Origin of the sequence: Salmonella sp. 32100201201700099SM, assembly GCF_017572645.1 — a bacterium.
Taxonomy (GTDB): domain Bacteria; phylum Pseudomonadota; class Gammaproteobacteria; order Enterobacterales; family Enterobacteriaceae; genus Salmonella; species Salmonella enterica.
On sequence record NZ_JAGERQ010000004.1, the window covers coordinates 57672 to 115342 of the forward strand.

General features: G+C 51.8%; 46 protein-coding genes and 3 pseudogenes (2 of these 49 cut by a window edge). 25 read left to right on the top strand and 24 right to left on the bottom strand.

What is annotated here, in order from left to right; genetic code table 11:
• On the bottom strand, nt 1-673 hold the 5' portion of the coding sequence (gene csdA / locus J4685_RS07645; RefSeq protein ID WP_000991057.1) for a cysteine desulfurase CsdA. 533 nt of this gene lie to the left of the window's left edge; the window shows 673 of its 1206 coding nt (coding positions 1-673); it begins with the start codon at nt 671-673; its stop codon lies beyond the left edge, outside the window.
• A gap of 192 nt (nt 674-865) precedes the next feature.
• Between csdA and J4685_RS07650 the strand changes: the two genes are divergently transcribed.
• The 4 genes from J4685_RS07650 (at nt 866) to rlmM (ending at nt 3864) form a co-directional block, all read left to right on the top strand.
• Nucleotides 866-1093 (top strand): YgdI/YgdR family lipoprotein, encoded by a 228-nt coding sequence (locus tag J4685_RS07650; RefSeq protein ID WP_000750393.1) that lies wholly within the window; start codon nt 866-868, stop codon nt 1091-1093.
• A gap of 346 nt (nt 1094-1439) precedes the next feature.
• Nucleotides 1440-2357 carry a glycine cleavage system transcriptional regulator GcvA gene (gene gcvA, locus J4685_RS07655; RefSeq protein ID WP_000044409.1) on the top strand — a complete coding sequence of 306 codons (918 nt, stop codon included), beginning with the start codon at nt 1440-1442 and terminating at the stop codon, nt 2355-2357.
• An 18-nt stretch (nt 2358-2375) separates the two neighbouring features.
• On the top strand, nt 2376-2771 hold the full coding sequence (locus J4685_RS07660; protein ID WP_000203913.1) for a DUF423 domain-containing protein: 396 nt from the start codon (nt 2376-2378) through the stop codon (nt 2769-2771).
• Nucleotides 2764-3864, top strand: a complete 1101-nt coding sequence (gene rlmM, locus J4685_RS07665) for a 23S rRNA (cytidine(2498)-2'-O)-methyltransferase RlmM (RefSeq protein WP_001045499.1) — start codon at nt 2764-2766, stop codon at nt 3862-3864. The genes J4685_RS07660 and rlmM overlap by 8 nt, the downstream gene beginning before the upstream one ends.
• 58 nt (nt 3865-3922) lie before the next feature.
• Here the strand turns inward: rlmM and fucR are convergent, their stop codons facing one another.
• The 5 genes from fucR to fucP form a co-directional block, all read right to left on the bottom strand.
• Nucleotides 3923-4633: an L-fucose operon activator gene (fucR, locus tag J4685_RS07670; protein ID WP_000642331.1), complete on the bottom strand. Its 711-nt coding sequence runs from the start codon at nt 4631-4633 to the stop codon at nt 3923-3925.
• A 57-nt stretch (nt 4634-4690) separates the two neighbouring features.
• A complete protein-coding gene (fucU, locus tag J4685_RS07675; protein ID WP_000920848.1) occupies nt 4691-5113 on the bottom strand; it encodes an L-fucose mutarotase in 423 nt (140 codons plus the stop codon).
• A gap of 1 nt (nt 5114) precedes the next feature.
• Entirely contained in the window at nt 5115-6533 is a 1419-nt protein-coding gene (gene fucK / locus J4685_RS07680; RefSeq protein ID WP_000806792.1) for an L-fuculokinase, read from the bottom strand.
• 100 nt (nt 6534-6633) lie between these two features.
• Nucleotides 6634-8409 (bottom strand): L-fucose isomerase, encoded by a 1776-nt coding sequence (fucI, locus tag J4685_RS07685; RefSeq protein ID WP_000724126.1) that lies wholly within the window; start codon nt 8407-8409, stop codon nt 6634-6636.
• Nucleotides 8410-8440: 31 nt separating this feature from the next.
• Nucleotides 8441-9751 (bottom strand): L-fucose:H+ symporter permease, encoded by a 1311-nt coding sequence (gene fucP / locus J4685_RS07690; RefSeq protein WP_000528617.1) that lies wholly within the window; start codon nt 9749-9751, stop codon nt 8441-8443.
• A 555-nt stretch (nt 9752-10306) separates the two neighbouring features.
• On the opposite strand from fucP, the gene fucA reads away from it, so the two are divergent.
• Together fucA and fucO are read left to right on the top strand one after the other, a co-directional pair.
• Complete coding sequence (gene fucA / locus J4685_RS07695) at nt 10307-10954, top strand: L-fuculose-phosphate aldolase (protein ID WP_000440833.1); 648 nt, start codon at nt 10307-10309, stop codon at nt 10952-10954.
• 16 nt (nt 10955-10970) lie between these two features.
• Complete coding sequence (gene fucO / locus J4685_RS07700) at nt 10971-12119, top strand: lactaldehyde reductase (protein WP_000013562.1); 1149 nt, start codon at nt 10971-10973, stop codon at nt 12117-12119.
• 91 nt (nt 12120-12210) lie between these two features.
• Here fucO and xni read toward each other — a convergent pair whose 3' ends face one another.
• The 5 genes from xni to queF form a co-directional block, all read right to left on the bottom strand.
• Nucleotides 12211-12966, bottom strand: a complete 756-nt coding sequence (xni, locus tag J4685_RS07705; protein WP_001818022.1) for a flap endonuclease Xni — start codon at nt 12964-12966, stop codon at nt 12211-12213.
• Nucleotides 12967-13136: 170 nt separating this feature from the next.
• A complete protein-coding gene (locus J4685_RS07710; RefSeq protein ID WP_000626383.1) occupies nt 13137-14504 on the bottom strand; it encodes an L-serine ammonia-lyase in 1368 nt (455 codons plus the stop codon).
• 58 nt (nt 14505-14562) lie between these two features.
• Entirely contained in the window at nt 14563-15852 is a 1290-nt protein-coding gene (gene sdaC, locus J4685_RS07715) for an HAAAP family serine/threonine permease SdaC (protein ID WP_000450462.1), read from the bottom strand.
• 564 nt (nt 15853-16416) lie between these two features.
• Nucleotides 16417-17781: a nucleotide 5'-monophosphate nucleosidase PpnN gene (gene ppnN / locus J4685_RS07720; RefSeq protein ID WP_000627976.1), complete on the bottom strand. Its 1365-nt coding sequence runs from the start codon at nt 17779-17781 to the stop codon at nt 16417-16419.
• Nucleotides 17782-17893: 112 nt separating this feature from the next.
• Nucleotides 17894-18742, bottom strand: a complete 849-nt coding sequence (queF, locus tag J4685_RS07725; RefSeq protein ID WP_000100472.1) for an NADPH-dependent 7-cyano-7-deazaguanine reductase QueF — start codon at nt 18740-18742, stop codon at nt 17894-17896.
• A gap of 68 nt (nt 18743-18810) precedes the next feature.
• Between queF and syd the strand changes: the two genes are divergently transcribed.
• From syd to J4685_RS07745, 4 genes are all read left to right on the top strand, one after another.
• A complete protein-coding gene (syd, locus tag J4685_RS07730; protein ID WP_000343990.1) occupies nt 18811-19356 on the top strand; it encodes a SecY-interacting protein in 546 nt (181 codons plus the stop codon).
• Nucleotides 19357-19967: 611 nt separating this feature from the next.
• On the top strand, nt 19968-20297 hold the full coding sequence (locus J4685_RS07735) for a YqcC family protein (protein ID WP_000207010.1): 330 nt from the start codon (nt 19968-19970) through the stop codon (nt 20295-20297).
• Nucleotides 20297-21079: a tRNA pseudouridine(65) synthase TruC gene (gene truC, locus J4685_RS07740; protein ID WP_000890036.1), complete on the top strand. Its 783-nt coding sequence runs from the start codon at nt 20297-20299 to the stop codon at nt 21077-21079. Before J4685_RS07735 ends, truC begins: the two co-directional genes overlap by 1 nt.
• A gap of 18 nt (nt 21080-21097) precedes the next feature.
• Complete coding sequence (locus J4685_RS07745; RefSeq protein ID WP_000807735.1) at nt 21098-21547, top strand: flavodoxin; 450 nt, start codon at nt 21098-21100, stop codon at nt 21545-21547.
• Nucleotides 21548-21696: 149 nt separating this feature from the next.
• On the opposite strand, the gene J4685_RS07750 is transcribed toward J4685_RS07745, so the two are convergent.
• Complete coding sequence (locus tag J4685_RS07750; RefSeq protein WP_071601173.1) at nt 21697-21945, bottom strand: hypothetical protein; 249 nt, start codon at nt 21943-21945, stop codon at nt 21697-21699.
• An 82-nt stretch (nt 21946-22027) separates the two neighbouring features.
• Here J4685_RS07750 and gudP point away from each other — a divergent pair.
• From gudP to J4685_RS07765, 3 genes and pseudogenes are all read left to right on the top strand, one after another.
• Nucleotides 22028-23385, top strand: a pseudogene (gene gudP, locus J4685_RS07755) (galactarate/glucarate/glycerate transporter GudP).
• Nucleotides 23382-24719: a glucarate dehydratase gene (gene gudD, locus J4685_RS07760; RefSeq protein WP_000211808.1), complete on the top strand. Its 1338-nt coding sequence runs from the start codon at nt 23382-23384 to the stop codon at nt 24717-24719. Before gudP ends, gudD begins: the two are co-directional and overlap by 4 nt.
• Before the next feature lie 77 nt (nt 24720-24796).
• Nucleotides 24797-25939 carry a glycerate kinase gene (locus J4685_RS07765; protein WP_000706492.1) on the top strand — a complete coding sequence of 381 codons (1143 nt, stop codon included), beginning with the start codon at nt 24797-24799 and terminating at the stop codon, nt 25937-25939.
• A gap of 43 nt (nt 25940-25982) precedes the next feature.
• On the opposite strand, the gene barA is transcribed toward J4685_RS07765, so the two are convergent.
• Nucleotides 25983-28739 (bottom strand): two-component sensor histidine kinase BarA, encoded by a 2757-nt coding sequence (barA, locus tag J4685_RS07770; protein WP_000186396.1) that lies wholly within the window; start codon nt 28737-28739, stop codon nt 25983-25985.
• 57 nt (nt 28740-28796) lie between these two features.
• Here barA and rlmD point away from each other — a divergent pair, with 57 nt between their 5' ends.
• The 4 genes and pseudogenes from rlmD (at nt 28797) to J4685_RS07790 (ending at nt 33080) form a co-directional block, all read left to right on the top strand.
• On the top strand, nt 28797-30092 hold the full coding sequence (gene rlmD, locus J4685_RS07775) for a 23S rRNA (uracil(1939)-C(5))-methyltransferase RlmD (protein ID WP_000046842.1): 1296 nt from the start codon (nt 28797-28799) through the stop codon (nt 30090-30092).
• Nucleotides 30093-30143: 51 nt separating this feature from the next.
• A complete protein-coding gene (gene relA / locus J4685_RS07780) occupies nt 30144-32378 on the top strand; it encodes a GTP diphosphokinase (protein ID WP_000226841.1) in 2235 nt (744 codons plus the stop codon).
• A gap of 83 nt (nt 32379-32461) precedes the next feature.
• A complete protein-coding gene (locus J4685_RS07785) occupies nt 32462-32818 on the top strand; it encodes a type II toxin-antitoxin system ParD family antitoxin (protein WP_000480219.1) in 357 nt (118 codons plus the stop codon).
• Nucleotides 32784-33080 (top strand): annotated as a pseudogene (locus tag J4685_RS07790) (type II toxin-antitoxin system RelE/ParE family toxin). The gene J4685_RS07785 and the pseudogene J4685_RS07790 overlap by 35 nt, the downstream one beginning before the upstream one ends.
• Before the next feature lie 446 nt (nt 33081-33526).
• Here J4685_RS07790 and J4685_RS07795 read toward each other — a convergent pair.
• From J4685_RS07795 to J4685_RS07830, 8 genes are all read right to left on the bottom strand, one after another.
• Nucleotides 33527-34357 carry a hypothetical protein gene (locus tag J4685_RS07795; protein WP_011233166.1) on the bottom strand — a complete coding sequence of 277 codons (831 nt, stop codon included), beginning with the start codon at nt 34355-34357 and terminating at the stop codon, nt 33527-33529.
• A 606-nt stretch (nt 34358-34963) separates the two neighbouring features.
• On the bottom strand, nt 34964-36082 hold the full coding sequence (locus J4685_RS07800; RefSeq protein WP_000403445.1) for a hypothetical protein: 1119 nt from the start codon (nt 36080-36082) through the stop codon (nt 34964-34966).
• 58 nt (nt 36083-36140) lie between these two features.
• Entirely contained in the window at nt 36141-36677 is a 537-nt protein-coding gene (locus tag J4685_RS07805; RefSeq protein WP_001079653.1) for a fimbrial protein, read from the bottom strand.
• Nucleotides 36674-37144, bottom strand: a complete 471-nt coding sequence (locus J4685_RS07810) for a fimbrial protein (RefSeq protein WP_000832400.1) — start codon at nt 37142-37144, stop codon at nt 36674-36676. The genes J4685_RS07805 and J4685_RS07810 overlap by 4 nt, the downstream gene beginning before the upstream one ends.
• Before the next feature lie 14 nt (nt 37145-37158).
• Nucleotides 37159-37665 (bottom strand): fimbrial protein, encoded by a 507-nt coding sequence (locus J4685_RS07815; RefSeq protein WP_000178263.1) that lies wholly within the window; start codon nt 37663-37665, stop codon nt 37159-37161.
• Between the two features lie 19 nt (nt 37666-37684).
• A complete protein-coding gene (locus J4685_RS07820) occupies nt 37685-38458 on the bottom strand; it encodes a fimbria/pilus periplasmic chaperone (RefSeq protein WP_001044464.1) in 774 nt (257 codons plus the stop codon).
• Nucleotides 38459-38470: 12 nt separating this feature from the next.
• Nucleotides 38471-41167, bottom strand: a complete 2697-nt coding sequence (locus J4685_RS07825; protein WP_071818056.1) for a fimbrial biogenesis outer membrane usher protein — start codon at nt 41165-41167, stop codon at nt 38471-38473.
• Nucleotides 41168-41249: 82 nt separating this feature from the next.
• Entirely contained in the window at nt 41250-41837 is a 588-nt protein-coding gene (locus tag J4685_RS07830; RefSeq protein ID WP_000842512.1) for a fimbrial protein, read from the bottom strand.
• A 607-nt stretch (nt 41838-42444) separates the two neighbouring features.
• Between J4685_RS07830 and mazG the strand changes: the two genes are divergently transcribed.
• From mazG to J4685_RS07855, 5 genes and pseudogenes are all read left to right on the top strand, one after another.
• Entirely contained in the window at nt 42445-43245 is an 801-nt protein-coding gene (mazG, locus tag J4685_RS07835; RefSeq protein ID WP_000210451.1) for a nucleoside triphosphate pyrophosphohydrolase, read from the top strand.
• 227 nt (nt 43246-43472) lie between these two features.
• On the top strand, nt 43473-45110 hold the full coding sequence (gene pyrG, locus J4685_RS07840; protein ID WP_000210861.1) for a glutamine hydrolyzing CTP synthase: 1638 nt from the start codon (nt 43473-43475) through the stop codon (nt 45108-45110).
• Between the two features lie 82 nt (nt 45111-45192).
• Nucleotides 45193-46491: a phosphopyruvate hydratase gene (eno, locus tag J4685_RS07845; protein ID WP_000036734.1), complete on the top strand. Its 1299-nt coding sequence runs from the start codon at nt 45193-45195 to the stop codon at nt 46489-46491.
• Nucleotides 46492-46626: 135 nt separating this feature from the next.
• Nucleotides 46627-47298, top strand: coding sequence for a 7-carboxy-7-deazaguanine synthase QueE (gene queE, locus J4685_RS07850; RefSeq protein WP_001199962.1), 672 nt, complete (start codon nt 46627-46629; stop codon nt 47296-47298).
• 605 nt (nt 47299-47903) lie between these two features.
• A pseudogene (locus J4685_RS07855) lies at nt 47904-48700 on the top strand (MBL fold metallo-hydrolase).
• 87 nt (nt 48701-48787) lie between these two features.
• Here J4685_RS07855 and queD read toward each other — a convergent pair.
• Nucleotides 48788-49150 carry a 6-carboxytetrahydropterin synthase QueD gene (gene queD, locus J4685_RS07860; RefSeq protein ID WP_000108313.1) on the bottom strand — a complete coding sequence of 121 codons (363 nt, stop codon included), beginning with the start codon at nt 49148-49150 and terminating at the stop codon, nt 48788-48790.
• A 435-nt stretch (nt 49151-49585) separates the two neighbouring features.
• Between queD and cysJ the strand changes: the two genes are divergently transcribed.
• The 3 genes from cysJ to cysH all read left to right on the top strand — a co-directional run bounded on the left by cysJ (nt 49586) and on the right by cysH (nt 53907).
• Complete coding sequence (gene cysJ / locus J4685_RS07865; RefSeq protein ID WP_000210904.1) at nt 49586-51385, top strand: NADPH-dependent assimilatory sulfite reductase flavoprotein subunit; 1800 nt, start codon at nt 49586-49588, stop codon at nt 51383-51385.
• On the top strand, nt 51385-53097 hold the full coding sequence (gene cysI, locus J4685_RS07870) for an assimilatory sulfite reductase (NADPH) hemoprotein subunit (RefSeq protein ID WP_001290675.1): 1713 nt from the start codon (nt 51385-51387) through the stop codon (nt 53095-53097). Before cysJ ends, cysI begins: the two co-directional genes overlap by 1 nt.
• Nucleotides 53098-53172: 75 nt before the next feature.
• Complete coding sequence (gene cysH / locus J4685_RS07875; protein ID WP_000080389.1) at nt 53173-53907, top strand: phosphoadenosine phosphosulfate reductase; 735 nt, start codon at nt 53173-53175, stop codon at nt 53905-53907.
• Nucleotides 53908-53994: 87 nt separating this feature from the next.
• Here the strand turns inward: cysH and sopD are convergent, their stop codons facing one another.
• Both sopD and J4685_RS07885 read right to left on the bottom strand, forming a co-directional pair.
• A complete protein-coding gene (gene sopD, locus J4685_RS07880) occupies nt 53995-54948 on the bottom strand; it encodes an SPI-1 type III secretion system effector SopD (protein ID WP_001145531.1) in 954 nt (317 codons plus the stop codon).
• Nucleotides 54949-55327: 379 nt separating this feature from the next.
• Nucleotides 55328-57671, bottom strand: partial view of a CRISPR-associated helicase/endonuclease Cas3 gene (locus J4685_RS07885; protein ID WP_000192065.1) — the 3' portion only. It continues 356 nt past the right edge of the window; the window shows 2344 of its 2700 coding nt (coding positions 357-2700); the start codon falls outside the window, past its right edge — the gene reads right to left on this strand; it ends in the stop codon at nt 55328-55330.

A 57671-nucleotide genomic window follows, 5' to 3' on the forward strand; every position in this document is an offset into this window, starting at 1 on the left:
CATACAGTTTGTGAGCGGAAAAAGCATAAAAATCGATATCAAGCTGCTGAACATCCGCCGGGAAGTGTACCGCGCCTTGCGCGCCATCTACCATCACGACCATTCCCACTGCGTGAGCGGTGCTGATAGCGCTTGCGAGATCCGGGCAGCCGCCCGTTACGTTCGACATTTGCCCCAGCGCCAGAATGCGGCTGCGCGACGTGATCAGTTCCGGCAGACGCTCAACATCAGGAAGACGCCGGTCATTAAGCGGCAGTTTTATGACCTGCGCGCCGGTTTGTTGCGCCACCATCAGCCAGGGCACAAGGTTGGCGTGATGCTCGGCGACGCTAACGATAATTTCATCGCCGGGGCGCAGACGAGGACGGGCGTAACACTGCGCCACCATGTTGATCGCTTCGGTGGTGCCGCGTGTCCAGACGATACTTTTTTCATCGGGCGCGTTTAACAGCCGCGCTGCTTTTGCTCTGGCCGCTTCATATTGCGCCGTCAGGCGCTGCGCCTGCGCAAACTGGCTACGATGAACGTTACCGGCGCTCAAACAATAAAACTGGTGCGTGGCGTCAATGACTGCCTGTGGCTTTAATGCCGTGGCGGCGCTATCGAGATAAACACCCGCATCGGCTAGCGCGGGAAACTGCGCGCGAAACTGCGTGGGATTAAAAGCGTTCATGATATTCCTCGGTTCAGTTTACCGATCGTGGCGTAAAAGCGCGGCTGATACAAGGTTTGTCCTAACCATCGGAATCGTCTGTATATCCTGGCGAATTATGTAAAGGAGGTTATGCTGAATAATGTTAGGCGAATGTTTAAGCCTGTTACGGAGTCCGCTTTAAATAGCACAAACAGCTTTAAGGAGAAGAAGATGAAAAAGACTGCCGCAATTATCTCTGCATGTATGCTGACTTTTGCCCTGAGCGCCTGTTCCGGTCCTAATTACGTTATGCACACCAATGATGGACGTAGCATTGTGACCGACGGTAAACCCCAGACCGATAACGATACCGGTATGATTTCGTATAAAGACGCTAATGGCAACAAACAGCAGATCAATCGTACTGACGTGAAAGAGATGGTGGCTCTGGAAAACTAACCGTTTGTTATACAAAAAAAAGCACCGCAATATGGCGGTGCTACATTAATCACTATGGACAGACAGGGTAAATGTACAGGAAGTGAAAAAGGGTAGTCTCGCTACCGTGGTCTGAATCGCAGACCAATTGCAAACACAACAACACAACATCACAACCGTAAGCCAAAAGCCCATCAGAACACGCATTCCGATAAAACTTTTCGTTCCGGCTCAGGAAGTGCCGCCACTATAGGTATTTGCTGGTAGAACCTCAACGGACAATTTATAATGTCTCAGATTAAAAAAACTAATAGGTTACATATTGTTACCTATTTGTTAAATTCATTCGACATTAAGTCCAGAGGCCATGTCAAAACGATTACCTCCTTTAAATGCGTTACGCGTTTTTGATGCTGCCGCGCGCCATTTGAGCTTTACGCGAGCAGCGGAAGAACTTTTTGTGACGCAGGCCGCAGTAAGCCACCAAATTAAGTCACTTGAGGATTTTTTGGGGCTAAAACTGTTCCGCCGCCGCAATCGTTCGCTGCTGCTGACGGAAGAAGGCCAAAGCTATTTTCTCGACATTAAAGAGATATTTTCCCAGCTCACGGAAGCAACGCGTAAGCTCCAGGCGCGCAGTGCTAAAGGGGCGCTGACGGTGAGTTTACCTCCCAGTTTTGCCATCCAGTGGCTGGTGCCCAGGCTCTCCAGCTTTAACTCAGCTTATCCGGGAATTGACGTTCGGATACAAGCCGTTGACCGTCAGGAAGATAAACTGGCAGACGATGTCGATGTCGCGATTTTTTATGGCCGGGGAAACTGGCCGGGCTTGCGCGTCGAAAAATTATACGCAGAATATTTACTGCCCGTCTGTTCTCCTTTATTACTCACAGGCGAAAAACCGTTAAAAACGCCGGAAGATCTGGCGAAACACACGTTATTGCACGATGCCTCCCGGCGTGACTGGCAGGCCTATACTCGTCAGTTAGGGCTCAACCATATTAACGTTCAGCAAGGGCCGATATTTAGCCACAGCGCGATGGTGCTACAGGCCGCTATTCACGGACAGGGGATCGCGCTGGCGAATAATGTTATGGCGCAGTCGGAAATTGAAGCCGGGCGACTGGTGTGTCCATTTAACGATGTTCTGGTGAGTAAGAATGCTTTTTATCTGGTTTGTCATGACAGCCAGGCAGAACTGGGTAAAATAGCCGCCTTCCGTCAGTGGATTTTGGCGAAGGCGGCGACGGAGCAAGAAAAATTCCGTTTTCGTTACGAACAATAATTAACTTAGGGTATGACCATGACCAGCCGTTTTATGCTGATTGTCGCCGCTATCAGCGGTTTTATTTACGTTGCTCTGGGCGCGTTCGGGGCGCATGTTTTGAGTAAAACCCTGGGCGTGGTTGAAATGGGCTGGATTCAGACCGGCCTGCAATATCAGGCGTTCCATACGCTGGCGATCTTTGGCCTGGCGGTGGCGATGCAGCGCCGTATCAGCATCTGGTTTTACTGGAGCAGCGTTTTTCTGGCGCTGGGCACGGTGCTGTTTAGCGGCAGTCTGTACTGCCTTGCGCTTTCGCATCTGCGCCTGTGGGCGTATATCACGCCTGTCGGCGGCGTCAGTTTCTTGGTGGGCTGGGCGCTATTGCTGATTGGCGCCATTCGTATGAAACGTAAGGGCGCGAGCCATGAATAAAGTTGTCTTGCTCTGCCGTCCGGGGTTTGAAAAAGAGTGCGCTGCAGAAATTACCGATAAAGCGGGAAAACGGGAAATATTTGGTTTTGCACGCGTAAAAGAGAACGCAGGCTATGTCATTTATGAATGCTACCAGCCGGAAGATGGCGAAAAGCTGATTTCAGAACTGCCGTTCAGTTCGCTGATTTTCGCCCGCCAGTGGTTTGTGGTGGGTGAACTGCTGCAACATTTACCGCCGGAAGACAGAATTACGCCGGTTGTCGGCATGTTGCAGGGCGTAGTGGAAAAGGGCGGCGAGCTGCGAGTTGAAGTCGCCGACACCAATGAAAGTAAAGAACTGATGAAGTTCTGCCGCAAATTTACGGTGCCGCTGCGCGCGGCTTTGCGTGATGCGGGCGTATTGACGAATTATGAAACGCCGAAGCGTCCGGTCGTTCATGTCTTTTTTATCGCGCCAGGATGCTGCTATACCGGTTATTCGTTCGCGCATAACAATTCACCGTTTTATATGGGCATCCCGCGTTTGAAGTTTCCGTCTGATGCGCCGAGCCGCTCAACGCTGAAACTGGAAGAGGCGCTCCACGTTTTCATCCCGGAAGATGAGTGGGATGAACGTCTGGCGAACGGCATGTATGCGGTGGATTTGGGCGCCTGTCCCGGCGGATGGACGTACCAGTTAGTGAAGCGCAATATGTGGGTCTACTCCGTAGATAACGGCCCGATGGCGCAAAGCCTGATGGACACCGGACAGGTGACCTGGTTGCGTGAGGATGGCTTCAGGTACCGTCCGAACCGGAATAATATTTCATGGATGGTCTGCGATATGGTGGAGAAGCCGGCCAAAGTCACCGCGTTAATGGCGCAGTGGCTGGTGAACGGCTGGTGTCGGGAGACGATTTTTAACCTTAAACTGCCGATGAAAAAACGCTATGAAGAGGTGTCGCATAACCTGGCGTATCTTCAGGCGCAGTTGGATGAGCATGGCGTTAATGCGCAGATCCAGGCACGTCAGCTTTATCACGATCGCGAAGAGGTGACGGTACACGTGCGTCGGTTGTGGGCGGCTGTTGGCGGACGTCGCGACGAGCGATAAAAACGCGCTGCCGTCATCCGGCGCGTCATCAGCGCCGGATGGCGCACGCTTGTCCGGCCTATGACTGCGGCGCATCTGAAACAATATGCGTCACGTCATCCAGATGGCCGATGCGCGCCTCTCCTGAACGATTAAATTTACTTTTATCAATCAATAATAAAGACTGCGAGGCGCGCCTGAGCAGGATAGATTTAAAATCGGCGTTGATCGCATTGGAGTCCCACAGATCGCCGCCGCTGTCGATCCCCTCGCAGGAAAAGATGAACAGATCGATATCAAGCGATTTTAGCTGTGAGATAAGCGACGGGTTAACGTAACAGCCATATTTACGTTCAAGCTGGCCGCCGGAACTTATCAGCGCAATGCGTTCGCGTTTTCCCAGCTCCTGACAGATAGGATGGCTATTGGTAAAAACCTGAATGGGAATATCCGGCAACTGGCGGGCCAGATACCAGCAGGTTGAACTGGCATCCAGCGCAATCGTCATTCCCTCTTCTATCCACGCTAACGCTTCACGGGCAATATCGGCTTTATGCGCATAATGGCTTTTCAGGCGGATATGGAATGGATCGCCGCTGTCCTGATTTTCACGATGAATATATTTAGCTCGTCCGTGATTACGCAGCACTTTTCCCTGCGTCTGTAGTTCACTGAGATCGCGGCGGATGGTCTCTTTACTGACGTTAAGCCGGGTGGCCAGCGCTTCGGTGGTCAGACTTTTATGATTGATCAGCAGATCGACTATCGCTTGTTGGCGTGCCGCTTTCATTTTTCTCATCCCATCATTCGATGAACGCCCGCGTCATGCGGGCGCACCGGCAAGAGATTACGGCGTTACCCCTTTTTTTAAAAGAATATTTCCGTACTTCGCGCACTCACCTGTGATAACGATCGCAAACGCTTTTTGCGCCCGCTCATAAAACGCATAGCGGTCGATACGAACGATATCCGGGCACGGCGCTTCTAATGACAAGGCATCGCGATAGCGCGCTTCAACGCTGGGATCGAGCGTGTCGCCTTCCACGGCGGCCATCATCACCAGCGGCGGGGCGTAGCTATCCAGCTCAAAGAGCGGAATAATTGCCCGCAGTAGATCGCTGACGCTAAGACCATCGGCGCGAATCACCTGCGGGCCCAGGCTATGCGCGGGAAAGTGAGCGTCGGAAAAAATGATTTCGTCCCCGTGGCCCATCTCGGCCAGCACTTTGAGCAGTGTCGGGGAAATTAACGGTGAAATGGTTTTTAGCATTTCATACTCCCTCAATAATTTCAGGTTCGGTTTGCGGCCAGAAATAGCGATACTGATAATTGACCTGCGCACGCGCCTGCTCCGGGCTATTAAATTCGCCTACGCCGTACCAGCCAAACATGGCAGCGCCGGCCACGGTGGTTTCCGCGTCGTCCAGCACTTTGATAGGGATATCAAGCTGATTCGCTTTAATTTGATTCCATAAAGCATTGCGACTGCCGCCGCCAACCAGTAACAGTTCTGTGGCGTTAAAATGGCCGATTTTCTCCAGCGTGCGCAGATTACGCTGAAGTTGCGCCGTCAGGCCTTCCAGCGCGGCGCGATAGAAATGGCCGCGAGTGGTATTGAGCGTCACGCCCTGCCAGCCTGCATTTTGGCAGGCGAGCAGATCGCACTGCATCCGTACGCCTTCCGCGCCAGCGGGAATAGCGCGCGCTTCGTCGATCAGCGTTTGCCATGGTGTTTCCGGCGTCCACAGCAGTTTTCGTATCCATTCGAGTACACCGGAGGCCAGCCACTGCATTCCGGGGTTATAAAGCCCCAACTGACTGTCCAGTTCACAGGTCGAGCCCGGATACTGACTGAGCAGCGAGGTATCCACCTGACCGCTGCGCACCATCAGAATCTCCCAGGTTCCGGAGGAGAGCACCGGTTCACCTTGCTGCGCGCCAGCGCCGAATAACGCGAACTGAGTATCGTGTCCGGCAGAGATCACCGGCACACCCACCGGGAGTCCGAGTAGTCTGGCCGCGTCTGTCTGTAGCGTGCCTATCGGGGCGCCCGCTTCCACGATACGCGGGAACAGGCGGCGCGCCAGGCCCGTCGCCTGCAGGATTTCCGGACTAAAGTCGCGCTGATGGATATCCAGTAGCTGGCTGGTGCCTGCCATAGTGATATCGGTCGTAAACTCGCCGGTCAGACGGTGGTTAATCAGCGACGAGATAAACAGCCAGCAGTGAGCTTGTTCCAGCAGGCGCGGATGATTCTCTTTAAGCCAGACCAGTTTATACAGCGTGTTAAAGCTGAACGCGCCGACGCCGGAGAGCGTCTGCAATTGCCGGGGCGAGATAAAGCGCTCAATCGTTTCCATCACGGCAGCGGTTCGCGGGCATTTCCAACTGATGACCGGGTAGAGCAGCTTACCCTGCGCATCGACCAGCGCCCCATCGACGCCGAACGTAGTCACCGTAATACCGCGAACAACACACTCCGACAGGGCGCTGGAGAGTGACCTGCAGCAGTCGGCGAAACGTTGCAGGATGGCGTCCAGCGACCACTGATGCCAGGCGCTATTTTCTGCGGCAGTGTCGCTGGCGTTAGCGGTTGAGGCGCGGGCGACAATTTTCCCCTGGCGATCAACGGCGATCGCCCGAACGTTAGTCGCACCGCAGTCGAGAACCAGGATAACGTCTTGTTTCATAGATAACTCCATAAACGCCGCCCGATGGCGCTACGCTTATCCGGCCTACGGTTCACGCGCCCGTAGGCCCGGTAAGCCTGCGCCACCGGGCTAAGCCGCATTAACGTTTATACAGCGGGCCATAATTCTGGCAGGCGCGATAATCCTGGCCTTCGATATCCATACCGTGAGCCGCCCAGGCGGAAGGACGGTAGATCTTCGCCTCCTCCACGTTGTGCATACATACCGGGATACGCAGCATTGCGGCGAGAGTAATAAAATCCGCCCCTACATGGCCGATGGTGAGTACGCCGTGGTTAGCGCCCCAGTTCGCCATCACCGAATAGACATCGGTAAACGGGCCTTTGCCGGTAAGACGCGGCGCAAACCAGGTGGTAGGCCAGGTAGAGTTGGTGCGGGCATCAAGCTGATCGTGCATCGCTTTCGGCAGTTCGACGCTCCAGCCCTCGGCGATTTGCAGTACTGGTCCCAGGCCTTTGATGATATTTACGCGGGTCATGGTGAATGGCACGCCGCCTTCGGTCAGGAAACGGGATGAGTAGCCGCCGCCGCGGAAGTATTCGTGAATCGCCGGGCACCATTCGGTGGCCGCCAGACACGCATCCGCCTCTTGTTGGCTGATTTCCCAGTGCGGTTTCATGGTCGGCTTGCCTTCGCTGTCGCGCTGTTTACAGGCACCGTCCAGAGCGGCAGAACCGGAGTTAATCAGGTGAATAATGCCGTGCTCCGCCAGGCCGCTGAGCGCCTGGCCGGTGACGCGTTCTACGGCTTCCGGCGACCAGTAGGTTCGCACGTCGGCGAAGATCTGCGCGGTACCGGTGAGTTGATGGCCGAACAACATCGCTACGCCGTTCAGACTGTCATTTTCGGTGGCGACGACAAACGGTTCGCGTACGCCATTCCAGTCAAAAGAGCTATTGAGCAGCGCTTCGGCGGTATCGCCATTCGGGTATTGATCGGTCCAGTGGCGCTGGCCCTGAAAGCCGGCGGCAATGGCGTTGTAGCCCAGCGATTCTTCAACTAACCCTTTGTCCGCCAGCGTCTTGTTGCCCTGCATCATATCGCGAATACACATCGCCATCAGCAGGCTCTCTTTTAGCACCGCGCGGTTCTGGGCTTCATTGCGCTTATACTGCGAGGCGTTTTGATCTTCGCCGTAGCGGAAGTTTTTATCCGCCCACGCCAGCGCCATCTCCAGTTCGGCCTCATCATAAATTTTTTGATCGATACGGCGGCGCAGTTCGGTCATATCTACCGCTTGCACCTTCATGCCCAGCCAGGATTCAAAGAAGTTATGATCGACAATGGAACCCGCGATCCCCATCGACACGCCGCCGACGGAGAGGTAGCTTTTGCCTTTCATACTGGCAACCGCTAACCCTGCCCGCGCAAAACGCAGCAGTTTTTCTTCGACGTCGGCTGGAATGGAGGTATCGTCGGCATCCTGCACGTCATGGCCATAAATGGAGAACGCCGGGATGCCTTTCTGGCTGTGCGCCGCCAGCGCTGCGGCAAGGTAAACCGCCCCGGGACGCTCTGTGCCGTTAAAGCCCCAGATGGCTTTCGGACGCATCGGGTCCATATCAATGGTTTCGCTGCCATAGCACCAGCACGGCGTAACGGTAATGGTCACGCCCACGTTCTGGCTACTGAATTTTTCTTCACAGGCGGCGGATTCCGCCATTCCGGCAATACAGGTATCCGCAATGACGCACTCCACCTGAGCCCCACAGGCGTGTCGGATTTTCTCGGTGATGAGCGCCGCCGTCGCTTTCGCCATGTTCATGGTTTGCTCTTCGAGCGACTCGCGTACGCCCATACGACGTCCATCAATCACCGGGCGGATACCGATTTTCGGTAAGCTGATTTTTTTCATGACAGATTCCTCACGTTATTCGGATAAATGTTCAGTTTGTCGCCGCTTGTGAACGGAAACGGGCAAAGATGAAGATGACGGCAAAGCACAATGCCGGAACCAGTTCGGCGGTCGGGATTTTGCCTGCGGCGTCGCTAACGAAGCCCATTACTGGCGTGACAATACCGCCGCCAATGATGGTCATGACGATAAAAGACGAGCCGTACTTAGTGTCCTGTCCCAGATTTTTGATACCCAGCGAGAAGATGGTCGGGTACTGGATTGACATAAATGCGCTACACAACGTCAGCGCCAGCAGGCCGATATGTCCGCCGCTAAAGGCGGAAATCAGACACAGGAGCATGGCAAGCAGGGCATAGGCGGCCAGCACTTTATGCGGCGCGAAGCGGCTGATAAGCCAGGTCCCGGTGAAACGGCCGATAAAGAAGCACACCATCGTGCCGGTCAGGTAATTGGCGGCGAAACCGGGCGTCATTCCAGGGATCTCCTCAATGGCGTAGCGGATCAGATAGCTCCAGCAGGCGGTTTGTGCCCCCACGTAGCAGAACTGCGCCAGCACCGCCCAGCGCCAGTGGCGGATACGGATGAGTCGGGAGAGAGAAGATAAGAAAGAGCTTTGTTTAGCATCGCTATGATCGTCACTTTGCAGGGCCGGAAATTTGGTCAGCATAATCAGCAGCGCAACTACTAATACGATGGCGACGATAATCATGTATGGCGTTTGTACCGATAACACCAGGCTGTGTTTATAGGCGCTAAGCTGATCCGGCGTCATTTTATCAAGCGCTTCTTGTGATTGATGCGGCACGTTAGACAAAATAAGGCTTTGCCCAAACACAACGGCGATAATAGCGCCAAAGGAGTTAAAAGTTTGCGCCAGATTAAGCCGGAAATGTCCGCCGCTTTCTGGACCTAATACCGTCACAAAAGGATTGGCCGCAGTTTCAAGGCAGCCTAAACCGGCGGCGATGATAAACAGGCCAATTAAAAATAATGTGTAATTCATTATCTCGGCGGCAGGCCAGAATAATGCGGCGCCAAAAGCATACAAAAAAAGTCCAGTGATAATCCCTGCTTTATAACTGAGTTTTTTCATCAAAATCCCAGCGGGGATTGGAATGACGAAATAACCGAAATAAAAGGCTGACTGAATAAGCCCGGCCTGAAAGTTAGTTAGCGTAAAAGCCTGTTGGAACTGCGGTAATAAAATGTCATTCAGATTATTGGCGACGGCCCACAGAAAAAATAGCGAGCAAAGTAAGGCGAATGGAATAATGTAGCGCTTGCTTTGCTCTGCATCCACAGCACGAAAACTCTGTGTTTGTATTGTTGTGTTTCCCATAGCATCCTCATCGGTTCAGAAGCTTTTGCGTGCGGTCGGTTCTGGTCACCAGACCGTAAAATTAGGTGAGTTCGCTTTTCTTACCGGTAATAAATTGGCGTCCGGAATGAACTCATGGAGTCATTTTCAAATAAAAAAGGCCTTTTAATATGATGGCGGTCACATTTATACCTGAGAGCATAGCGTTCTGTGATTATCATCACTTTAATTTTTATAAAAAAATGACCGTTTGAGATGTTTAATTTAAAAAACCACAGGCTGAATGCCCGAATTAAATTATTGCTACGAAAACGGTCAGTGGTGACTTATTTTTCATCTTTGCCCGTTTTGAAAAATATTATTAAGAGCGGGCATTTATCGGCGAGAGAAATGGCAGTCGTCTGGTTTATCGTGGCGAATTAATTGATGTGTATCACAAAATATTGTTATTTAAATTCCCTTCTCTTTATTCAGTATGATGATAGTTGCTAACTATTCGATTATTTCAACAGGACAGCAGCGTGATGCGAAAGGCGGTTTTGTTGTCTCATTTTGAATCACAGAGAGAGGTAAATAATGGAACGAAATAGACTGGCTCGGCAGATTATTGATACCTGTCTGGAAATGACGCGGTTAGGGTTAAATCAGGGGACGGCAGGTAACGTGAGCGTACGCTATCAGGGCGGAATGCTGATTACGCCGACGGGGATCCCCTACGAGAAGCTGACAGAGTCGCACATTGTCTTTATTGATGCTGACGGTCAGCATGAGCAGGGCAAGCTGCCTTCCAGCGAGTGGCGTTTTCATATGGCGGCATACCAGACGCGCCCTGACGCCAATGCCGTGGTACATAACCACGCTGTCCATTGTACGGCAGTCTCGATCCTGAATCGCCCGATTCCGGCGATTCACTACATGATTGCCGCCGCGGGGGGAAACTCTATTCCCTGCGCGCCCTACGCCACTTTTGGCACCCGCGAACTTTCTGAACATGTTGCTGTGGCGCTTAAAAATCGTAAAGCGACGCTGCTACAGCACCACGGGCTTATCGCTTGTGAAGAAAATTTAGACAAAGCGTTGTGGCTGGCGCATGAAGTGGAAGTACTGGCGCAGCTCTATTTAAGTACGCTGGCCATTGTCGATCCGGTACCGGTACTGGATGACGAGGCGATCGCTATCGTACTGGAGAAATTTAAAACTTACGGGTTACGTATTGAAGAGTGATGTCAGGAGACAGGCGATGGCGAACAGAATGATTCTGAATGAAACGGCATGGTTTGGCCGGGGAGCGGTGGACGCATTAACCGATGAGGTAACGCGCCGCGGTTATCATAAGGCGCTGATTGTTACCGATAAAACGCTGGTGCAATGCGGTGTGGTCGATAAAGTGACAAGCAGAATGGATGCTGCAGGGCTGGCGTGGGAGATCTATGCTGGCGTGATCCCTAATCCTACGATTTCCGTTGTCCAGGAAGGGCTTAAGGTTTTTACCCAAAGCGGCGCGGACTATCTCATCGCCATTGGCGGCGGTTCTCCGCAGGATACCTGTAAAGCGATCGGTATTATCAGTAACAATCCGGAATTTGCCGATGTGCGCAGTCTGGAAGGGCTATCGCCGACCCGTAAACCCAGCGTGCCGATTATGGCGATCCCGACAACGGCGGGAACCGCGGCGGAAGTCACTATCAATTATGTGATTACCGATGAAGAGAAACGGCGCAAATTCGTTTGTGTCGATCCGCATGATATTCCGCAGGCGGCATTTATCGATGCTGATATGATGGACGGTATGCCGCCCGCGCTGAAAGCGGCAACGGGCGTGGATGCGCTAACCCATGCTATTGAAGGCTATATTACCCGGGCCGCATGGGCGCTGACGGATGCCTTACATATCAAAGCCATTGAGATTATTGCGGGTGCGCTGCGCGGTGCCGTGGCAGGAGAAAAAGAGGCTGGTGAGGCGATGGCGCTGGGGCAATACGTTGCCGGGATGGGGTTTTCCAATGTGGGGCTGGGGCTGGTGCATGGGATGGCGCATCCGCTGGGCGCGTTTTACAACACGCCGCACGGCGTCGCGAATGCTATTTTGCTTCCGCATGTGATGCGTTTCAATGCCGGGTCTACCAACGAGAAATTCCGTGATATCGCCCGGGCGATGGGGGTGAAGGTAGAAGGATTGAGTCTTGAAGAGGCACGTAATGCCGCAGTGGAAGCCGTATTTGCGCTAAATCGCGATGTGGGAATTCCGCTGCATTTGCGTGATGTCGGCGTTCGAAAAGAGGATATCCCGGCGCTGGCGCAGGCGGCGTTCGATGATGTCTGTACGGGCGGCAATCCGCGTGAAGCGAGTCTGGCGGACATTGTCGAACTGTATCATATCGCCTGGTAATTTTGCCGGATGGCGCTGCGCTTATCCGCTCTACATTTCGTGCAGTTCTGTAGGCCGGATAAGGCGTTCACGCCGCCATCCGGCAACAAAACTACCGCACCAGCCGTAGCTGCTGTAAGTTTCCGTCAATATGTAAATCGGTTTGCAGACGTGCAATATCGCGGCAGAGAAATGCCATTTCTTTATGCGTCTCAAGCTTTTTGCGCCACTTTTCCGGCACCTCGTCCAGATGGGCGTAAATTCCCTCCAGATTTTGAAACTGAATCAATAGCTGGGTCGCGCTTTTGGGGCCGATACCGGCAACGCCGGGGACTTTCGAACTGCTGATTCCTGCCAGACCCCAGTAATCCGGCAACTGCCGGGGGAGTACGCCAAACTCTTTTTCAATAAACGGCGCGTCCAGCCAGCGTTTCTGGAAGTAGTCGCGAATGCGCAATCCCGGAGAGAGCAACTGGCAATAGCCTTTATCGGTTGACACAATGGTTGCCTGGTGTCCGGCTTCGGTAACTTTTAGCGCCAGCGTCGCCGCCAGATCGTCCGCTTCGTTACCGTCTGATGCCCAACAGCGTACGCCGCGCTGTTCAAACGCGGCGCGTAGGGCGGGCATTTCATTATGTAAATCGTCAGGCATCGGCGGACGTCCTGCTTTGTAGTCCGGCAAACGCTGATGACGCCAGCCGCTGCTGCGCGCGTCGTCATCAAATACCGCGACGGCATGGGTTGGCTGGCTGTGGATAATCAATTGATCGAGCGCGTGTTGGCAGGTTTCCACACAGGGCGATCCCTGAACGGCGTGAATACGGCGAATCAAATTGAGCGCGTCGACGATAAGCAGATGAGCAGCCACGGTGTTCTCCCTTACAAACCTGCGCGTAGGGTAACATTCACGGCGGGGGGAGGCGAGCATTGCGAAATAGCGCTATCCGTAGGCCTGATAAGCGAAGCGCTATCAGGCAACAAAAGCCGGATGGCGGCGAGCGCCTTATCCGGCCTACAGATCCTAAAATGTGCTGAGAATTAATCGCAGGTAACGATCTTCATCGCCAGGCCGCCGCGCGTAGTTTCGCGGTACTTAGCGTTCATGTCTTTACCGGTTTCGTACATGGTCTCAATCACTTTATCAAGGCATACGCGCGGTTCGCTGGTACGGCGCAGCGCCATACGCGCGGCGTTGACCGCTTTGACTGAAGCAATTGCGTTACGCTCAATGCAGGGAACCTGGACCTGGCCGGCAACCGGATCGCAAGTTAACCCCAGATTATGCTCCATGGCGATTTCTGCGGCGATGCACACCTGCGCCGGGCTACCGCCCAGCAGCTCGGCCAGACCCGCTGCCGCCATGGAACAGGCCACGCCGACCTCTCCCTGACAACCCACTTCGGCGCCGGAAATAGAGGCGTTCATCTTATACAGCGAGCCAATCGCGCTGGCGACCAGCATATAGCGAGCAAGCGAGTTAGCATTTACTTTGCGGATAAACTTGTCATAGTACGCCAGCACCGCCGGAACAATACCACATGCGCCGTTAGTCGGGGCAGTGACTACTCGTCCGCCTGCGGCATTCTCTTCGTTCACCGCCAGCGCGAACATATTGATCCAGTCGACGACCGCCATCGGATCGGTGGTGGTCTTATCCTGACTGACCAGCATCCGACGCAGCGCCGCCGCGCGACGCGGAACGCGCAGTTTGCCCGGCAATACGCCCTCGGTGGTGATACCGCGCTCAATACCGCTGCGCATTACCTCCCAGACCCTGGCGAAGTGCTGCTCCAGCGCTTCTTTACTGTGCAGAGCCAGTTCGTTTTGCATCATCAGACCGGAGAGCGACAAACCCGTCTCCTGGCAGTGGCGCTGTAAATCCGCGGCGGTTTTGTAAGGGTACGGTACGTTAACGGGTTCGCTATTCGTCAAACCAAAGTGCTCTTCATCGACGATAAAGCCGCCGCCAATGGAGTAGTAGGTTTGGCTGTAGAGCACCTTATCGCCCGCCAGCGCGGTAATACGCATCCCGTTTTCATGCAGAGACAGGTTGTCGGCGTGGAAATTCATGCACTTATCGACCGGAAATTCGACTTCATGCTGCCCATTGGCCAGTAGTAAACGCCCATGGGTGTTCACATCCTGGATAAAGGACGGAATGGCGTCGATATCGACGGTGTCCGGCAGATTCCCCGCCAGGCCCATAATAATGGCGATATCAGTGTGGTGGCCTTTACCCGTCAATGACAGAGAGCCGTAGACATCCACCACGACGCGGGTGACATCTGTAAGGATATGGCGGGCAATCAGATCGTCCGTGAACTGCTTGCCTGCTTTCATTGGTCCGACGGTGTGAGAACTGGAAGGGCCAATGCCGATTTTAAAAATATCGAATACGCTAATCATAGGGCATCCATTGCGGTTGTATCATAGAGAAGCGCCGCGGTAAGCGGCGCTAAAGGACTTAGCTGAACAGTGAGTAGAAAATAGCGGAGATGGCAATCAGGCCCATAATCACAACGAATACGTTGCTGATATGACCGCTGTACTTACGCATTGCCGGTACTTTCTGGATGGCATACATCGGCATCAGGAACAGAATCATCGCGATGATCGGGCCGCCCAGGGTTTCAATCATGCCCAGGATGCTGGGGTTCAGCGTCGCCACAATCCAGGTGGTGACCAGCATGAACAGCGCGGTAATTTTATTCAGTTTGTTGATTTCGATAGATTTACCTTTACCACGCAGCGATTTAATCACCATTCCGTTAAAGCCTTCACGCGCGCCCAGGTAGTGGCCGAGGAAGGATTTGGTGATAGCAATCATCGCAATGATCGGTGCCATCCAGGCGATGATCGGCGCGTTAAAATGGTTCGCCAGGTAAGACAGAATAGAGATGTTCTGCTCTTTTGCCGCCGCCAGATCTGCCGGCGTCAGACTCAGCACGCAGCTGAAGACGAAGAACATCACGGTCAGCACCATCATGATGTGGGCGAAGGCCAGAATTTTAGAACATTTCTTCTCTGCGCCTTCACCGTACTCTTCACGCTTCGCAACCGCGAAGGAGGAGATGATCGGGGAGTGGTTGAAAGAGAAAACCATCACCGGAATCGCCAGCCACAGCGTCATCCACAGGCCGTTGCCGGTGGACGCGGCGGAATCAAAGGACAGCGTTTCCAGCGCCGCGCCGTTCCACTGCGGGATCAGGTACAAGGCCAGCAGCATCAGCGCAGCGACGAACGGGAATACCAGGATACTCATCGCCTTAACGATCATTTGCTCGCCGAAGCGCACGATGGTCATCATGCCAACAATCAGGATCAGGGAAAGAATCGCCCGCGGCGGCGGATTAATCGCTAACTGGTGGGTCAGGAAGCTTTCCACGGTATTAGTAATCGCCACGCTGTAAACCAGCAGGATGGGGTAAATCGCGAAGAAGTAAAGCAGGGTAATCAGTTTACCTGCGCCGATACCGAAGTGTTCCTCAACGACTTCAGTGATGTCTTCACCCGGATTTTTACCGGACAGCACGAAGCGGGTTAAGCCACGGTGTGCGAAAAAGGTCATCGGGAAAGCGAGAATCGCCATGATGATGAGCGGAATCATGCCGCCGACGCCTGCGTTGATCGGCAGGAACAGAACGCCCGCGCCGATAGCCGTGCCGTAAAGGCCCAGCATCCACATGGTATCCGTTTTGCGCCATGCGCTTCGAGAGTCAATCGAAGCAATCGTGCTGGTCTGAGTGGTTTCCATCTATTTCTCCTGGAGGATGCTAAAAATCAGGTTGCTGGTCTAATCCAATGAAAAAAGACCTGATCGTAAAATGAAATCTGCTTAGGGACGCTTTTTATATAATTTTTCGCCGTAATAATTTTCGGGCGGAAAGATACATTTAAGTGATGAATCTATCAGTGATCCCGATCTCAAATGCAATAATCCGCTTCTTACATGGATAAATTTGGACCATTAATCTATTAAAAAAACGTCATAACGAATTTCCGGGCGCGAAGGCTACCATTAACGATATAAGGCCGGAAAGATTGGGGCGCAAGATACGGAGGTTTGACTATAAAAATCAAGGTTTTTAGTGGATTCTGGCGAAGAATAAGAGTTTGGACCGATAAATCACGGTAAGAGGAGTGAGGTAAACGTTTGCCTGGCAATCTATTTATGGTGAATTATAAATGGTGTTTATAAAACAATGCGGGCTATGCCTCTGATGATCATCATAAAAAATGAAGGCATACGTTAATTGCCGTACCGCAATGAAAGGAATGGGAGAAGCGCCCGGCTGCTGGCGGCAACCGGGCATAAGCGTTAAGCGCAGATCTCGTAACAGGGGATGTAGGCGGAACCTGGCAATTTCATACGATGCTGCGCGACGAAACCCTGCAGCAGATCGTCCATGCGACGCATCATCTCTCGATCGCCGTGGATCTTATACGGACCATTAGCTTCAATGGTGCGTATCCCGACCTCCTTCACGTTCCCCGCGACAATACCGGAGAAGGCGCGTCGCAGATCCGCCGCCAGAATCTCAACCGGCTGATCCGGGTACAGTTTCAGGTTGGCCATATTCTCATGCGACGGCTCAAACGGCACCTGCAGATCCGGTGCAATACGCATCGACCAGTTAAAACTATAGGCGTCGCCGGTATCGCGGCGATTCTCTTTCACTTGCGGCATCGCTTTCTTCATCAGCCGCGCTACCTCCGCCGCATCGTCAATGATGATGCGGTAATGACGGCGGGCCGCTTCGCCCAGCGTATGGGTAATAAACTCATCCAGCACGCGGAAGTAATCGGCGCTCTCTTTTGGTCCGGTCAGGATCAGCGGCAGCACCTGATTTTTATTGGCTGGATTCATCAGAATACCCAGCAAATAAAGCAGCTCTTCCGCCGTACCCACGCCGCCAGGGAAGATAATGATACCGTGTGCGATACGGACGAACGCTTCTAGGCGTTTTTCGATATCCGGCATGATGATCAGTTCGTTCACCAGCGGGTTAGGCGGTTCAGCCGCAATAATGGAAGGCTCAGTCATGCCGATAAAGCGGCTGTCTTTATAACGCTGCTGCGCGTGACCGACCGCCGCGCCCTTCATGGGGGCTTCCATCGCCCCAGGGCCGCAGCCGGTGCAGATGTTCAGCTCGCGTAATCCCAACTGCGTGCCGACGCGACGGGCATACAGGTACTCGTTTTCGTTAATTGAGTGGCCGCCCCAGCATACCACCATGTTTGGCGCTTCGCCGACGTGCAGCGCCCGGGCGTTGCGCAAAATGGAGAACACCAGATTGGTGATATGTGTTGAGCTTTCAAGATCCAGATGCTGGAAACGGCCGGCATTGTGGATCTGCCCATTCACAAAGAGAATGTCGCGCAGCACCGCGAACAGGTTAGCCTGTAGCGCACGAATAATCCTCCCGTCAACAAAGGCGTCTTCAGGCGGATTAATCAATTCCAGCTTCACGCCGCGCTCGCGGCGCAGTACGTTAATATCGAAATTTTCAAAGCGGGACAGCAGCTCTTTGCTGTTGTCGGTCAGGCTGCCGGAGTTAAGAACGGCAAGTGAACAGTTACGAAACAGTTGATACAGGTCGCTACTGGCCGTGCGTTTCAGCATGTCCACTTCCAGTTGCGACAACATATCCATTGAGCCAAGCGGGCTAATATGTGTAATCAAGTAAACTCCTTATGGGACGCAACACGCCATTCCCTGTTGATTACAATAGCCCTGGCTGATGACCTTTCACAACCTTACATGCGCAATCCGGCACGCAAAATTGACAAAAAAATTACTGTCGCGCCAGCCTGCCCGTGGCGGGCACGAAATCGGTATTGCTGCGCCAGGGATTAATGTCCAGCCCGCCGCGGCGGGTATAGCGCGCATAAATGCTTAGCGTTTCCGGCTGGCAGAAGCGCAGAATGTCATTGAAAATACGCTCTACGCACTGTTCGTGAAATTCATTATGGTGACGGAAGGAGACCAGATAACGCAGCAGTTTTTCCCTGTCGATTTTGCGCCCGCGATACTGAATTTGTATCGAGCCCCAGTCCGGCTGGTGGGTGATCAGGCAGTTGGATTTCAACAGATGACTGACCAGCGTCTCCTCTACTTGCTTCTCGCCGCTGACCGCATGTTGCAGATAGTCGGTAGTAAACTGGTAGTTGTCGATACTGATATCCTGATCGTCAATACAGGCGCCGTGGAAATGGGCGACAGGCTGTCCTTCCAGCTCATCAAGACGATGAAGCCTCACGCTAACGTTGCCCTGCGCGCAGGCGCGCAGATCGCGCTCCAGCGTCTGGCGCACCGTCTCCCAGGTGTCAAAGCGCGTCTGGTTAAAGCTGTTCAGATACAGTTTAAAGCTTTTGGATTCGATTAAATTAACGCTGGTGTAATCCAGTTCGACATGCCCGACGGCGACCTGCGGAAGACCCTGGCTGTTAAGCCAGGAAAGTTCATACAACGTCCAGATATCCGCGCCGTGGAACGGCAAATTATCGGCTGTTAATCCGAGCGGGTCACGATTCAAACTGCGCGGTACGCCCTGCAGCAGGCTGACGTCATAATTGTCCCGGTAATCCGTTGATTTTCCGAGAGTCAGGCCATCAAGAGCCTGATGGTTTTCATAAGAAGACATGTTTCACCGTCATAAACCAGATACACTATGCGTCAAGTGTATCCTGGCTTTTATGAAGAGAGAAACTGGTGGACGAACTGACAGCGCAGGCATTGAAAGCCTTTACGACGCGTTACTGCGACGCGTGGCAAGAAAAACACGGTAGCTGGCCGTTGAGCGAAGAACTGTATGGCGTACCTTCTCCGTGCATTATTTCTTCAACCCGCGATGCCGTTTACTGGCAGCCGCAACCTTTTGAAGGCGAAGAAAATGTAAACGCGGTTGAACGCGCCTTTGATATTATGGTACAACCTGCGCTCCACGCGTTTTACACCACGCAGTTTGCTGGCGACATGCCCGCGCAGTTTGCGGATGAAAAGCTTACGCTACTGCAAACCTGGAGTCAGGATGACTTTCGGCGCGTGCAGGAAAATCTGATAGGCCATCTGGTCACGCAAAAGCGGCTCAAGCTTCCTCCCACGCTTTTTATTGCGACGCAGGAAAATGAGCTTGAGGTCATTTCGGTCTGTAATCTGTCCGGCGAGGTGATTAAAGAAACGCTGGGCACCCGCAATCGTACCGTTCTTGCCGCAACGCTTGCGGAATTCCTTACGCAACTTAATCCTCTTCTGTAATCGTTTGCCCTAACGGGTGTGAGAGATCTCTTACAAAGTCTGTAGGAGATCGCCAGGATATCAGCGGATACTGAGCCCCGTTTTCTTATGTAAGTCTATATAAAACAACTAATTAAAATGTTTTTGCGCACTTTCATATGAAAATTTACTTAAGGTATTGTCTGTAAGCGTCTTGTAAGACAAGGTGAAACAGGCGATTCTATCTTCGTCGACAGGGAGTCGTACAACGAAGCGAACGTCAGGATGATGACGCTTCAGCAGGACACGCCAGGATGGTGTTACAAGGAAAGGCTTCAGGATGAAGCAAAGTGGAAAGCGCAGGATGCGTTAAAGGACACCTCCAGGACGGAGAACGAGAGCCGATCAGGATGTTCGGCGGGTCTGGATGACCAGGGACGCTTCAGGATGAAGCTATCACATCGGGCGATGTGCGCAGGATGTAAACGTTCAGGATGAACAGGCCGTAAGGTCACAGGAAAAGTTGTCACGGATGAGCAGGGAGCACGAAAAGTAGCTGGAATGCTGCGAAACGAACCGGGAGCACTGTTTATACAGTGCTCCCTTTTTTTTTGTTATTCTTCGCGCCAGATTTTCATCATTGAGGTTTTAACATGACGACTCATGACCGTGTGCGTCAGCAGTTACATGCGCTTGAAACGCTGCTGCGCGAGCATCGCCACTGGCGGCTGGATGCGCCGCAGGCGCATTTGTTTACCAGCACCCAACCATTTTTTATGGATACCATGGAACCGCTGGAATGGCTGCAATGGGTATTGATCCCACGTATGCATACCCTACTTGATAATGCGCAGCCGCTGCCCGAGGCGTTTGCCGTCGCCCCTTATTATGAAATGGCGCTGGCGGCGGATCATCCGCAGCGGGAGGCGATCCTGGCGGTTTTGCAGGATCTGGATGCGCTATTCGTCCGCGATAAATCCTGATGCTGGAGATCCTCTACCAAGATCGGTGGCTGGTTGCCGTGAATAAACCCGCAGGCTGGCTTGTTCACCGGAGCTGGCTGGATCGCGACGAAAAAGTCGTGGTCATGCAAACGGTGCGCGACCAAATCGGCCAGCATGTTTTTACCGCCCACCGTCTCGACAGGCCCACGTCGGGCGTACTGTTAATGGGGCTGTCCAGCGAAGCGGGACGCCGTCTGGCGCAGCAGTTCGAGCAGCACCACATCCGTAAACGCTACCATGCCATTGTGCGCGGCTGGCTGATGGATGACGCGGTACTGGATTATCCGCTGGTGGAAGAGCGCGATAAAATTGCCGATAAATTCGCCCGCGAAGATAAAGCGCCCCAGCCGGCTGTAACGCAGTATCGCGGGCTGGCGACGGTCGAAATGGCGGTGCCGACCGGGCGTTATCCCACCACGCGTTATGGCCTGGTTGAGCTGGAACCAAAAACGGGACGCAAGCACCAGCTTCGTCGTCATCTGGCGCATCTGCGTCATCCTATCATCGGCGACAGCAAGCATGGCGATTTGCGACAAAACCGCAGCGCCGCAGAGCATTTTGCCTGTCGTCGCCTGATGCTTCATGCCAGTCGGCTTGAACTGACGCACCCCTTCACCGGACAGCCGTTGATAATTCAGGCCGGGTTGGATGAAACCTGGATGCAGGCGCTGACACAGTTTGGCTGGCGTGGACTTCTCCCTGACAATGAAAGGGTTGAGTTTACGGCGGCGTCCCGGCAGGATGAGACTCATCTGACATAATTCAGGGAGATACGCATAATGGCGGAAATTGGTATTTTTGTCGGGACCATGTATGGCAACTCACTGCTGGTGGCGGAAGAAGCGGAAGCGATCCTCGCCAGACAGGGCCACAGCGCGACCGTGTTTGAAGATCCTGAACTGTCCGACTGGCAGCAATATCAGGATAAGGTTGCGCTGGTCGTTACCTCGACGACCGGGCAGGGCGATCTACCGGATAGCATTGCGCCGCTCTTTCACGGCATTAAAGATACGTTGGGTTTTCAGCCAAACCTGCGTTACGGGGTGATTGCGCTAGGTGATAGCAGCTACCCCAATTTCTGTAATGGCGGCAAACAGTTTGATGCCCTGTTGCAAGAGCAAAGCGCGCAGCGGGTGGGGGAGATATTATTCATTGACGCCAGCGAACATCCGGAGCCGGAGAGCCAATCCAATCCCTGGGTTGAAAACTGGGGAACTTTACTTTCCTGAGGTAAATCCCTCCCCCCTACGGGAGGGTACCTTTTCGTTTGCTTGCGTTGCCAGTAAGCAAAATCACGACCTGTACACAGTGTAAAGTAACTGAATCGTGTTAGCTTTGGGCATATGCCCGCAAAAGCGACAGTTTTTTACGGGCGTTTTCATGTAATCAAGCGACCTGTTTCACATTCTTCTCTTTTTACTCCTCCTGCGTCGACGCCGACGCCTTCTGATTTCATTTCCGTGAAGTGGCTTCCACTGTCCTGGGCTTTTGCCATAAACAGGCGTAATTCATCGCCAAAATACTGTGTTGTTGCACGGTGAGCGTGTGTGGCGCGCTTTTTATACTTCTCCTGCCAGTGAATAAAAGCATGCAGCGTGCAAAGCAAACGACCTAATAAAAGCTGCAACAAGGAAACGTTATCTCTGATTCCCTACCGGTTGTGCAGTTCAGAGTGAGCGTAGCTAACGCGAAATTTCAGGAGTGCAACAATGAGTTCATTAAGTCACGCGGCGAGCAGTGCGGAGAAACGCACGAACGCCCGCTACTGGATAGTGGTGATGCTGTTTATCGTCACATCCTTCAACTACGGCGACCGCGCCACATTGTCCATTGCCGGCTCAGAAATGGCCAAAGATATCGGCCTTGATCCGGTAGGCATGGGCTATGTTTTTTCTGCTTTTCATGGGCCTATGTTATCGGGCAGATCCCGGGCGGCTGGCTGCTGGACCGCTTTGGTTCCAAACGCGTCTATTTCTGGTCTATTTTCATTTGGTCAGTCTTCACCCTGTTGCAGGGTTTTGTCGATATCTTTAGTGGTTTCGGCATTATTGTCGCCCTCTTTACGCTTCGTTTCCTGGGCGGTCTGGCGGAATCGCCTTCTTTCCCGGGCAACAGTCGCATCGTTGCGGCCTGGTTCCCGGCGCAGGAGAGGGGAACGGCGGTGGCCATCTTTAACTCCGCGCAATACTTTGCCACGGTTATTTTCGCGCCAATTATGGGCTGGCTGACGCACGAAGTGGGCTGGTCGCATGTCTTCTTCTTTATGGGCGGGTTAGGGATCATCATCAGCTTTATCTGGTTGAAAGTTATCCATGAACCAAATAACCATCCGGGCGTAAATAAGAAAGAGTTGGAGTACATCGCAGAAGGCGGCGCGCTGATCAATATGGATCAGAAAGACACCAAAGCGAAAGTACCGTTTAGCGTCAAATGGGGCCAGATCAAACAGCTGCTGGGCTCTCGTATGATGATTGGCGTTTACATCGGTCAGTACTGTATTAACGCATTGACCTATTTCTTTATTACCTGGTTCCCGGTCTATTTGGTCCAGGCGCGCGGCATGTCGATTCTCAAAGCGGGCTTTGTCGCCTCGGTTCCTGCAGTCTGCGGCTTTATCGGCGGCGTGTTGGGCGGCATCATTTCCGACTGGCTGATGCGTCGTACTGGCTCCCTGAATATCGCGCGCAAGACGCCGATTGTGCTGGGGATGTTGCTGTCAATGGTTATGGTGTTCTGTAACTATGTGAACGTGGAATGGATGATCATCGGCTTTATGGCGTTGGCCTTCTTCGGTAAAGGTATCGGCGCGTTGGGCTGGGCAGTAATGGCGGATACCGCGCCGAAAGAGATCAGCGGTCTTTCCGGCGGCTTGTTTAATATGTTCGGCAATATCTCCGGTATTGTGACGCCAATCGCGATTGGTTACATCGTTGGCACCACCGGTTCCTTCAACGGCGCGTTGATCTATGTCGGCGTACATGCCCTGGTGGCCATCATCAGCTATCTGGTGCTGGTAGGTGATATTAAGCGTATTGAACTGAAACCTGTCGCAGGACAATTATCATGACAACGCAATCCAGTCCCGTTATTACGGACATGAAGGTCATTCCGGTTGCCGGACATGACAGTATGCTACTCAACATCGGCGGCGCGCATAACGCGTACTTCACCCGTAACATCGTCGTCCTCACCGATAACGCCGGGCATACTGGGGTCGGCGAGATTCCGGGCGGCGAAAAAATTCGCAAAACGCTGGAAGATGCGATCCCACTGGTGGTGGGAAAAACGCTGGGTGAATATAAAAATGTCCTGACCGCCGTTCGCAACCAGTTTGCCGATCGCGATGCGGGCGGACGCGGTTTACAAACGTTCGATCTCCGTACCACTATCCATGTGGTGACGGGCATTGAAGCGGCAATGCTTGACCTTTTGGGCCAACATCTGGGCGTCAACGTCGCTTCGCTGTTAGGCGACAGTCAGCAGCGCAGCGAAGTCGAAATGCTGGGTTATCTGTTCTTTGTCGGCAATCGCAAGGCCACGCCGCTGCCGTATCAGAGCCAGCCGGATGAGCAATGCGACTGGTATCGTCTGCGCCATGAAGAGGCGATGACGCCGGAAACGGTAGTGCGTCTGGCGGAAGCCGCCTATGAAAAATACGGCTTCAACGACTTCAAACTGAAAGGCGGCGTGCTGGCGGGCGAAGAAGAGGCCGAGTCAATCGTGGCGCTGGCGAAACGTTTCCCACAAGCGCGCGTCACGCTCGATCCAAACGGTGCCTGGTCGCTGAACGAAGCGATCAGCATTGGTAAATACCTGAAAGGTTCTCTGGCCTATGCAGAAGATCCGTGCGGCGCGGAGCAGGGTTTTTCCGGACGTGAAGTGATGGCGGAATTCCGTCGCGCGACCGGATTACCGACGGCCACCAATATGATAGCGACCGACTGGCGTCAAATGGGGCATACGCTGTCGCTGCAATCCGTCGATATCCCGCTGGCGGACCCGCACTTCTGGACTATGCAAGGCTCTGTACGCGTGGCGCAAATGTGTCATGAGTTCGGTCTGACCTGGGGCTCGCACTCTAACAACCACTTTGATATTTCGTTGGCGATGTTTACCCATGTTGCCGCGGCGGCGCCGGGCAAGATCACTGCTATCGATACCCACTGGATCTGGCAGGAAGGCAACCAACGTCTGACTAAAGAACCGTTTGAAATTAAAGGCGGCATGGTGCAAGTACCGACCAAACCGGGTCTGGGCGTTGAGCTCGATATGGATCAGGTGATGAAAGCGCATGAGCTCTATCAAAAACATGGCTTAGGCGCGCGTGACGATGCGATGGGAATGCAGTACTTAATTCCTGGCTGGACGTTTGATAATAAGCGTCCTTGCATGGTGCGTTAAGTCAGAGCCGGTTCCGTAAGGAACCGGTTCTTCTCTGGGTGTATGCTTAACAGGATCAACATGCGTAAGGACGACTTATGAAAATAGTGATCGCACCAGACTCGTATAAGGAAAGTTTGAGTGCTCTTGAGGTAGCGACCGCCATTGAACAAGGATTTCGCGAGATCTGGCCTGACGCCGATTACCTGAAATTACCGCTGGCTGATGGCGGAGAAGGTACTGTCGAAGCGATGGTTGAAGCGACGGTGGGTCGAATCGTGCATGTTGAGGTCACCGGGCCGTTGGGGCATCGCGTCAATGCGTTTTATGGGCTTTCCGGCGATGCGCGTTCCGCGTTCATTGAAATGGCGGCCGCCAGCGGGCTGGAGCAGGTGCCGCCCGCGCAACGCGATCCGTTGAAGACCACATCATGGGGAACCGGCGAGCTGATCCGTCATGCGCTGGATGCGGGCGTTGAGCATATCATTATTGGTATCGGCGGTAGCGCCACCAACGATGGCGGCGCGGGGATGGTACAGGCGCTGGGGGCCAGGCTACGGGATGCGCAGGGCAATGATATTGCGCAAGGCGGCATTGGGCTGGAAACACTCGCCAGCATTGATATCAGCGACCTGGATAAGCGTTTGTCGGCGTGCCATATAGAGGTCGCCTGCGATGTCACGAATCCCCTTACCGGCAAAGAGGGCGCGTCTGCGGTTTTTGGTCCGCAAAAAGGGGCGACGCCGGAAATGATTGAACGCCTGGATACGGCATTGACTCGCTATGCGCATTTGATTGCCCGCGATCTGCATGTCGATGTGTTGGATCTGGCAGGCGGCGGCGCGGCAGGCGGCATGGGGGCGGCGTTATACGCGTTTTGCGGCGCGCAGCTACGGCGTGGCATTGAGATTGTCACCGATGCGCTTCATCTGGAAGTGTGTCTTGCGGATGCTGATTTAGTCATCACCGGCGAGGGACGCATCGACAGCCAGACCATTCACGGTAAAGTCCCTATTGGCGTGGCAAACATCGCCAAACGGTATAACAAGCCGGTAATTGGTATTGCGGGTAGCCTGACGGCGGACGTTAGCGTGGTTCATGAACATGGGCTTGATGCCGTTTTCAGCGTGATTTATACCATCTGCACGCTGGAGGACGCGCTGAAGAATGCGAGTGAAAACGTACGAATGACCGCGCGCAACGTGGCTGCAACGCTGAAAGCGGGGCAACAATTACGCTGAGTTGTAGGCCGGATAAGGCGGTCACGCCGCCATCCGGCGAATATCAGCCTAATATCTTCTTCGCTTCACGCGCGACATTATCCATCTCATCCAGCAGCTCCAGAAACTCAGGCTCCAGCTCCTCTTCGTGGACGCCGCTGCGAAGCTGTTGCTCAATAAGCTGGCAAAGGTTCTTCATCCGCGGTACGCCGCTATAGCCGCAGCTCCCGTGTAGCTTATGGACCAGATCGACCAAACCGTTGGGATTTTCTCCCACCAGTTGTTCTTCAATTTTGTTGCGCACTTCCGGCAGAAAATCAATCAGCATTTGCAGCATATCCCGTGCCAGATCGGGCTTACCGGCAGCCTGGCGGAGCGCAAGCTGCCAGTCGAGCGTTGCATTCGGATTGAAGATAAATTCAGCTGGTTCCGGCGCCATCAGACGCGCTGCTACGTTGGCGCCAGGTTTATAGCGCAGCAACAGATTATGCAACTTCTCTTCTTCTATCGGTTTAGCCAGATAGTCGTTCATGCCCGCGCTGAGCAACTTCTCTTTTTGCCCGGCCATCGCATGTGCCGTAACGGCAATAACCGGTGTTTGCTGCTGATGAGGAAGCTGGTGAATCAATTCGCAGGCGCGTATGCCGTCCATATCCGGCATCTGAATATCCATCAAAATCAGATCAAACTGCATTTGTTTCGCCCGATCCACCGCCTGATGTCCGCTATCACAAAGCTCTACGTGCTGGACTTTATCTTCCAGTAACGCGCCGATAAGCTTCAGATTAGCGGGATTATCATCAACCGCCATAACCGTCATGGTGATTTTACTGGTATCCATTAGCAGCGGTTCAGGATGGTGATTCAACTGGCAATATTCCGTCAGCGCTGGCAACAGGCGCGTTGACGTCAATGGTTTTAACAGACAGGCCGCCGCGCCTCCTTGTTTCAGCTTTTCGGCGTTAATTTGCGCATGGCAAGGTAGCGCCAGCAGTAGAAAGTCCGTCATTGATGCCGCTTTCGCCAGACGTTCATGCTGCATGGTGAGCGGCTCACGGAAGGTCACCGGAACGCTCAAAATCATAATATCGTAGTGCGCTAACGGCAGCGCGGAGAAGGTCGGGCTGTAAATCACTTCCACCGGCGTGTCGCTCAGTAGATCCAGGGTACATTGCGCGGCGGTAGCATTCGGTTCGATATAAGCCAGCCGTTTCCCGGCCAGACACGCGGTCGACGGCCCGTCAATAATGACATTTGGGTTAAGATCAAGATTAATATGAAACCAGAAGGTCGAGCCGCGATTAGGCTGGCTGTGGAAAGAGATATCCCCGCCCATTTCGTTGACCAGCTTTTGCGTAATCACCAGCCCAAGCCCGGTGCCGCCGTGACGGCGAGAAATACTGGCATCGGCCTGGCGAAACGCCTGAAACAGTCGCGACTGGTCGCGTTCCGGAATGCCGATCCCCGTATCGCGGATCTGCACTTCAATCTGTACTTTGGTGTTACTGAGCGCCCGCTTTTCTACCAGAATGTCGATATTGCCACTCTCGGTGAACTTAATGGCATTGCCCACCAGATTAGTAATGACCTGTTGCAGGCGCAGCGGGTCGCCAATCACATTATCCGGGACGTCGTTTTTAATATTTAACGTCAACTCCAGCCCTTTATCATGCGACGAGTGGGCCAGCAGCGTAACCACTTCATCCAGCGTGTTGCGCAGTGGAAAAGGGATACTTTCCAGAATGAGCTTACCGGCTTCCAGCTTGGAGAAATCAAGCACGTCATTAATGATCGCCAGCAGATTATTCGCGGAACGCTCAATGGTGTTCAGATGGTCACGCTGGGTGGGGTTCAGCTCCGTTTTTAATGTCAGGCGGGTAAAGCCAATGACGCCGTTCAGCGGCGTTCGCAGTTCGTGCGACATGTTCGCCAGGAACTCCGACTTAATACGCGCCGCTTCCTGGGCGCGCTTTTTCGCCAGATCCAGCTCAACGTTTTGGATTTCCATCTGCTCAAGGGTTTCACGCAGGTCTGAAGTGGCCTGATCGATATTATGCTGCATCTCTTCGTGATAGGCGGCAAGCGACATCGCCATGGAATTAATGCCGTTTTTCAGCATATCCAGTTCGCCCAGCATAAATCCTTCCACACGGCTATCCAGTTGTCCGCGGCGAATGCGGTCAACGGTATTCACCATATTACGGATAGGCCCGGTGACATCGCGCATAAGCCGCCAGCCAAAGATCAGCGCAATGCCAATACAAAAAAGCATCATCACGCTGGAGATAAAAATCTCTTTGTATTGCTGTAGCCTGACCGACTTGAGATCCAGTTCAAGCGCCACATACCCCAGCATATTTTTGGTATTTTTCGCGTCGGCAATCGCTGACTCGTCCGGCGAATAGCTCTCCGAGATAATCGGGGTGCGCAGAATCATAATATCGCCGTGGCGATCAACGCTCAGACGACGTGGAAACGGCGCTCCGGCAGGAAGCTGCATCTGTGAGGGGTCCAGATGGAAATTAGACGTTACAAACAGGCGGTTATGATCGTCATAAACGGAAATCGCCCGCACAATATCAGAGTGTCTGCGGTGCAGGACGCTGATAAGTTGGCCGATAGACTCCCGGTTTTGTAAGTTCATACCATATTCGCTGGAGACGGCGAGCGGTTCAATAATACTGGCGCCGGCATCTTCCAGTTGACGCTGCAGGTCGTTATAGCGGTGCACTACAAAAAAGATACTGAGCAGCAAACCTATCAGGACGGTCGGGGCCAGGATCAGAATCATCATGCGTGCGCGCAGGCTGTAGTTGGTCATGGAGTTCCGTTATGGGACAATTAGGGTCACACTGTTAAATTGAGAAAAAGCTGGTCGATGGCGCAATTCTACTCTGCAAAACGGCGCGTGACGACGCGTCAGATCATAACCGTTAAAGTCAATGACCTCGATTCATTTGGTCAGGGCGTAGCCCGTCATAACGGAAAGGCGCTGTTTATCCCCGGTTTATTGCCTGAGGAAAGCGCAGAAGTCATTATTACAGAAGATAAAAAGCAATTTGCCCGCGCACGCGTTTCGCGCCGTTTGAATGATAGCCCGGAACGAGAAACGCCGCGCTGCCCGCATTTTGGCGTCTGCGGCGGTTGTCAGCAACAGCATGTCGGCATCGACCTGCAACAACGCAGCAAAAGCGCGGCGCTGGCGCGTTTGATGAAACACGAGGTGAATGACATCATCGCCGGCGCGCCCTGGGGTTATCGGCGTCGTGCGCGGTTAAGTCTGAATTGCCCGCCGGATAAACCGCTGCAAATGGGATTTCGCAAAGCGGGTTCCAGCGATATCGTCAATGTCGAACAGTGCCCTGTTTTGGCGCCCCAGCTTGCAGCATTGCTGCCCCGAATCAGGGCGTGTCTGGCGAGTTTACACGGCACCCGACATCTTGGGCATGTTGAGCTGGTACAGGCGGGAAGCGGTACGCTGATGATTCTGCGCCATACCGCGCCATTAAGTGCGGCGGATAAAGAAAAACTGGAACGCTTTTCGCATTCTGAGGGATTGTCTCTGTTTCTGGCGCCGTTTAGCGAGATACTGGAAACGGTATCTGGCGAAGCGCCCTGGTATGATTCGCACGGCTTACGTTTAGCCTTCAGTCCGCGAGACTTTATTCAGGTTAATGAGGCGGTAAACCAGCAAATGGTCGCCCGTGCGCTGGAGTGGCTTGATGTGCGCGCCGAGGATCGTGTCCTGGATCTGTTCTGCGGAATGGGGAATTTTACGCTGCCGCTGGCAACGCGCGCGGCAAGCGTGGTAGGGGTTGAGGGCGTTCCGGCGCTGGTAGAAAAAGGCCGTGAAAACGCCATCCGCAATGGTTTACATAATGTGACATTCTTCCATGAGAACCTGGAGGAAGATGTCACGAAGCAGCCGTGGGCGAAAAACGGCTTTGACAAAGTCTTACTCGATCCTGCGCGTGCGGGGGCTACAGGAGTGATGCGACATATTATAAAATTAAAACCTATTCGCATTGTTTATGTATCCTGTAACCCGGCGACGCTGGCGCGCGATAGTGAAGCGCTGGTCAATGCGGGATATGAGGTTACGCGTTTAGCGATGCTCGACATGTTCCCGCACACAGGACATCTGGAATCCATGGTTCTGTTCGAGCGCATGTAATGATTACCGGCTTACCGACTTCGGTAGGCCTGGTCCCTTAAGGAGAGGACGATGGTCGCGGTAAGAAGTGCACATATTAATAAAGCTGGTGAATTTGATCCGAAGAAGTGGATCGCAAGCCTGGGAATTTCCAGCCAGCAGTCGTGTGAGCGCTTAGCCGAAACCTGGGCGTATTGCCTGCAACAGACACAAGGACATCCGGATGCGGATCTGTTGCTGTGGCGTGGCGTGGAGATGGTAGAAATTCTTTCCACGCTGAGTATGGATATCGACACGCTGCGGGCGGCGCTACTGTTCCCTCTGGCCGACGCCAACGTAGTCAGCGAAGATGTACTGCGCGAAAGCGTTGGCAAATCTATCGTTACCCTGATTCATGGCGTGCGCGATATGGCGGCGATCCGTCAGCTAAACGCCACTCATAACGACTCTGTTTCTTCGGAGCAGGTTGATAACGTCCGTCGAATGTTATTGGCGATGGTGGATGATTTCCGCTGCGTGGTCATCAAACTGGCCGAGCGAATCGCTCATTTGCGCGAAGTGAAAGAGGCGCCGGAAGATGAGCGCGTGCTGGCGGCGAAAGAATGTACCAACATCTATGCGCCGCTCGCTAATCGTCTGGGCATCGGGCAACTGAAGTGGGAACTGGAAGACTACTGTTTCCGCTACCTGCATCCGGCGGAATACAAACGCATCGCCAAACTGCTGCATGAGCGCCGTCTCGATCGCGAACATTACATCGAAGAGTTTGTTGGACATCTGCGCGCTGAAATGAAAAACGAAGGCGTGCAGGCGGAAGTCTACGGACGACCAAAACATATTTATAGCATCTGGCGCAAAATGCAGAAAAAGCATCTGGCGTTTGATGAACTCTTTGACGTGCGCGCCGTGCGTATCGTCGCTGAACGTCTGCAAGACTGCTACGCCGCGTTGGGGATAGTGCATACGCACTATCGCCACCTGCCGGATGAATTCGATGATTATGTCGCTAACCCGAAACCGAACGGTTACCAGTCTATCCACACCGTGGTCCTGGGACCGGGCGGTAAAACCGTTGAGATCCAAATTCGTACCAAACAGATGCATGAAGACGCCGAACTGGGTGTGGCGGCGCACTGGAAGTATAAAGAAGGCGCCGCGTCCGGCGGCGTGCGTTCCGGCCATGAAGACAGAATTGCGTGGCTGCGTAAGCTGATCGCCTGGCAGGAAGAGATGGCCGATTCCGGCGAAATGCTGGATGAAGTGCGCAGCCAGGTGTTTGACGATCGGGTCTACGTTTTTACGCCAAAAGGCGACGTGGTTGACTTGCCTGCCGGATCTACGCCGCTCGATTTTGCTTACCACATCCACAGCGATGTCGGGCACCGCTGCATCGGCGCGAAAATTGGTGGGCGCATCGTACCGTTTACCTACCAGTTACAGATGGGTGATCAGGTTGAAATTATCACTCAGAAGCAGCCGAATCCCAGCCGCGACTGGCTGAATCCAAACCTGGGCTATGTGACGACCAGCCGCGGACGCTCGAAAATTCACGCCTGGTTCCGTAAACAGGACCGTGACAAAAATATCCTGGCTGGACGGCAGATCCTCGACGATGAGCTGGCGCATTTGGGGATTAGCCTGAAAGAGGCCGAGAAACATCTGCTGCCGCGCTACAACTTTAATGAGCTGGAAGAGTTGCTGGCGGCGATAGGCGGCGGCGATATCCGTCTTAATCAGATGGTGAATTTCCTGCAATCGCAGTTCAATAAGCCGAGTGCAGAGGAGCAGGATGCAGCGGCGCTGAAACAGCTTCAGCAAAAAACATACGCGCCGCAAAATCGTCGTAAAGATGACGGACGCGTGGTGGTAGAAGGCGTGGGTAATTTGATGCACCACATTGCCCGCTGCTGCCAGCCGATTCCGGGGGATGAAATTGTCGGCTTCATTACTCAGGGGCGGGGGATTTCCGTGCACCGGGCCGACTGCGAACAGCTGGCGGAACTGCGCTCCCATGCGCCGGAGCGGATCGTAGAGGCGGTATGGGGCGAGAGCTACTCGGCGGGATATTCGCTGGTGGTGCGCGTCCAGGCCAACGATCGCAGCGGCTTGCTACGCGATATCACCACCATTCTGGCTAACGAAAAAGTCAACGTGCTGGGCGTCGCCAGCCGCAGCGACATTAAACAGCAGATCGCCACCATTGATATGACCATCGAGATCTACAACCTGCAGGTGCTGGGCCGCGTGCTCGGTAAGCTGAACCAGGTGCCGGATGTGATTGATGCACGGCGACTGCACGGGGGGTAAACCCCAGACAGTAATCATGTAGCGGCTTTGCTACTCGTTCAGCAAAGCCGCATTAGCAACCCCATAAGCATGAGATATGGGGTATGTTTTTGACGTACATTTCATTTCAGATGTACTCTTATGTAAGATTTATACTTACAGTGGAGGCTGTTATGGCCAGAACAATGACCGTTGATCTTGGCGATGAATTGCGCGAGTTTATTGAATCGCTCATAGAATCAGGTGATTACAGAACGCAAAGTGAAGTGATCAGAGAGTCTCTTCGTCTGCTGAGGGAAAAACAGGCCGAGTCACGACTTCAGGCGTTACGTGAACTTCTGGCTGAAGGTCTGAACAGCGGAGAGCCGCAGGCCTGGGAAAAGGATGCCTTTTTACGGAAGGTCAAAACAGGGATGATCAAACCCGATGAGAACGGTAAAATTAACGCCAAAGGCCAGTGAAGATCTGGAAAATATCTGGCATTACGGCTGGCAGCATTTTGGTGAAATACAGGCCGAACGATATATTAATCATCTATCAGAAATATTCAGCATTATGAGTGCCAATAACATTGGCACGCCTCGACCTGAACTGGGTGAATACATTTATGCCTTACCGTTTGAAAGGCATATTATCTATTTTATATAATCAGTTACGGAAGTTATCTTGATACGTATTCTGAGCCAGAATCAGGATGCTGGTAAGCATGTAAATTGGTTATAGCCTTTTTAAGTTATACTCTATGTGATATCGGTTAAGGTTTTATGTGTTTGAAATACGTAACACCTATTCTGAATTTTATTCATTACTATAGTATTTATTCTATGAATAATTAGCTATGAGTCTGGATCTAAGTTTCTTCATTCTTTATCTGTTCTCATCATTAACTCTTTTCGCCCTGCGATTCTGGATCTGTTTTTTCATCTATCCCGTGAGGGGCTGACCTCCTTTCTGGTATGCCGAAGCGTTCCCTGTACAACCAAAACGAAAGATTTTCCCTTCGCCGTAGATTACTATTTAAATCACTGTGCCTACCCCTCTGCCTGCCATATCATTCAATTCGGCATTGATCTTAACGTATCTAGATCCAAATGTATTATTGGTGAAGCACATAAATAGAATAAATGAAATTATGATTCTTTTGTTTATGGTCATCATTTTTCCTGTATTTATTCGTAGGGTATCAAAACGGTGATTGCACAAGTTGTATCAATGCTGACTTTCCCCCAGGTACCATTTATCGTACCTACTTTGCCGTTCAGGCAATGTGTTGTGTCTGAAGCATTACAAGTGCTGCTAAAGGCAAGCTGCGCATTCAGATCGTGACATACAAGAGCAACTGACGTCTTATTAAGACTGTAGTTACACAAGGATGTATCGTCGCATGGCTTATTGCCATGGTAGAGATATACAGAGGCTAGCTCGACATTATTTTTTGCGCCAGTCATGGCGACTTCGGTACTGTGCGCTATCGCATTTTCAGAAAATGAAGCATCTAATATTTCTGGAAGCAAATAACGATGTAGGGTGGACGCTGGAGAGCCATTAAGTACAAGTGATCCGTTCCATATACCGACATCACCTTCGGTATCTTCTGTCACTGTTACAGTCCATTTTAATTTTAAATTCTCAATGCCCGATGTTTCCGGTTCATAATTCGTGTAGCTGCTTACCGATTCATCAATAATAATATGGCCGGAAAGGGATGAGTACTGGTTAGTATCATTATTTCCTCCTCCGGGTATTACCGAAACTGTAAGATTTTGCTGGTTAATGGTTATTCCGTTCTGTTTGGTAAGTAAGGTGAGGGGAAGTGAAAATGATTTATCCCATACACAAATTGCGCTGTTAGTTGCCTGATTAGCCGTACAGTTGGCATGTGCCGTCGCTTTTACCGCTTCACCAGTAAAACTATAAGTGATACCGTTATCGACAGCGGTTGTATTGATGAAAGAAGTTGATGGATCAAACTCAAGAGTGGATTCAAGTCCATCAGGCAATGTACCTGGAATACAACCCCCCCCCCTCCACCTGATCCACCTGACTTAGTGCACGATGAAAGGATATGAATGTTTGTTGGTAATGGGGTATGGATGGTATCGAATGTAGGATCGCCAGCCAGTGCGCTAATACTATCAAACTGTGAAATAATTTGAGAATTATATTTTATATCCGTTCTTACTTCAGCGCATTGTAGCGCAATACACCAAAAAGTGGATGTTATTAGTAGCGATGTTTTTAAAAAATTTGTACACATTTGTTTTCCTTGGTCAATAATTTTGCTAAATTTTAAGTGAGGCAGGTTTTTTAGGAGCAGTAAAGTGAACTAACCAATAATCCTGTATACAGCATTGGGATAGTGGTAAGCCGTCTGTATAACTCCTTATCCTGACTTTTCTGTACTGTTTTTTCAGCATTCTTCGCTTAACTCGCGAAAGAAATGGTAGCCGTTCATGGCTCGCCTCTTTTGTTCGACTATTATTTTGGTTAAATGATCTGATCGCGCAACTGGAGCAGAGCCCCTCACTGAAGGCCGAAAAATTTTTCGGATAAGTAATCTACTGTTTTGCGAGATTATTTAGGGTTCCGAGTATTTTTTCTAAGCATTATTCATAGGGAAGCAATATTGTAATCGCGCATATAGTGTCGACATTAACCCGGCCCCATGTCCCGAAGATCTCTGCAATTTTCCATGTTTCATCACTATCACATTGGTCATTACCTGTATTGCACATATTGGTTGTGATAGTAATATTATGATCACCACACGATGTTGAAACGTTCGCGTTAGCTAATATTTGACCACAAATACTATCTGCCGTTTGCGGCTGGCAATGCTGTAGTACATAGTTTAGATAGATTTCTGCCAGTAGTTCATTATTACCAGAACCCGTAAATTCTTTGCTGGCAGATGTGATGGAAAATTCTGTTTTCGAAAAAGAGGCATCAAGTTGTTCAGGATATAAAGAAACTGTGGTCGCTACGTTCCCGTTCAGATTGAGGCGTCCCGGCAGGGCGCCCGTCGCCGGGCCTGTCTGTGTACCAAAGCTTGATTGGACGATATTGTATTTAGCATAAAAATTAACGTAGGCTAAGACGTCAGGAGTATATCCTTGATTATACACTGCGTAGTCAGAAGGCTGGTAGATTAAGTCGCCGCTGATATTGATTTGCTGTAGAGAAGGTGATGCATTATTCGTAGGCTCGATATGGAGAGTCAGAGATTGTCTTTCAATTGAGGAGATGTTTGTAGAAGGTGAAAAAAACAAGTTAATGTCGAAGTTACTTTCCCAAATACAATCCATCGTATTACTATTTTTCGCTGTACAGCGAGCACGCCTTTTTTCCTGAAATGCAGAAGAACTCAAATTGCCCATATTTGTCAAATTCATGAACGTATGACTGTCCGCAGATATTACAACTTCGATATCTACCCATTGACCGGCAACGCAATCAGCCTGGCTTGCACTGAATTTTCCTCCTGAACATACCATATAAAGCGTCTTTGGCATTATCCCTCCGTTAGAGCGGAGATCGCCATTTAATTCATAATCTGTGTTGGGAGTTCCTTGAAGTGCAATATTGATAGCGCTTGCTTTTACCGGGGAAGAGTCAGATACAGCATCAAACGTGCTGATTAAAAGTATGGTTAAAATGAGCATGTCAATGATGATTCCTGACAAGCGTATATTTTTTCTAACCAAGATGCTTTTTTTTATTTCCATTGCGTTGTAACTCCTTTTTATTCTGGCCAGAGCATCAATGCCTTTTTGTTAAATAACATTATTGGTATTCAAAATTAACCATTGCGCTGGCGTTAAATTCCCTAGGCATAATATTTTCCCCTGATGTTTTTTGTAGCCATGCCTGGAGATTGATAATGGTATTTCCCTCTGCCAACATAAATTCCGTACCTTGAGAAGCGTTGATAATTAACGGGTGCTGATCTGCGGTCTCAATCCCTATAGCAAAACCGTTAGCAATAGAAGACGATTCGAGCGCCAGCAGTCCGGGCAGGGTACTGTCTTCAACACCCTGAAAGGTCACCACCACGCCGTTGGCTAGCGCTGTTTTGCAATCCTGGAGGCTAAGTGTGAATGGAACAGGAGTCGTTTGCCCGCTGGCGTCGAAATTGTCACTGCCAATAGTATGAAAATCCACCGTCGCCATCGTGTCATTATCCACTACCAGGTTACAGGCTCCGGCAACCAGCTTACCGCTGTAGTGCACATTAGGCGTGGCAGCAGGTAGCGTATTGCAAACCGCCCATAACATTACGCCTCCGATCAAATGCCCGGTAGTTTGAAAAATACGGTTCATTGGTAATCCACCTGTAACGTGGCAAAAGCTTCAAAATCGCCTTCGGCAGGCTCTTTACCGGGCTGTTTTACCGGCACGGCTTTTAGTGTGGGAAGCGATGACTCATTGATGGTTAGCGACGTGCCGGGAGGAAACACCGTGCCGTTCTGCTGAAGTTCAATGCCCAGCCCAGGGACATTGGTGGTTAAGGCTTTTGCGGAGTAAGGCGTCGCCGTGCCCAGATAGCTCAACGTAAAAGTTAATGCGTCATCGCGAAAGCTGCTGTCGCAGGTAAGGGTCCACGGGATCTCGGTCAGGTAATTGACGCCGTCAATATTATCAATAATCACGCTACCAAAACTGACCTCCAGCGTTTCACCATTATTGATAGTACAGGCGGGCGGGTTTATCAGTTTGCCGTGAAAGGTCAAATTGTCGGCGCAGGCAAACCGGGTGATTAAAAGCGTCAGGATAAGCACCCTTTTCACTATGAATCTCTCCATCACTGGTAATCCACGACTAACGTCGCACTGGCGTTAAAATCGCCACCCGCTAACTGCGTGGTGGGCTCTTTAACCGGTACGGCTTCCAGCTCCGGCCCATTGCTGCCGCTCAGGGTGAAGTTCAGCCAATCCGTTATGCCAACCGGAACCAGTTGCTTATTGCCCGCCTGCTGAATACGGATGCCTAACCCCTGCACCGAAGTTTGCAGAACCTGCTCCCCGCTGATGGTGGTGGTGGTCCCCTGAATTTGTAGCTTCAGATAGTCACTCGCTCTGCCATCGCAGTTCAGGCTGTAGCCCACAGGTTTCGTTTGAGAAACATCGCCAACTTTGGTGGTCAGGACATCGCCAAACTCTACGGAAGCGCCGCCTACCGTACAGGGCGGTGGTTGAGTGACGACCAGATGCAGCTCCAGTTGCACGGTTTTTGTGCCGGCAGCCTCGGTGCCGGTAACGAATCCACCGCACAGCAGCACCAGTATTTTCCAGCGAGTCAACATCGTCATAGATCTCTTTCGCACAGGATTACTTATTCGCTTTCTTCTCAGCGTCACGGGTTTTTTCCTCATTGACCTTGCAGGTATTCCCTGAGCAGGTAAAAACCAGCAGGCGATGGCCGCCGTAATCATCGACGTAGCCCACCACCGGTGAGCTGCCGAGCGAGGCACCTTTGATGGGAGAGGTCACTTTTTCACGCGGGGCAATCAGCAGGTTTTTAAAGCCGGAGGCGGTCTCGTTCTCTTTGCTACCGGCATTGCTGATGACGAGGTAAAACGGTGTGGGGTTGTCGAAGATCACACCATCGCCCTGGTAGGTCAGCGTGAGCTTCGTCTGCCACGGGTGCGTCTTATCCACCTGCCGGGCTACGGCTACCGGGCGGTAGAAAAACTTAATACGCGTTTGCAGCGCCAGCTGGAGCGTATTAGGCTTATCGCTTTTCGGCGGAATTTCTCGCACGTTGAAATAAAACAGACTTTCCCGGTCTTGCGGTAGGCCAGCCGCGGCTGGTAACGGCTGGACTTTAACCTGCCCGTCGGATTTTGGCTCAATACGCTGCAGCGGCGGCAGGGCGGTAAAATAGCGGGTATCTTTGGCGAACTTATCGTCTTCCAGCCACGCCTGAGCGAGATAGGGCAGAGTGGCGTTGCCGTTTTTCAGCGTGACGGTGATTGAATTTTCATTGCCGTTAAAAATAACGCGGGTACGATCCGGCACAATCGCGCTGTGTGACACCAGCGGCGCAGCCAGTAATACCGTGGCAATAAGCGCCTGGCGATTAAAATGGTTGGTCTTGTTCATTACAGGTTCCCTTTATTCCATATCCTTGCGATTCACCGCATGGTTGTCAGCCAGCGGTATGGGCGGAGTTTGAGTGGTTGTCGCCACCGGCGCGGCCGGTTGGCCATCGGTTTGCGTATGTTCCTGGATTAGCGGTTGCGCAGGCAGCGGAGAACTTTTCTGCGGTGCGGTGGGGGGCTGACCTTCCAGCATTTTGCACGGCAGCAATAGCGCGTTGGCCAATAGCTCTGGTGTAAACGTGGGCGGGAGTGATGCTTCACACTGCGCCGCGCCATCCCAGAAGACTTTCAATGTTTCCCCGGCTTTTACGCCCGCCAGCCAGGCGTTGCCGTCATCGGCCACCAGGCCCAACTGCTGCTGGCGCTCGTTTTTCACTTCGGCGCCGAAAGGTGGGAAGTCGCCGTCTGCCAGCCGGAAAACCGCCATCATTTTCTCGCCGCTGACCACGTCAAAGTGACGGTAGCCGATGGCGCCTTCGGTGAGCGTGATCTGCACAACCGACTTAGTAGCTTCCGCCTTCTCCGGCAATTTGTTCAGATCGATACGCGCCAGGCTGCGCGAATAGCTTCCGACATCCGCAATCACGGCCTTGCCGAAAATGTTGGTTGAGGTTGGCGAGCCGTTACCGCTAACGGGGACGTCCGCAATGCCGTCGGTATCAACCAGCAAACGTGTGCTGCCCGCTAAACTTCCCCGGTGTAGCGCGCCGCCCTGGGTGGTCAGCGTCATGCCGCCGCGCAGCGACATACCCAGCGAACGGTACGATCCTTCTTCATAATCCGCGCTCAGATCGATGTCCGTCAGCGCGCCCTGATGGCTGTAATAACCGTCTGCCTGCGCGCCTTGTTCATCCTGCCCGACGTGAAGCTGCCAGTTATCGCCGTTCTGGCTGTGGCCGGAATAGCCGAGCTGATTACGGTGTTGACTACCGTTAAACGTACCGTTGTAGCTGATGGAATCATTGCCCCAGGGAACAGACAGCGAGATATAGACGCCATCATCTTTATCACCGTTATATTCGCTGCGATAGCCGTTCAGCGACGCACTGAGATTTTTTATCGACCCTAAGTCGAAGTACCAGGAAAGAGACAGGTTATAGTTACTCTGATCCGGGCTGTCCCAGAAGGTACTGCGTGAGTAGCTGAAATAGGCGCTCATGCCCTGTTCACGGAAGTTCTGGTTATAGGTGACCGTATAGCGTTCTTTTTCGTGACCGGCATTGAGATGATGATAGGTTTTCGCATCCAGATAGTCGCTCATGCTCATAAAGTTCTTTTCTGAGAAGCGGTATCCGGCAAAGGTTAGTCGGCTGTCGATTTCATCAAAGTCACGGGAGTAGCTGATGCGATATGAGTTACCCTGCAGCGTTTCGCCGTCAAACCCGTCGTCTTGCGGCATGTGGGCGATGGAGTGCGTAATGTCCACCGCCACCGCGCCCACCACGCCAAGATCCTTACCGCTTCCCAGCGCCACGGCCTGATAGTTGCTTTCTCCAATTGCGCCGCCATAGAGCGACCAGCCGTTGGTGACCCCCCACGAAGCCTCCGCCGAGGCGAATGTGCCGGTAATGGGGTGATGATCCCAGTCCTGCGGGCGGCCCAGCGCCATCTTGTAGCGCACCATGCCGGGGCGCGTCAGGAAGGGAACCGATGCGGTGTTAACGTCAAACTCCTGGGTCTGACCGTTCTGCTCTTCCACGGTGACGTGCAACGTACCGGAAACGGACTGGTTGAGATCCTGAATACGGAACGGTCCTGCGGGCACCTGCGTTTCATACAGTACGCGCCCCTGCCAGGAGACTTTGACTTTGGCATTAGAGCGCGCAATGCCCACGATCTCCGGCGCATAGCCGCGCAGTTTCGGCGGCAGCATCTGATCGTCAGAAACGACGCTGGCACCGATATAGTTAAAGCTGTCGAAAACATCGGACTGGAGATAGCTTTCGCCCAGCGTAAGTTTGGCCCCGAGCGTCGGTAGTGCGCGATAGGCGTAGTAGCGGCTCCAGCTCTGATCGTGGAGGGTGGAAGTGTTCTCGTCATCGTCACGATGGTCGTAGCTGGCCTGCCAGTCGGCCCGCAGTCGCCATGCGCCCAGGTTCGCGCCTAACGTCCCGTTGCCGCTGATGCTTTGCTCTTCGCTGCCGCTTTCTTGATCGTGGCGGAGCTGATTATTAATGTTGTAATCCAGAATGATGCCGGGAATACCATTATCCCAGCGGGCGGGTGGGTCCCAGTCGACATCGCTGTATTCCATATACGCCTGGGGTAAATTCACCAGCAGCGTGGAGTGTCCCAGGTCGGCCTGAAAATCCATGCCTTTCAGTGAATCTGGCGCCAGACATTGTCGTTCACCGTGCGTTATCCAGACGAGTTTTTCCGCGAGTTCCGGCTTTATACCCAATTGCGTAACTAATTCTGGTTCTGCGCAAACCTCGCTTCCTTGTGGATCATGTTCTGGAATAACCCAGTTAACAGGAAATTCCTGCGGCAGAGTCTGTCCGTTAATTTTAATTTGTAAGAGGTAGACGCCTGGCAGAATAAAACCCTTACGAGAAAACTGTGCAATGTTAACGTTATCGCGATTTTTTACATCGAGGAAATCGGTATTAAATTCGATGTCTTTGCCTGACGCGCTATAAGGGGAGGCGCTTAGAAGCATTCCCACTCCGCACGCTATTGGGCAAAGAACACTTTTCCATGTGTTATTCATCAAATATATTCCGCAATAAAACTCAACAGGAATACCCTACCTAAAGCGGCAGGGTATTATCGTCGTGACTCTGTTAACTGAATTACAGGTAAGAGATAGTGACGTTGGCGGCGCTGCTGAATTCACCTGTGCCTACGGTGCCGGTTGCTGCGCCAACCAGCCAGGCGGTGAAATTCAGGCTTTGCTTCTCATCAAGAATGGTATCTCCGTCCAGGTCCGCAATGGCCTGTGTATAGGTATCGCCCAGTTTGATATTGTTTTTGCCAGCATCGCCGATTGCCAGGCTTACATTGCTAATAGCGCCAGTACCGTCAGTCTTCATCAGCGCGAGATTATCCGTGGCGCCTGTAGCCGCTGTGGTTCCACTACCTGTAGTGAATACCACATTCATATTTTTCTCGGTAGCCCAGGTACAACCCTCAAGATCGATATGAAAAGTACGGGCATTGTTGATGGTCGTTTTACCATTACTCAGTGTGCCATTACCGATACTTGAACCCATATTGACTGTTTGATCTTCCGTATCCAATGTGACAGAGCAGGGGGAGTCAACAATATTACCAAGGAAAGTGACCTTTGCTGTGTTGCTACCCGCGGCTTGAGCGCCGGAGACAATTCCCATAACTAAAGATGCAGTTACTGCCAGTTTACAAAAATGAGATGACTTCATCGTGTTATCCTTAATTAACGTGTTTTATGGCAACATTTTGTACGCGTATACCAAGGGATATGCGGCATAGAGCCATGCTGCGGGCTTTGGGTAAAAAATAGGTCATAATAAAAATATTATATTTCTACATTTTTATGAGTATATTCTTATGAACAGAATGGTCGTACAGGTTCATAGAATATTATATGTAATACTTTCAATATATTTATTTCATGTGTGTTTCAGAAAAAACAAAAAAGCGGTCTTTTTTGAATATTAAACTGGCGTGCATGCTACTCGTTTTTCCGTAAAAGTGAAATAATTTATTTTTTTTGAAAGGGAAGGCTCTTTTGGGTGGGGGGCTTATAGTGTTTGCATAATTTTTTTACTTAATTGATGTTATTTATAATGCCTAGTGCAAATATCTGTTTTTTTTAATAAATTAGTTATATGATTATTATATTGTTGTGTATCGATTAATAATTTTAAAGTTATACGGGAAAGGTAGCATTCAACACCTGTTAACAATATATTTTATTATATAGGCGTTGTCGTAGTGTCTCTGTGCGTGAATGGTTAAGAATAATACGTTACAATTGTCGCTAGTATTTACAACCGATTAAAGATCATGACAACTAACCATCAAATTGACCGTCTTCTCACCCTCATGCAGCGCCTGCGCGACCCGGAAAACGGCTGCCCGTGGGATAAAGAGCAGACCTTCGCCAGCATCGCGCCTTATACACTGGAAGAAACCTATGAAGTACTGGATGCGATTGCGCGTGAGGATTTTGACGATTTGCGCGGCGAACTGGGCGACCTGTTGTTCCAGGTGGTGTTTTACGCGCAGATGGCGCAGGAAGAAGGCCGCTTCGATTTTAATGATATCTGCGCTGCCATCAGCGACAAGCTGGAGCGCCGCCATCCGCATGTTTTTGGCGAGCTTTCCGCGGATAATAGCGAAGAAGCATTAGTTCGCTGGGAACAAATCAAAACGGAAGAGCGCGCGCAAAAAGCGCAGCATTCCGCGCTGGACGATATTCCGCGTAGCTTACCGGCCTTAATGCGCGCGCAAAAAATCCAGAAACGGTGTTCAAACGTGGGCTTCGACTGGACGACGCTGGGACCGGTCGTCGATAAGGTCTATGAAGAGATCGATGAGGTGATGTTCGAGGCGCGGCAGGCGGTTGTTGATCAGGCTAAACTGGAAGAGGAAATGGGCGATTTGCTCTTTGCCACGGTCAACATGGCGCGTCATTTAGGTACGAAAGCGGAGCTCGCTTTGCAAAAAGCGAACGATAAATTTGAACGTCGTTTTCGCGAAGTTGAACGTATTGTTGCAGCCAGAGGCCTGGAAATGACCGGGGTGGACCTGGAAACAATGGAAGAAGTTTGGCAGGAAGTAAAACGCCAGGAAATTGATCTCTAAAGGTTTTAGGCGGTCAAGAGCGATTTGTGTGATTTTTTAAATAACAAGCGCTTGATTTACGTCAAAAACATTTACCTCAAAGGGGCTATTTTCTCCCTCCCTGTGTGAATGTCAGCTTGACGAAGAGGAGGAATAATGAAAGTTTGTGGCGTAGGTCATGTTCGGGTATACTGCTTTCCCGTCCTGGTTATTCCATCGTCTTTTAAACCTAACTTCTCAGGTTCCGCATGACAACGAACTATATTTTTGTGACCGGCGGGGTCGTATCCTCTCTGGGTAAAGGCATTGCCGCAGCCTCCCTCGCAGCCATTCTGGAAGCCCGTGGTCTCAACGTGACCATCATGAAACTGGATCCGTACATCAACGTCGATCCGGGTACTATGAGCCCAATCCAACACGGGGAAGTGTTCGTTACTGAAGACGGCGCTGAAACCGACCTGGACCTGGGGCACTACGAGCGTTTCATCCGCACCAAGATGTCTCGCCGCAACAACTTCACGACTGGCCGCATCTACTCCGACGTTCTGCGTAAAGAACGCCGTGGCGACTATCTGGGCGCAACCGTACAGGTAATCCCTCACATCACTAACGCGATTAAAGAGCGCGTGCTGGAAGGTGGCGAAGGCCACGATGTGGTACTGGTGGAAATCGGCGGTACCGTCGGTGATATCGAATCGCTGCCGTTTCTTGAGGCGATTCGTCAATTGGCGGTAGATATCGGTCGTGAACACGCGCTGTTTATGCACCTGACGCTGGTACCTTACCTGGCGGCTGCGGGCGAAGTGAAAACTAAACCGACTCAGCACTCCGTGAAAGAGCTGCTGTCTATCGGTATTCAGCCCGATATTCTGATTTGTCGTTCCGATCGCGCGGTTCCTGCCAACGAGCGTGCAAAAATTGCATTGTTCTGTAATGTGCCGGAAAAAGCCGTTATTTCAATGAAAGATGTCGATTCCATTTATAAAATTCCAGGCCTGTTGAAATCTCAGGGGCTTGATGATTATATTTGTAAACGATTCAGCTTGAACTGTCCGGAAGCTAACCTGTCTGAATGGGAACAGGTCATTTACGAAGAAGCGAACCCGGCAGGCGAAGTGACTATCGGCATGGTCGGCAAATATATTGAACTGCCGGATGCCTATAAGTCGGTGATCGAAGCGCTGAAACACGGTGGTCTGAAAAACCGCGTTACCGTCAACATCAAATTGATCGATTCGCAAGATGTTGAAACGCGCGGCGTCGAAATTCTGAAAGATTTGGACGCTATCCTGATCCCCGGCGGCTTCGGCTATCGTGGCGTTGAAGGTAAAATCGCCACTGCGCGCTATGCGCGTGAAAACAATATTCCTTATCTGGGCATTTGCCTGGGGATGCAGGTTGCGTTGATTGAGTTCGCTCGTAACGTGGCCGGCATGGACAACGCCAACTCAACGGAATTTGTGCCAGACTGTAAGTACCCGGTTGTGGCGTTAATTACCGAGTGGCGCGATGAAGACGGTAACGTTGAAGTCCGTAGCGAGAAAAGCGATCTGGGCGGCACCATGCGCCTGGGCGCGCAGCAGTGCCAGCTTAGCGATGACAGCCTGGTACGTCAGTTGTACGGCGCGCCGACGATTGTTGAACGTCATCGCCATCGTTACGAAGTCAACAATATGTTGTTGAAACAAATTGAAGCAGCGGGTCTGCGTGTCGCAGGCCGTTCCGGTGATGATCAGTTAGTCGAGATCATTGAGGTACCGAATCATCCGTGGTTCGTGGCCTGTCAGTTCCATCCGGAATTTACTTCCACGCCGCGTGATGGACATCCGTTGTTCGCTGGCTTTGTTAAAGCCGCCAACGAGCATCAGAAACGTCAGGCGAAGTAAAAAAGTTAGAACGGCGGTGCACCCTCAGCGGTGCACCGTTTGTCTGAAGTTTTAGTTTAACTAGTGACTTGAGGAAAACCTAATGTCCAAAATCGTTAAAGTCATCGGTCGTGAAATCATCGACTCCCGTGGTAACCCGACTGTTGAAGCTGAAGTACACCTGGAAGGTGGTTTCGTAGGTATGGCGGCGGCTCCGTCAGGTGCTTCTACTGGTTCCCGCGAAGCGCTGGAACTGCGCGATGGCGACAAATCCCGTTTCCTGGGTAAAGGCGTAACCAAAGCTGTTGGCGCGGTTAACGGCCCGATCGCTCAGGCTATTCTTGGCAAAGACGCTAAAGACCAGGCTGGCATCGACAAAATCATGATCGACCTGGACGGTACTGAAAACAAATCTAACTTCGGTGCAAACGCCATTCTGGCTGTCTCTCTGGCTAACGCCAAAGCTGCTGCTGCCGCTAAAGGTATGCCGCTGTACGAGCACATTGCTGAACTGAACGGCACGCCGGGCAAATACTCCATGCCGGTTCCGATGATGAACATCATCAACGGCGGCGAGCACGCTGACAACAACGTCGACATCCAGGAATTCATGATCCAGCCGGTTGGCGCGAAAACGGTTAAAGAAGCCATCCGTATGGGTTCTGAAGTTTTCCATCACCTGGCAAAAGTGCTGAAAGGCAAAGGCATGAACACCGCTGTGGGTGACGAAGGCGGCTATGCGCCGAACCTGGGCTCCAACGCAGAAGCGCTGGCGGTAATCGCTGAAGCGGTTAAAGCGGCTGGTTACGAGCTGGGTAAAGACATCACCCTGGCGATGGACTGCGCAGCATCTGAATTCTACAAAGACGGTAAATACGTTCTGGCTGGCGAAGGCAACAAAGCGTTCACCTCCGAAGAATTCACCCACTTCCTGGAAGAGCTGACCAAACAGTACCCGATCGTTTCCATCGAAGATGGTCTGGACGAGTCTGACTGGGACGGTTTTGCCTACCAGACCAAAGTACTGGGCGACAAAATCCAGCTGGTTGGTGACGACCTGTTCGTAACCAACACCAAAATCCTGAAAGAAGGCATCGAGAAAGGCATCGCTAACTCCATCCTGATCAAATTCAACCAGATCGGTTCTCTGACCGAAACTCTGGCTGCAATCAAGATGGCGAAAGACGCTGGCTATACTGCTGTCATCTCTCACCGTTCTGGCGAAACTGAAGACGCTACCATCGCTGACCTGGCTGTTGGTACCGCTGCAGGCCAGATCAAAACCGGTTCTATGAGCCGTTCTGACCGTGTTGCTAAATACAACCAGCTGATTCGTATCGAAGAAGCTCTGGGCGAAAAAGCACCGTACAATGGTCGTAAAGAGATCAAAGGCCAGGCGTAATCCTGCTTTTACCTCTTAACGTAAAAACCCGCTTCGGCGGGTTTTTTTGTATCGGTTCAATAGCGCAGCTGCTGTGCATGACCGGGCAGACGAAATCTGCAATAATTAACGATTATCCCCTTAACAGAGAACGCTATGCAGTACCCGATTAACGAGATGTTCCAGACCCTACAAGGCGAGGGTTACTTTACCGGCGTCCCCGCTATTTTTATTCGTTTACAGGGATGTCCGGTCGGCTGTGCCTGGTGCGATACCAAACACACCTGGGATAAACTTAGCGATCGGGAAGTGTCCCTGTACAGTATTCTTGCAAAAATCAAAGAGAGCGACAAATGGGGGGCTGCGAGCAGCGAAGATCTACTGGCGGTGATTAATCGTCAGGGCTATACCGCGCGTCACGTTGTCATCACCGGTGGCGAACCCTGTATTCACGACCTCATGCCGCTCACCGATCTGCTTGAAAAGAGTGGTTTTAGTTGTCAGATTGAGACCAGCGGGACGCACGAAGTGCGCTGTACGCCTAACACCTGGGTAACGGTTTCACCAAAAGTGAATATGCGCGGAGGATATGACGTGCTTTCCCAGGCGCTGGAGCGCGCCAATGAAATCAAGCATCCCGTTGGGCGAGTTCGTGATATTGAGGCGCTGGATGAACTGTTAGCCACGTTGAGCGATGATAAACCGCGCGTGATTGCTTTGCAGCCCATTAGCCAGAAAGAAGACGCGACGCGTCTGTGTATTGAAACGTGTATTGCACGTAACTGGCGGCTGTCTATGCAAACGCATAAATATTTAAATATCGCCTGATGCATTACTAATCTTACAGACGGCCTGCCGATGCCGTCTGTGACTCATCCATTACCTTGCATTGTTTATTTTCTCTATGTGAATTTCGATGAGTGTATAAAAGCGCTGATAAATTTTTCCATAGCGATGCACGGATCACGCTATTTTGGTAAATTTAAAGAAAAAATCATTCTATGAACTTTTTTGCATCAAAATCAGCAAATTAGCTGTTCTTTAATAATTTAAATTGTTGCGATTAGGTTGGTGGAATGTGGTGCTGATAAAAAATAGTTTATAAACAACGATATACGTTTAGTGTGTTCCCCGCGCCAGCGGGGATAAACCGAATTCTTCTCTTTCGTTGAAAAACAGGCCATCGTGTTCCCCGCGCCAGCGGGGATAAACCGGAAGATTTCAAATCACCGGCGCAACTCGAACAGTGTTCCCCGCGCCAGCGGGGATAAACCGGGGATCGCGCTGGCGGTCGCATCCGTTGCCGTGTGTTCCCCGCGCCAGCGGGGATAGCCGTTGCATAATCATAATCTGTGTACCAGTAATGGCTGCTACAAACCTGTAAAGTAAAAAGGCCGCGTTTTCCCGGGGAGGCTTTTATACAGGAGAAGGCCATGGCGTTAAGGATCAGGGTATTGCTCGAAAATCATAAGGGAGCTGGAGCGGATAAATCGTTGAAGGCCCGGCCAGGATTAAGCTTGTTGGTCGAGGATGAGTCTACGTCTATCTTGTTCGATACCGGCCCTGATGGCAGTTTTATGCAAAACGCGTTGGCGATGGGGATCGACCTGTCCGATGTGTCTGCTGTGGTGCTTTCGCATGGTCATTACGATCATTGCGGCGGCGTGCCGTGGCTTCCTGATAACAGTCGAATCATCTGCCATCCCGATATTGCGCGTGAACGTTATGCGGCAATGACTTTTCTCGGTATTACCCGGAAAATAAAAAAATTGTCGTGTGAGGTGGACTATTCACGCTACCGAATGATGTACACGCGTGACCCCCTGCCGATTGGCGAAAACTTTATCTGGTCAGGGGAAATAGCAGTGGTCGCGCCTGAAGCCTACGGCATTTTTGGCGGCCACGATGCGGAGCCGGACTCTATTTTGGATGAGGGTGTACTGATTTACCAATCGGCAAAAGGATTAGTCATCATTACGGGATGCGGGCATCGGGGGATCGCAAATATTGTCCGGCACTGTCAGAACATTACCGGTATAAAGCGGATTTACGCGCTTGTCGGCGGATTTCATCTCCGCTGCGCACACCGTTCACGCTGTGGCGAGTCAGGCGCTTTCTGCAAGAACAAAAACCTGAAAAACTATGCGGTTGTCACTGTACAGGGGCCTGGGGGCGGTTGTGGCTACCGGAAATAACCGCACCTGCAACCGGTGATGTGCTGCGCTTTTAACACCGCGCTGGACAATGTTTTCACTGATAAAACGTCGTGTGGATAGGCTGGAATCAATCTGCCATCCAGCCCACGCGTTAATAAACCTTATTCGCCGCGATAGACGCAGCCGGCTGTACAGGTCTCTTTCACCATCACGGCGCTCAGTAGCGGCACGACAGGTTTAACCTGATCCCAAATCCATTTTGCCAGCACTTCGCTGGTGGGATTGGACAGCCCTGGAATATCATTCAGATAGTAGTGATCAAGACGATCGTAAGTAGGTTTAAACGCCGCTTTGAGATCCGCGAAATCCATAATCCAACCGGTATGCGGATCGACTTCACCGGTAATTTCGAGACGCACCATAAACGAGTGTCCGTGCAGGCGGCCGCACTTATGCCCTTCAGGCACGTGAGGCAGGCGGTGAGCGGCTTCAAAGGTGAAATCTTTATACAACGTGGTGGACATGATGAACTCTCAGGCAATAAAAAAACCGCCGTAGGGTACCGGAAAGCGCATTTTTTATCATTAACTAAAACCATTCTCCGCCTTGTGACGGGCAATTAATTTAAGAATTTCCAGAAAATTTAATAATTATCAATCAATTATAAAATCGATTTTGGCGTTAATAACGATAACTAAAACAGGTTAGTTCATTTGGTTATTTGTTATTTCCAACCCTTCTTTAATTGTTATTCCTCTCACCGTTACCCTTATCCTTAGTTTGGGATTTATCGCTTATACACTTCATCCTTCAAGCCGCATCTGTGTTGACTGCGTTTACTCGCCCCAGTCACGTATTTATGTACGCTCCTGGGGCGCGATCAGCTTACAGTCTGAGCTACAGCGAACTTGAATGATTTTGTGTATAGATCCGCTTTGCTTACTGGAACATAACGACGCATGACGACACCGGCTCCACTGACTGGGTTGCTTCCGCTTAATCCGGAGCAACTGGCGCGCCTTCAGGCCGCGACAACCGACCTTACTCCCGAACAGCTTGCCTGGGTCTCCGGCTATTTTTGGGGCGTACTGAACCCGCGCTCAGGCGCTGTTGCCGTCACGCCTGCTCCTGAGGGGAAGATGCCGGGAGTTACGCTTATCTCCGCTTCGCAAACCGGCAATGCGCGTCGTGTGGCGGAAGCGCTGCGTGATGATCTGCTGGCGGCCAACCTTAATGTGACACTGGTGAACGCCGGCGATTACAAATTCAAACAGATTGCCAGTGAAAAACTGCTGGTGATAGTGACGTCCACCCAGGGAGAAGGCGAGCCGCCGGAAGAGGCCGTCGCGCTGCATAAGTTCCTGTTCTCGAAAAAAGCGCTGAAACTGGAAAACACCGCTTTTGCCGTGTTTAGCCTCGGCGACACCTCTTATGAATTTTTCTGCCAGTCCGGAAAAGATTTCGACAGCAAACTGGCGGAACTGGGCGGTGAACGCCTGCTCGACCGTGTCGATGCTGACGTTGAATATCAGGCAGCTGCCAGCGAATGGCGCGCCCGCGTGGTTGATGTTCTGAAGTCCCGCGCACCTGTCGCGGCACCTTCGCAATCCGTCGCTACTGGCGCGGTAAACGACATCCACACCAGCCCCTATACCAAAGACGCGCCGCTGACCGCGACCCTCTCCGTGAATCAGAAAATCACCGGTCGCAACTCGGAAAAAGACGTTCGTCATATTGAGATTGATTTAGGCGACTCCGGTCTGCGTTACCAGCCGGGCGATGCGCTGGGCGTCTGGTATCAGAACGATCCGGCTCTGGTGAAGGAACTGGTTGAGTTGCTGTGGCTGAAAGGCGATGAGCCGGTGACGGTTGATGGTAAAACCCTGCCGCTCGCCGAAGCGCTGGAGTGGCACTTCGAGCTGACGGTGAATACCGCCAACATTGTTGAGAACTACGCGACCCTGACGCGCAGTGAGTCGCTGTTGCCATTAGTGGGCGACAAAGCGCAGCTCCAGCACTACGCCGCGACCACGCCCATTGTTGATATGGTGCGTTTCTCTCCGGCGCAGCTGGATGCTCAGGCGCTAATCGGCCTGCTGCGTCCGCTGACGCCGCGTCTGTACTCCATCGCCTCCGCGCAGGCGGAAGTGGAGAGCGAAGTGCATATCACCGTTGGCGTGGTTCGTTATGACATTGAAGGCCGCGCCCGCGCCGGTGGCGCTTCCAGCTTCCTCGCCGGCCGCGTGGAAGAAGAGGGCGAAGTGCGCGTGTTTATTGAACACAACGATAATTTCCGCCTGCCAGCGAATCCGCAGACTCCGGTGATTATGATTGGCCCAGGTACGGGTATCGCGCCGTTCCGCGCCTTTATGCAGCAACGCGCCGCCGACGGTGCGGAAGGCAAGAACTGGCTGTTCTTCGGTAACCCGCACTTCACCGAAGACTTCCTTTATCAGGTTGAATGGCAGCGTTACGTGAAAGAAGGCGTGCTGAACCGGATCGATCTGGCCTGGTCCCGCGATCAAAAAGAAAAAATCTACGTACAAGACAAACTGCGCGAACAGGGCGCGGAGCTGTGGCGCTGGATCAATGACGGTGCCCACATTTATGTCTGCGGCGACGCCAGGTGCATGGCCGTAGATGTCGAAAAAGCATTGCTGGAAGTGATCGCTGAATTCGGTGCAATGGACATCGAATCGGCAGATGAATATTTAAGTGAGCTGCGCGTAGAGCGCCGTTATCAGCGAGATGTCTACTAATGAGCGAAAAACATCCAGGCCCACTGGTGGTCGAAGGTAAACTGTCCGATGCCGAGCGCATGAAGCGTGAAAGTAATTTCCTGCGCGGCACCATCGCGGAAGATCTGAATGACGGCCTGACCGGCGGCTTCCACGGCGATAACTTCCTGCTGATCCGTTTCCACGGCATGTACCAGCAGGATGATCGCGATATTCGCGCCGAGCGTGCGGCGCAGAAGCTGGAGCCGCGTCACGCGATGCTGCTGCGCTGCCGTCTGCCGGGCGGAGTGATCACTACCACCCAGTGGAAGGCGATCGACAAATTCGCGGCGGATAACACGATTTATGGCAGTATCCGTCTGACCAACCGTCAGACCTTCCAGTTCCACGGCATTCTGAAGAAGAACGTCAAGCCAGTGCACCAGATGCTGCACTCGGTGGGGCTGGACGCGCTGGCGACTGCCAACGACATGAACCGTAACGTGCTGTGTACCTCTAACCCGTACGAGTCTCAGCTGCATGCTGAAGCCTACGAGTGGGCGAAGAAGATCTCCGAACATCTGCTGCCGCGCACCCGTGCGTATGCGGAGATCTGGCTCGATCAGGAGAAGGTGGCGACCACCGATGAAGAGCCGATCCTCGGTCAGACCTATCTGCCGCGTAAATTTAAAACCACGGTGGTGATCCCGCCGCAAAACGATATCGATCTGCACGCCAACGACATGAACCTTGTGGCGATTGCCGAGAACGGCAAGCTGGTCGGCTTTAACCTGCTGGTGGGCGGCGGTCTGTCTATTGAGCATGGTAATAAGAAAACCTACGCTCGTACGGCCAGCGAGTTTGGCTATCTGCCGCTGGAGCACACCCTGGCGGTAGCCGAAGCGGTGGTGACCACGCAGCGTGACTGGGGTAACCGTACCGACCGTAAAAACGCCAAAACCAAATATACCCTTGAGCGCGTCGGTGTCGACACGTTCAAAGAAGAAGTTGAGCGTCGCGCGGGGATCAAATTTGAGCCGATCCGCCCGTATGAGTTTACCGGTCGCGGCGATCGTATCGGTTGGGTGAAAGGGATCGACAACAACTGGCACCTGACGCTGTTTATCGAAAATGGCCGCATTCTGGATTATTCGGGGCGTCCGCTGAAAACCGGCCTGCTGGAGATCGCGAAGATTCATCAGGGCGAGTTCCGTATCACCGCTAACCAGAACCTGATTATTGCCAGCGTGCCGGAAAGCCAGAAAGCGAAGATCGAGACGCTGGCGCGCGACCACGGGTTGATGAATGCGGTGAAACCGCAGCGTGAAAACTCAATGGCCTGCGTGTCGTTCCCAACCTGCCCGCTGGCAATGGCGGAAGCCGAGCGTTTCCTGCCGTCGTTCACGGACAAAGTGGAAGCGATTCTGGAAAAACACGGCATTCCTGATGAGCATATCGTGATGCGCGTGACCGGCTGCCCGAACGGCTGTGGTCGCGCGATGCTGGCGGAAATTGGCTTAGTAGGGAAAGCGCCTGGTCGTTATAACCTGCATCTTGGTGGCAACCGTATTGGGACACGTATCCCACGGATGTATAAAGAAAATATCACCGAGCCGGATATTCTGGCTTCGCTGGGTGAACTGATTGGGCGCTGGGCGAAAGAGCGTGAAGCGGGTGAAGGCTTCGGCGACTTTACGGTGCGTGCGGGCATCATTCGCCCGGTGCTCGATCCCGCGCGTGATTTCTGGGAATAACCTGAATTGCCGGATGGCGTCTGTGTAGGCCTGATAAGCGCAGCGCCATCAGGCAAGGCAAACAGTGAGGAACTTATGTCCCAACTCGATCTCAACGCATTGAATGAACTGCCAAAAGTCGATCGCGTACTGGCGTTGGCGGAAACCAACGCTCAACTGGAAACGCTGACTGCCGAAGAACGCGTGGCCTGGGCGCTGGAAAATCTGCCCGGCGAATACGTGCTCTCCTCAAGCTTTGGCATCCAGGCGGCGGTGAGCCTGCACCTGGTGAACCAGATTCGCCCGGATATCCCGGTGATCCTCACCGATACCGGCTACCTGTTCCCGGAAGCCTACCAGTTTATTGATGAGCTAACGGACAAACTCAAACTCAACCTGAAAGTTTACCGCGCGGGCGAAAGTCCAGCCTGGCAGGAAGCGCGCTACGGCAAACTGTGGGAGCAGGGCGTTGAGGGCATTGAGAAATACAATGAGATCAACAAAGTCGAGCCGATGAACCGGGCGCTCAAAGAGTTAAACGCGCAGACCTGGTTTGCGGGTCTGCGTCGCGAGCAGTCCGGTAGCCGCGCGCATTTACCCGTTCTCGCTATCCAGCGCGGCGTGTTTAAAGTGCTACCGATTATCGACTGGGATAACCGCACGGTTTACCAGTATCTGCAAAAGCACGGTCTGAAATACCATCCGCTGTGGGATCAGGGCTATCTGTCGGTGGGCGATACGCACACCACCCGCAAGTGGGAGCCGGGCATGGCGGAAGAAGAGACACGCTTCTTCGGGCTGAAGCGCGAGTGCGGGCTGCACGAAGGGTAATTGTCCTTACGCGGTATGATTATACTTGCTGCTATGAAAAATCCGGCAGGCAGCCGGATTTTAAATTGGTTATATTACTGACTATCTTTATGTCAGTAATATATTACGACTGCACCCATCTTTACCAATGTGCAAAGAACGTTCATGGGTTAGATATAGCTTTTCAAGAATTACATCAATAAACATTTTTTTTGCATGATAGTCGTTATAATCCTGATTAAGTTTTTTTAAAAAACCAGAATTTGTTGGTTTAAACTCTGCAAACGGCGAATAGGTATGTAGTAAATAGGAGATACACGGATGCATCATGCTAAAAGCGACTTCACCTTGTACCTCCTGATAACCTATTTTGCAAAACTGAGTTGTAGGCTCAAAGTTACCTGCATTAATACAGGTCAGCATCGATTTTTCATCTTCAGTAAGCGAGTCCTGCCATTCGACAAGCGGGTGGTCTGGAGCCTCTGCGGGACGCATCATCTCATAAACCGCCGCTTTGATTTGTGCATTGCCCGTCACTTCTTTTCGTAGAGTTGAAATCGACTCCTGAAGTAATTCCGGGTGCCAGGTCATCTTCGCACCAATCACCTCGCATATTTGTAAAAATAACTGTCTCTCCTCTCTACTCATAGATTCTATCACTGCATCATCTGATATATTAAGGATGTCCTTAATATTGCTTTGGCTGATCACCGTGTCGCCGACCATAAGTAAAAATTGTGTCTGAGAAGCGTCCATCTTGATAGTAAATAGATCCTGATGAGCCGGGCAGGCCAGATGTTGTAGCCGTTTAAAGGCGTAAATTTTATTTATATCCTCTACGTTAACTTCCATCTCTCCAGGTTCGCCACGGCCCTGCCCGTGAATGATGGAGTGTAACACTTCCAGCGCATGGTCCTTTTTTTCCGCTCTAAAATGATCCTGGACTTTATCCCAGCCCCCCATATGGATTGCTTTTTCTTTATCTGCGCTTAACAGATGAGCAATCCGACTTTCATTAAGCGTATAATTTTGATGATTACCGAAGCTTAAAGTGACTGGCATAATATTTTCCTTCAAATTTATATTATTCAATATCCGGAGTAAAATATATCGTTCAATTCGCTCTTTTTTATTAAACAGACAAGGTTTACTACAGGAGAGAATGTGAACGGCATTATAAATACAGCACATTTATGGTTGATAATCCTTTGTGGTGACGATAATTCAGACAAAAGGTAGATGATTCGCCGCAAATGGTCGTTTTTTTAAATTTTGGTTTGTCATGGATAGTGTTGATGCTGAGAGATAAAGTATGATGAAATGAAGTAGTTAAATTTAATTAAGGGTATTCATGGAAATGGATATAGATAGAGAAGCTACAAAGATTTTAGTGAATCTAATGTAATAACTTCTCTATACAACGGAGTTAGAATAATACCCGTTATCCAACCAATCCAAAACGTTTACTGTAATAGCTAGCTTCTCCGGTATCAGATACCAGCACAATCTGTCCGGAAGGGCGATGGTGGCGTTTTCTGAAACAGGCTAATGTTTCCTCATCTGGACATTGGAATGTACCAGAATTTTTTTGCCACCATGATTTTCGGACGGATAAGCGACTTTTTTCCCAGCAGAAATCTATTTCATCAACTAAAGGGCGTAGCTGTCCATCAATGTCTTTTCTGGCGAGATAAACATCAACACTCTCTTCACCCAGACGGGTAGAAAATTCTCTATCTTTATCCCATAAAAAGTCGCTGGCTTCTCGATCGTAACCGAGATCGTAACGTAATAAATTTTGCGCAGCCACTGAACGTTGGCTAAGGACTTTGCCAAAGGCAACGTCAGAGATCGTCTGCAAGCCTGCTGGCGCAGCAATTTTCTGCTCGTATACGCCGTCAACGAGTGCTCTGGCATTATCCGGCATACGGATCTCACCATGTTGACGCAGCAGCGCCTGGGTACGCCACAGGCAGGCATGATCGGTGTAAACAAAGCCGGTACCTTTTAGCTCTTGCCCCAACCAGCCCTCTTCTGCCTGCTCCTGCCAGTGAGGGGCCAGAATATGCAATACTGGTGGCTGGCGTTCATCCGGAAGCGTAGATTTTCGTTGCCCATGGGCATCGCGGATATGGCGTTGCAGGCGACCGGCGCGCTGGATCAATAAATCAATCGGCGCCAGATCGGTGATCATCCAGTCAAAGTCCAGATCGAGACTTTGTTCAACGACTTGTGTGGCGATTAATACCTTACCACGTCGTTCAGAAACGGGGGCATTGTTACCAAACCAGTTTAACGTTTTATTTTCAATAGCAATACGATCGATAAAAGCAAAACGGCTGTGGAAAAGCAAAAGATCCTGCTCTGGAACGATTCCCTCGTGTAGCAACTGCTGGTAAGTGTCCAGCGCATCATCAACCGTGTTGCGGATCCAACAAATGCACTGTCCGGTTGCCACAACGCGATAAATAATGTCCAGTGCTTCCTGGCGCTGCTGTATCCAATTAACGGCTACAGTCCTTTGGACTTCGGGACGTGTGGCCAGTGGTTGCTCTAACAGACCGGAGGAAGTGAGGTGGCTTAACCATGGATAACCCGCGTTATCGCTACCACCAGCGCTCATAAATTCCGCGCCATCGCTAAACGCATTAAGTAATTTTTCCCGTAAAGCGGCGGGAAGAGTGGCGCTCAGAATAATAGCGCTACCGCCCTGGGCGGCATGGAAGCGCAATAAACCTTCCAGCAATTTAACCATATAACCATCATAGGCGTGCACTTCATCCAGCAGCAGGATTTTGTCGCGCATCCCTAGCAATCGGAGCGATTGATGGCGAAAAGGCATCACCGCCATTAAGAGTTGATCCAGCGTACCTACGCCGACTTCCGCCAGCAGCGCTTTTTTGCGTGAATCTGCAAACCAGGTATGGCACTCAGTAGTCGCGTTGCCATCATCACGGGCATAATCTTCAGCTATATTTTCTGTTGGCTGCCAGATGGATTGTCGGAAAGAGTCCGACATTTCTCGCCCACCGTGTGCCAGGATGAGCGATGGCCTGGACTCATCGGTAAATAGCGCATGATAAGCCGATGCCAGGCGCTGATACATGGCGTTTGCGGTGGCCATTGTCGGCAACCCAACGTAGAGACCGTGGCCTTTATTGGCTGACATTAAGCGGTGAGTCAGAATCAGTGCGGCCTCTGTTTTGCCTGCTCCGGTAACGTCTTCCAGGACAACCAGCTGTGCACCGGGTGCTGAAATATCCAGTTCGCTTGCTCGTTGCTGAAGAGGGGTGAGCGTCTGAATGAACGGAAATAATGCCCGGTGATCTTGATAATGGCTGTGCTGAGATAACGGCGGCATTCGGAGGATGGCCTGTTGGGCTTTTTCACAAGCGAGAGGCCAATAATCTTTCAATGGCATGGCGCTGCTGAGCAGTGGAAACTGGCTTTCATCCGAGCCCATCCAGTCGGCGAGGGTGACAAGCCCAGCGAAAAACCAACTGTGCTGTTTTAAACATTTTCTCCCTGCTTTGGTTTTCCATTCCTGAGGTAGAGTGAAAGGGAATAATTCACTTAATGCTTCCAGATAATGCGTTGCTGCGACAATGTCTTCATCGGTGAATGCCAGCGAGCTTCTATTTTTCATGGTGTCCGGCGGGATGCCATGGTGCCCGGTGCTAATAAGCATCCAGCTATTTAAAGCGCTTTCAAACCTGGCGCGATTTTCTGGTTCAATGCCTGCGATAATTTCATTACTACCTGAACTCCACGCTTCAAATAATTTA

What these genes read in the sequence shown, in the direction of transcription:
- J4685_RS07650 (WP_000750393.1), top strand. Translation starts at nt 866, where the DNA reads ATGAAAAAGACTGCCGCAATTATCTCTGCATGTATGCTGACTTTTGCC.
- gcvA (WP_000044409.1), top strand. Translation starts at nt 1,440, where the DNA reads ATGTCAAAACGATTACCTCCTTTAAATGCGTTACGCGTTTTTGATGCT.
- J4685_RS07660 (WP_000203913.1), top strand. Translation starts at nt 2,376, where the DNA reads ATGACCAGCCGTTTTATGCTGATTGTCGCCGCTATCAGCGGTTTTATT.
- rlmM (WP_001045499.1), top strand. Translation starts at nt 2,764, where the DNA reads ATGAATAAAGTTGTCTTGCTCTGCCGTCCGGGGTTTGAAAAAGAGTGC.
- fucR (WP_000642331.1), bottom strand. Translation starts at nt 4,633, where the DNA reads ATGAAAGCGGCACGCCAACAAGCGATAGTCGATCTGCTGATCAATCAT.
- fucU (WP_000920848.1), bottom strand. Translation starts at nt 5,113, where the DNA reads ATGCTAAAAACCATTTCACCGTTAATTTCCCCGACACTGCTCAAAGTG.
- fucK (WP_000806792.1), bottom strand. Translation starts at nt 6,533, where the DNA reads ATGAAACAAGACGTTATCCTGGTTCTCGACTGCGGTGCGACTAACGTT.
- fucI (WP_000724126.1), bottom strand. Translation starts at nt 8,409, where the DNA reads ATGAAAAAAATCAGCTTACCGAAAATCGGTATCCGCCCGGTGATTGAT.
- fucP (WP_000528617.1), bottom strand. Translation starts at nt 9,751, where the DNA reads ATGGGAAACACAACAATACAAACACAGAGTTTTCGTGCTGTGGATGCA.
- fucA (WP_000440833.1), top strand. Translation starts at nt 10,307, where the DNA reads ATGGAACGAAATAGACTGGCTCGGCAGATTATTGATACCTGTCTGGAA.
- fucO (WP_000013562.1), top strand. Translation starts at nt 10,971, where the DNA reads ATGGCGAACAGAATGATTCTGAATGAAACGGCATGGTTTGGCCGGGGA.
- J4685_RS07710 (WP_000626383.1), bottom strand. Translation starts at nt 14,504, where the DNA reads ATGATTAGCGTATTCGATATTTTTAAAATCGGCATTGGCCCTTCCAGT.
- sdaC (WP_000450462.1), bottom strand. Translation starts at nt 15,852, where the DNA reads ATGGAAACCACTCAGACCAGCACGATTGCTTCGATTGACTCTCGAAGC.
- queF (WP_000100472.1), bottom strand. Translation starts at nt 18,742, where the DNA reads ATGTCTTCTTATGAAAACCATCAGGCTCTTGATGGCCTGACTCTCGGA.
- J4685_RS07735 (WP_000207010.1), top strand. Translation starts at nt 19,968, where the DNA reads ATGACGACTCATGACCGTGTGCGTCAGCAGTTACATGCGCTTGAAACG.
- truC (WP_000890036.1), top strand. Translation starts at nt 20,297, where the DNA reads ATGCTGGAGATCCTCTACCAAGATCGGTGGCTGGTTGCCGTGAATAAA.
- J4685_RS07745 (WP_000807735.1), top strand. Translation starts at nt 21,098, where the DNA reads ATGGCGGAAATTGGTATTTTTGTCGGGACCATGTATGGCAACTCACTG.
- gudD (WP_000211808.1), top strand. Translation starts at nt 23,382, where the DNA reads ATGACAACGCAATCCAGTCCCGTTATTACGGACATGAAGGTCATTCCG.
- J4685_RS07765 (WP_000706492.1), top strand. Translation starts at nt 24,797, where the DNA reads ATGAAAATAGTGATCGCACCAGACTCGTATAAGGAAAGTTTGAGTGCT.
- barA (WP_000186396.1), bottom strand. Translation starts at nt 28,739, where the DNA reads ATGACCAACTACAGCCTGCGCGCACGCATGATGATTCTGATCCTGGCC.
- rlmD (WP_000046842.1), top strand. Translation starts at nt 28,797, where the DNA reads ATGGCGCAATTCTACTCTGCAAAACGGCGCGTGACGACGCGTCAGATC.
- relA (WP_000226841.1), top strand. Translation starts at nt 30,144, where the DNA reads ATGGTCGCGGTAAGAAGTGCACATATTAATAAAGCTGGTGAATTTGAT.
- J4685_RS07785 (WP_000480219.1), top strand. Translation starts at nt 32,462, where the DNA reads ATGTTTTTGACGTACATTTCATTTCAGATGTACTCTTATGTAAGATTT.
- J4685_RS07800 (WP_000403445.1), bottom strand. Translation starts at nt 36,082, where the DNA reads ATGGAAATAAAAAAAAGCATCTTGGTTAGAAAAAATATACGCTTGTCA.
- J4685_RS07805 (WP_001079653.1), bottom strand. Translation starts at nt 36,677, where the DNA reads ATGAACCGTATTTTTCAAACTACCGGGCATTTGATCGGAGGCGTAATG.
- J4685_RS07815 (WP_000178263.1), bottom strand. Translation starts at nt 37,665, where the DNA reads ATGACGATGTTGACTCGCTGGAAAATACTGGTGCTGCTGTGCGGTGGA.
- J4685_RS07820 (WP_001044464.1), bottom strand. Translation starts at nt 38,458, where the DNA reads ATGAACAAGACCAACCATTTTAATCGCCAGGCGCTTATTGCCACGGTA.
- J4685_RS07825 (WP_071818056.1), bottom strand. Translation starts at nt 41,167, where the DNA reads ATGAATAACACATGGAAAAGTGTTCTTTGCCCAATAGCGTGCGGAGTG.
- J4685_RS07830 (WP_000842512.1), bottom strand. Translation starts at nt 41,837, where the DNA reads ATGAAGTCATCTCATTTTTGTAAACTGGCAGTAACTGCATCTTTAGTT.
- mazG (WP_000210451.1), top strand. Translation starts at nt 42,445, where the DNA reads ATGACAACTAACCATCAAATTGACCGTCTTCTCACCCTCATGCAGCGC.
- pyrG (WP_000210861.1), top strand. Translation starts at nt 43,473, where the DNA reads ATGACAACGAACTATATTTTTGTGACCGGCGGGGTCGTATCCTCTCTG.
- eno (WP_000036734.1), top strand. Translation starts at nt 45,193, where the DNA reads ATGTCCAAAATCGTTAAAGTCATCGGTCGTGAAATCATCGACTCCCGT.
- queE (WP_001199962.1), top strand. Translation starts at nt 46,627, where the DNA reads ATGCAGTACCCGATTAACGAGATGTTCCAGACCCTACAAGGCGAGGGT.
- queD (WP_000108313.1), bottom strand. Translation starts at nt 49,150, where the DNA reads ATGTCCACCACGTTGTATAAAGATTTCACCTTTGAAGCCGCTCACCGC.
- cysJ (WP_000210904.1), top strand. Translation starts at nt 49,586, where the DNA reads ATGACGACACCGGCTCCACTGACTGGGTTGCTTCCGCTTAATCCGGAG.
- cysI (WP_001290675.1), top strand. Translation starts at nt 51,385, where the DNA reads ATGAGCGAAAAACATCCAGGCCCACTGGTGGTCGAAGGTAAACTGTCC.
- cysH (WP_000080389.1), top strand. Translation starts at nt 53,173, where the DNA reads ATGTCCCAACTCGATCTCAACGCATTGAATGAACTGCCAAAAGTCGAT.
- sopD (WP_001145531.1), bottom strand. Translation starts at nt 54,948, where the DNA reads ATGCCAGTCACTTTAAGCTTCGGTAATCATCAAAATTATACGCTTAAT.